Source organism: Sphingomonas sp. SORGH_AS_0438 (assembly GCF_031453475.1).
Classification (GTDB): domain Bacteria; phylum Pseudomonadota; class Alphaproteobacteria; order Sphingomonadales; family Sphingomonadaceae; genus Sphingomonas.
Map to the genome: position 1 here is coordinate 1,711,881 of NZ_JAVIZS010000001.1, position 56,526 is coordinate 1,768,406.

General features: G+C 68.3%; 51 protein-coding genes and 2 pseudogenes (2 of these 53 running past the window's edge). 22 read left to right on the forward strand and 31 right to left on the reverse strand.

Annotated features, from left to right (window positions below; translation table 11 throughout):
* Positions 1-1,540: the 5' portion of a bifunctional lysylphosphatidylglycerol flippase/synthetase MprF gene (gene mprF, locus QE452_RS07865; protein ID WP_309658789.1), read on the reverse strand. The gene continues 1,073 nt to the left of window position 1, outside the view; only the first 1,540 of its 2,613 coding nucleotides appear in the window; its start codon is at positions 1,538-1,540; the stop codon falls past the left edge of the window.
* Positions 1,533-1,964 carry a DUF2147 domain-containing protein gene (locus QE452_RS07870; protein WP_309658788.1) on the reverse strand — a complete coding sequence of 144 codons (432 nt, stop codon included), beginning with the start codon at positions 1,962-1,964 and terminating at the stop codon, positions 1,533-1,535. The genes mprF and QE452_RS07870 overlap by 8 nt, the downstream gene beginning before the upstream one ends.
* A 203-nt stretch (positions 1,965-2,167) precedes the next feature.
* Here QE452_RS07870 and QE452_RS07875 point away from each other — a divergent pair, with 203 nt between their 5' ends.
* The 5 genes from QE452_RS07875 to QE452_RS07895 all read left to right on the forward strand — a co-directional run bounded on the left by QE452_RS07875 (position 2,168) and on the right by QE452_RS07895 (position 5,927).
* Positions 2,168-2,698 (forward strand): DUF1003 domain-containing protein, encoded by a 531-nt coding sequence (locus QE452_RS07875; RefSeq protein ID WP_309658787.1) that lies wholly within the window; start codon positions 2,168-2,170, stop codon positions 2,696-2,698.
* The gene (locus QE452_RS07880) at positions 2,695-3,096 is read left to right on the forward strand and encodes a hypothetical protein (protein WP_309658786.1); all 402 of its coding nucleotides are present in this window, start codon (positions 2,695-2,697) and stop codon (positions 3,094-3,096) included. The genes QE452_RS07875 and QE452_RS07880 overlap by 4 nt, the downstream gene beginning before the upstream one ends.
* Entirely contained in the window at positions 3,062-3,748 is a 687-nt protein-coding gene (locus tag QE452_RS07885; protein ID WP_309658785.1) for a response regulator transcription factor, read from the forward strand. The genes QE452_RS07880 and QE452_RS07885 overlap by 35 nt, the downstream gene beginning before the upstream one ends.
* Before the next feature lie 59 nt (positions 3,749-3,807).
* Positions 3,808-5,097 carry a HAMP domain-containing sensor histidine kinase gene (locus QE452_RS07890; RefSeq protein WP_309658784.1) on the forward strand — a complete coding sequence of 430 codons (1,290 nt, stop codon included), beginning with the start codon at positions 3,808-3,810 and terminating at the stop codon, positions 5,095-5,097.
* Positions 5,098-5,195: 98 nt separating this feature from the next.
* Entirely contained in the window at positions 5,196-5,927 is a 732-nt protein-coding gene (locus QE452_RS07895) for an AcvB/VirJ family lysyl-phosphatidylglycerol hydrolase (protein ID WP_309658783.1), read from the forward strand.
* 4 nt (positions 5,928-5,931) lie between these two features.
* Here the strand turns inward: QE452_RS07895 and QE452_RS07900 are convergent, their stop codons facing one another.
* Both QE452_RS07900 and QE452_RS07905 read right to left on the reverse strand, forming a co-directional pair.
* Complete coding sequence (locus tag QE452_RS07900) at positions 5,932-6,750, reverse strand: ferredoxin--NADP reductase (protein ID WP_309658782.1); 819 nt, start codon at positions 6,748-6,750, stop codon at positions 5,932-5,934.
* Positions 6,751-6,872: 122 nt separating this feature from the next.
* Positions 6,873-8,213, reverse strand: coding sequence for an amidohydrolase (locus QE452_RS07905; RefSeq protein WP_309658781.1), 1,341 nt, complete (start codon positions 8,211-8,213; stop codon positions 6,873-6,875).
* A 121-nt stretch (positions 8,214-8,334) separates the two neighbouring features.
* Between QE452_RS07905 and QE452_RS07910 the strand changes: the two genes are divergently transcribed.
* Positions 8,335-9,156, forward strand: coding sequence for an arylamine N-acetyltransferase (locus tag QE452_RS07910; protein ID WP_309658780.1), 822 nt, complete (start codon positions 8,335-8,337; stop codon positions 9,154-9,156).
* A gap of 77 nt (positions 9,157-9,233) precedes the next feature.
* A complete protein-coding gene (uvrB, locus tag QE452_RS07915; RefSeq protein ID WP_309658779.1) occupies positions 9,234-11,429 on the forward strand; it encodes an excinuclease ABC subunit UvrB in 2,196 nt (731 codons plus the stop codon).
* Positions 11,430-11,472: 43 nt separating this feature from the next.
* Here uvrB and QE452_RS07920 read toward each other — a convergent pair whose 3' ends face one another.
* The gene (locus QE452_RS07920) at positions 11,473-11,931 is read right to left on the reverse strand and encodes a DUF3597 domain-containing protein (protein ID WP_309658778.1); all 459 of its coding nucleotides are present in this window, start codon (positions 11,929-11,931) and stop codon (positions 11,473-11,475) included.
* A gap of 73 nt (positions 11,932-12,004) precedes the next feature.
* The gene (locus tag QE452_RS07925; protein ID WP_309658777.1) at positions 12,005-12,379 is read right to left on the reverse strand and encodes a PRC-barrel domain-containing protein; all 375 of its coding nucleotides are present in this window, start codon (positions 12,377-12,379) and stop codon (positions 12,005-12,007) included.
* Positions 12,380-12,484: 105 nt separating this feature from the next.
* Between QE452_RS07925 and QE452_RS07930 the strand changes: the two genes are divergently transcribed.
* Positions 12,485-13,069, forward strand: coding sequence for a hypothetical protein (locus tag QE452_RS07930; protein WP_309658776.1), 585 nt, complete (start codon positions 12,485-12,487; stop codon positions 13,067-13,069).
* Positions 13,070-13,476: 407 nt separating this feature from the next.
* On the opposite strand, the gene QE452_RS07935 is transcribed toward QE452_RS07930, so the two are convergent.
* Positions 13,477-14,511, reverse strand: coding sequence for a histidine kinase dimerization/phosphoacceptor domain -containing protein (locus QE452_RS07935; protein ID WP_309729836.1), 1,035 nt, complete (start codon positions 14,509-14,511; stop codon positions 13,477-13,479).
* Positions 14,512-14,785: 274 nt separating this feature from the next.
* Complete coding sequence (locus QE452_RS07940) at positions 14,786-16,306, reverse strand: fumarate hydratase (RefSeq protein ID WP_309729839.1); 1,521 nt, start codon at positions 16,304-16,306, stop codon at positions 14,786-14,788.
* Between the two features lie 140 nt (positions 16,307-16,446).
* Between QE452_RS07940 and QE452_RS07945 the strand changes: the two genes are divergently transcribed.
* From QE452_RS07945 to QE452_RS07955, 3 genes are all read left to right on the forward strand, one after another.
* Entirely contained in the window at positions 16,447-19,065 is a 2,619-nt protein-coding gene (locus QE452_RS07945) for an EAL domain-containing protein (RefSeq protein ID WP_309658773.1), read from the forward strand.
* Between the two features lie 74 nt (positions 19,066-19,139).
* Positions 19,140-19,538 carry a hypothetical protein gene (locus QE452_RS07950; protein WP_309658772.1) on the forward strand — a complete coding sequence of 133 codons (399 nt, stop codon included), beginning with the start codon at positions 19,140-19,142 and terminating at the stop codon, positions 19,536-19,538.
* 419 nt (positions 19,539-19,957) lie between these two features.
* Positions 19,958-21,907, forward strand: coding sequence for a ribonucleoside-diphosphate reductase subunit alpha (locus QE452_RS07955; RefSeq protein ID WP_405052750.1), 1,950 nt, complete (start codon positions 19,958-19,960; stop codon positions 21,905-21,907).
* 254 nt (positions 21,908-22,161) lie between these two features.
* On the opposite strand, the gene QE452_RS07960 is transcribed toward QE452_RS07955, so the two are convergent.
* Entirely contained in the window at positions 22,162-22,413 is a 252-nt protein-coding gene (locus tag QE452_RS07960) for a DUF2171 domain-containing protein (RefSeq protein WP_125995175.1), read from the reverse strand.
* A 56-nt stretch (positions 22,414-22,469) separates the two neighbouring features.
* Between QE452_RS07960 and QE452_RS07965 the strand changes: the two genes are divergently transcribed.
* A complete protein-coding gene (locus QE452_RS07965) occupies positions 22,470-23,591 on the forward strand; it encodes an acyltransferase (RefSeq protein ID WP_309658771.1) in 1,122 nt (373 codons plus the stop codon).
* A complete protein-coding gene (locus QE452_RS07970) occupies positions 23,588-23,788 on the forward strand; it encodes a hypothetical protein (protein ID WP_309658770.1) in 201 nt (66 codons plus the stop codon). Before QE452_RS07965 ends, QE452_RS07970 begins: the two co-directional genes overlap by 4 nt.
* 1 nt (position 23,789) lies before the next feature.
* On the opposite strand, the gene QE452_RS07975 is transcribed toward QE452_RS07970, so the two are convergent.
* Complete coding sequence (locus QE452_RS07975) at positions 23,790-24,824, reverse strand: hypothetical protein (RefSeq protein ID WP_309658769.1); 1,035 nt, start codon at positions 24,822-24,824, stop codon at positions 23,790-23,792.
* 98 nt (positions 24,825-24,922) lie between these two features.
* Between QE452_RS07975 and QE452_RS07980 the strand changes: the two genes are divergently transcribed.
* Together QE452_RS07980 and QE452_RS07985 are read left to right on the forward strand one after the other, a co-directional pair.
* The gene (locus tag QE452_RS07980; RefSeq protein ID WP_309658768.1) at positions 24,923-25,984 is read left to right on the forward strand and encodes a ribonucleotide-diphosphate reductase subunit beta; all 1,062 of its coding nucleotides are present in this window, start codon (positions 24,923-24,925) and stop codon (positions 25,982-25,984) included.
* 97 nt (positions 25,985-26,081) lie between these two features.
* On the forward strand, positions 26,082-26,279 hold the full coding sequence (locus QE452_RS07985; protein ID WP_309658767.1) for a hypothetical protein: 198 nt from the start codon (positions 26,082-26,084) through the stop codon (positions 26,277-26,279).
* Between the two features lie 165 nt (positions 26,280-26,444).
* Here the strand turns inward: QE452_RS07985 and QE452_RS07990 are convergent, their stop codons facing one another.
* From QE452_RS07990 to QE452_RS08000, 3 genes and pseudogenes are all read right to left on the reverse strand, one after another.
* Positions 26,445-26,825, reverse strand: coding sequence for a hypothetical protein (locus tag QE452_RS07990; protein ID WP_309729841.1), 381 nt, complete (start codon positions 26,823-26,825; stop codon positions 26,445-26,447).
* 5 nt (positions 26,826-26,830) lie between these two features.
* On the reverse strand, positions 26,831-27,448 hold the full coding sequence (locus tag QE452_RS07995; RefSeq protein ID WP_309658765.1) for a 2-dehydro-3-deoxy-6-phosphogalactonate aldolase: 618 nt from the start codon (positions 27,446-27,448) through the stop codon (positions 26,831-26,833).
* 207 nt (positions 27,449-27,655) lie between these two features.
* Positions 27,656-28,321 (reverse strand): annotated as a pseudogene (locus tag QE452_RS08000) (2-dehydro-3-deoxygalactonokinase); the annotation flags it as partial.
* A 267-nt stretch (positions 28,322-28,588) separates the two neighbouring features.
* On the opposite strand from QE452_RS08000, the gene QE452_RS08005 reads away from it, so the two are divergent.
* The gene (locus QE452_RS08005; RefSeq protein ID WP_309658763.1) at positions 28,589-29,818 is read left to right on the forward strand and encodes a GGDEF domain-containing protein; all 1,230 of its coding nucleotides are present in this window, start codon (positions 28,589-28,591) and stop codon (positions 29,816-29,818) included.
* Positions 29,819-29,927: 109 nt separating this feature from the next.
* Here the strand turns inward: QE452_RS08005 and QE452_RS08010 are convergent.
* Together QE452_RS08010 and QE452_RS08015 are read right to left on the reverse strand one after the other, a co-directional pair.
* Positions 29,928-30,798: pseudogene (locus QE452_RS08010) on the reverse strand (SMP-30/gluconolactonase/LRE family protein).
* A gap of 131 nt (positions 30,799-30,929) precedes the next feature.
* Positions 30,930-32,726, reverse strand: coding sequence for an IlvD/Edd family dehydratase (locus tag QE452_RS08015; protein ID WP_309658761.1), 1,797 nt, complete (start codon positions 32,724-32,726; stop codon positions 30,930-30,932).
* Between the two features lie 188 nt (positions 32,727-32,914).
* Between QE452_RS08015 and QE452_RS08020 the strand changes: the two genes are divergently transcribed.
* Complete coding sequence (locus tag QE452_RS08020; protein WP_309658760.1) at positions 32,915-34,447, forward strand: aldehyde dehydrogenase (NADP(+)); 1,533 nt, start codon at positions 32,915-32,917, stop codon at positions 34,445-34,447.
* Between the two features lie 73 nt (positions 34,448-34,520).
* On the opposite strand, the gene QE452_RS08025 is transcribed toward QE452_RS08020, so the two are convergent.
* The 9 genes from QE452_RS08025 to QE452_RS08065 form a co-directional block, all read right to left on the reverse strand.
* Positions 34,521-34,721 carry a hypothetical protein gene (locus QE452_RS08025; protein ID WP_309658759.1) on the reverse strand — a complete coding sequence of 67 codons (201 nt, stop codon included), beginning with the start codon at positions 34,719-34,721 and terminating at the stop codon, positions 34,521-34,523.
* A gap of 94 nt (positions 34,722-34,815) precedes the next feature.
* Entirely contained in the window at positions 34,816-35,169 is a 354-nt protein-coding gene (locus tag QE452_RS08030) for an iron-sulfur cluster assembly accessory protein (protein WP_309658758.1), read from the reverse strand.
* Positions 35,169-35,612 (reverse strand): SUF system Fe-S cluster assembly protein, encoded by a 444-nt coding sequence (locus QE452_RS08035; RefSeq protein WP_309658757.1) that lies wholly within the window; start codon positions 35,610-35,612, stop codon positions 35,169-35,171. The genes QE452_RS08030 and QE452_RS08035 overlap by 1 nt, the downstream gene beginning before the upstream one ends.
* A 9-nt stretch (positions 35,613-35,621) precedes the next feature.
* Complete coding sequence (locus QE452_RS08040) at positions 35,622-36,845, reverse strand: cysteine desulfurase (protein ID WP_309658756.1); 1,224 nt, start codon at positions 36,843-36,845, stop codon at positions 35,622-35,624.
* Entirely contained in the window at positions 36,842-37,918 is a 1,077-nt protein-coding gene (locus tag QE452_RS08045; protein WP_309658755.1) for a SufD family Fe-S cluster assembly protein, read from the reverse strand. Before QE452_RS08045 ends, QE452_RS08040 begins: the two co-directional genes overlap by 4 nt.
* Entirely contained in the window at positions 37,915-38,658 is a 744-nt protein-coding gene (gene sufC / locus QE452_RS08050) for a Fe-S cluster assembly ATPase SufC (protein ID WP_125995145.1), read from the reverse strand. The genes QE452_RS08045 and sufC overlap by 4 nt, the downstream gene beginning before the upstream one ends.
* A 42-nt stretch (positions 38,659-38,700) precedes the next feature.
* Positions 38,701-40,173, reverse strand: coding sequence for a Fe-S cluster assembly protein SufB (sufB, locus tag QE452_RS08055; RefSeq protein WP_125995143.1), 1,473 nt, complete (start codon positions 40,171-40,173; stop codon positions 38,701-38,703).
* A 2-nt stretch (positions 40,174-40,175) separates the two neighbouring features.
* Positions 40,176-40,646 carry an SUF system Fe-S cluster assembly regulator gene (locus QE452_RS08060; protein ID WP_309658754.1) on the reverse strand — a complete coding sequence of 157 codons (471 nt, stop codon included), beginning with the start codon at positions 40,644-40,646 and terminating at the stop codon, positions 40,176-40,178.
* A 116-nt stretch (positions 40,647-40,762) separates the two neighbouring features.
* A complete protein-coding gene (locus QE452_RS08065) occupies positions 40,763-43,675 on the reverse strand; it encodes an insulinase family protein (RefSeq protein ID WP_309658753.1) in 2,913 nt (970 codons plus the stop codon).
* A gap of 118 nt (positions 43,676-43,793) precedes the next feature.
* Here QE452_RS08065 and QE452_RS08070 point away from each other — a divergent pair, with 118 nt between their 5' ends.
* The 3 genes from QE452_RS08070 to QE452_RS08080 are packed head-to-tail and all read left to right on the forward strand — an operon-like array spanning position 43,794 to position 48,407.
* Positions 43,794-44,834, forward strand: coding sequence for a quinone-dependent dihydroorotate dehydrogenase (locus QE452_RS08070; RefSeq protein ID WP_309658752.1), 1,041 nt, complete (start codon positions 43,794-43,796; stop codon positions 44,832-44,834).
* A 40-nt stretch (positions 44,835-44,874) separates the two neighbouring features.
* A complete protein-coding gene (gene ggt / locus QE452_RS08075) occupies positions 44,875-46,560 on the forward strand; it encodes a gamma-glutamyltransferase (RefSeq protein ID WP_309658751.1) in 1,686 nt (561 codons plus the stop codon).
* A gap of 59 nt (positions 46,561-46,619) precedes the next feature.
* A complete protein-coding gene (locus QE452_RS08080) occupies positions 46,620-48,407 on the forward strand; it encodes a long-chain fatty acid--CoA ligase (protein ID WP_309658750.1) in 1,788 nt (595 codons plus the stop codon).
* Here QE452_RS08080 and QE452_RS08085 read toward each other — a convergent pair.
* From QE452_RS08085 to QE452_RS08095, 3 genes are read right to left on the reverse strand one after another with little or no spacing between them, the layout of a single operon-like run.
* Positions 48,395-49,924 (reverse strand): tryptophan 7-halogenase, encoded by a 1,530-nt coding sequence (locus QE452_RS08085; protein WP_309729845.1) that lies wholly within the window; start codon positions 49,922-49,924, stop codon positions 48,395-48,397. The two genes, QE452_RS08080 and QE452_RS08085, sit on opposite strands and share 13 nt — an antisense overlap.
* A 4-nt stretch (positions 49,925-49,928) precedes the next feature.
* Positions 49,929-50,426 carry a PIN domain-containing protein gene (locus QE452_RS08090; protein ID WP_309729849.1) on the reverse strand — a complete coding sequence of 166 codons (498 nt, stop codon included), beginning with the start codon at positions 50,424-50,426 and terminating at the stop codon, positions 49,929-49,931.
* Positions 50,426-50,668, reverse strand: a complete 243-nt coding sequence (locus QE452_RS08095) for a type II toxin-antitoxin system Phd/YefM family antitoxin (protein ID WP_309658747.1) — start codon at positions 50,666-50,668, stop codon at positions 50,426-50,428. The genes QE452_RS08090 and QE452_RS08095 overlap by 1 nt, the downstream gene beginning before the upstream one ends.
* Before the next feature lie 177 nt (positions 50,669-50,845).
* Here QE452_RS08095 and QE452_RS08100 point away from each other — a divergent pair, with 177 nt between their 5' ends.
* Positions 50,846-52,198, forward strand: a complete 1,353-nt coding sequence (locus tag QE452_RS08100; protein WP_309658746.1) for a cation:proton antiporter — start codon at positions 50,846-50,848, stop codon at positions 52,196-52,198.
* 3 nt (positions 52,199-52,201) lie between these two features.
* Here the strand turns inward: QE452_RS08100 and QE452_RS08105 are convergent, their stop codons facing one another.
* Positions 52,202-53,383, reverse strand: coding sequence for a histidine kinase dimerization/phosphoacceptor domain -containing protein (locus QE452_RS08105; protein WP_309658745.1), 1,182 nt, complete (start codon positions 53,381-53,383; stop codon positions 52,202-52,204).
* Between the two features lie 182 nt (positions 53,384-53,565).
* Between QE452_RS08105 and QE452_RS08110 the strand changes: the two genes are divergently transcribed.
* The gene (locus tag QE452_RS08110; RefSeq protein ID WP_125995127.1) at positions 53,566-53,748 is read left to right on the forward strand and encodes a CsbD family protein; all 183 of its coding nucleotides are present in this window, start codon (positions 53,566-53,568) and stop codon (positions 53,746-53,748) included.
* Between the two features lie 72 nt (positions 53,749-53,820).
* On the opposite strand, the gene QE452_RS08115 is transcribed toward QE452_RS08110, so the two are convergent.
* The 3 genes from QE452_RS08115 to QE452_RS08125 form a co-directional block, all read right to left on the reverse strand.
* On the reverse strand, positions 53,821-54,945 hold the full coding sequence (locus tag QE452_RS08115; protein WP_309658744.1) for an NADH:flavin oxidoreductase/NADH oxidase: 1,125 nt from the start codon (positions 54,943-54,945) through the stop codon (positions 53,821-53,823).
* Between the two features lie 67 nt (positions 54,946-55,012).
* The gene (locus tag QE452_RS08120; RefSeq protein WP_309658743.1) at positions 55,013-56,242 is read right to left on the reverse strand and encodes an FAD-dependent oxidoreductase; all 1,230 of its coding nucleotides are present in this window, start codon (positions 56,240-56,242) and stop codon (positions 55,013-55,015) included.
* 59 nt (positions 56,243-56,301) lie between these two features.
* A protein-coding gene (locus tag QE452_RS08125) for a Gfo/Idh/MocA family oxidoreductase (RefSeq protein ID WP_309658742.1) crosses the window boundary here: on the reverse strand, positions 56,302-56,526 show its end. The gene runs 768 nt beyond the window's last position; the window shows 225 of its 993 coding nt (coding positions 769-993); the start codon falls outside the window, past its right edge; its stop codon occupies positions 56,302-56,304.

Sequence of the window (56,526 nt, forward strand, 5' to 3'; positions counted from 1 at the left end):
CGGCCACCGCCAGCACCACCCCCGCCCCCAGGCTGGCGCGCAGGAAGCGCGAGGGATCGTCGCGCGTGCCGAACTCCCACCAGAGCTGGTCGCTATAGCCGACGCGCTTGTAGGAGAAGAAGCCGACCCAGATCGACACCGCGATCACCACCGCGATGCTCGCGAGCCAGGCCGGCGACAGCGGCCGCGCGACCAGGGCGGTGCGGCGGTAGAAGGCGTCGCGCGTATAGTGGAGCAACCCCGCGATCGTCAGGCAGACGATCGCCTCCTCATAATCGATGCCCTTGAACAGGCTGAACGCCGCGCCCGCCACCAGCAGCGCGCGCGTCGCGATCAACGCGCCGTCGAGCCGGCGGTAGAGGCCCGGCGCGAGCAGCAGCAGGCCGGTGCCGACCAGGCTGGAGGCGAAGTGCGACGCCTCGATAAAGGGCAGCGGCACCACCCGCGACAGGTCGTGCAGACGGGCGGGAATGGCCGGCAAGGCGCTCGACAGCAGCAGAACCGCGCCACCGCCGAAGGTCGCCGCGCTCATCAGCAGCGGCGCGATCCCGGTCGCGACCTGTTGCGCGCCGCGAAAGGTGTTGGGGTGGCGGCGCTGCCCCTCGTGCAGCACCAGCAGGACGATGCCGATGGCGAGCGGCAACAAATAATAGAGGACGCGATAGGCGATCAGCGCCGCGAACAGCGCGGTGCGGTCGACCGGCACGGCTGCCAGCACCACCGCCTCGAACACGCCGATACCGCCCGGCACATGGCTGATCAACGCCGCGACGATCGCGAGCGCATAGGCCAGGATGAACAGCGGCAGCAGCGTCGGGTCCGCGCCGGGGATCAGCAGGAACAGCGCGGCGCTGGCGGCAGCCAGGTCGATCGTGGCGATCCCGATCTGCGCCAGGGCCTGCCGGCCGCTCGGCAGAGGCACGCTCCATCCCCGCCAGCCGACCCGGCGCGGGCCGAAGGAGCAGAGCAGCAGCAGCAGGACGATCGCGACGACGATGGCGATGCCGATCATCTGCGCGGCCGTCGCGCCCAGCGACACCTCGCCCAGCACCAATGGCCCGCGATGCAGGACCAGCGCCGCGCCGGTCACCGCCATCACCCCCATCCAGAAGGTCGCGCCGGCGATCGCGACGACGCGCGCGACGTCCGGGCCGTCCAGCCCGGCGCGGGTATAGATGCGATAGCGCGCCGACCCGCCGGTCAGTAGCGCCAGCCCCAGATTGTGGCTGAGCGTATAGCTGGTGAAGGACGCCATCGCCGCCGTCCGCCAGGGCAATGGCCGGCCGACGATGCGGAGCGCCAGCACGTCATAGACGGTCAGCGCCAGATAGCTGGCGATGGTCAGCGCCACCGCGGCCGCCACCTGTCCGCGATCGATCGCGTGGAAGGCGGCGGTCACGTCCGCCAGCCGGATCGTCCGGGTCAGGTGGTGGAGCGCCCCCAGCCCCAGGCCGACCAGCAACATCACGACCAGAACCGAGCCATAGCGGCGGTGCCGACCGATCCATTCGGTCACGCGGGCGCGAGCGGTGTCACTCATGGGGCAGATGCTCGATCCGCTGCCAGACCTGCGCCTTGCAGAGCAGCCCCCCGACCACGCAGCCCTTCACCCGCATCGCATTGCGACCGAGCGGCACCAGCGTCGAGGAGAAGCGGCGGCCCATGTCGGGCACGAACACGGTGCCGGTCCAGCTGCCGTCGCCGCGCGCGGCATAGTCCACCAGCAGTTCCGTGCCGACCAGCGACGCGACGCCACCGCTCCGCGCATCCGCCGCCGCGCCGCGATCGGCCCAGACGATCCAGCCGCACAGATGGTCGTTGCACGCCCCGGTCCGCACCGCGACGCTGCTGGTCGGGTTGATCCACAAGCCCTCCACCACCGAACCGGTGGCCTGGGGCTGGGCGACCAGGGGCGTGGTGCCCATCACCATCGCCGCCGCCATCCCCGCCAATCGCCTGATCATATCGGTTATCCCGCCCTCTTCATCCGACGGGACTAGGCGCGGGCCGGTGGCGGCCGGCTGGGGGGAAACTGAACTTTCCGTAATCTGGCGCAAGGCGGAAGGCCGGCGTCCGCGCAATATGACCGATCGGTCATCCCGCTTCCACCCACCTACCAGCCGCGATGCGGCACAAGCACGAGACGAAAGGATCATGAGGACCGCCGATGCCCGCCCATCCGCCCGCCAGCCGCCCATCGGGCTTCCTGCATCTGCTCGGCCGTCACAGCCGCCCGCTGGACCCGGAGGAGGAGCATGTGCTCGACCGGATGCAGGAACGGCTGCCGATCTCCCGCGATGCGGCGGACGTGGCGGACGAGCGGGCGACCCTGGGCGATCGGCTCGCCGACCGGGTGGCGGCGATCGGCGGCAGCTGGGGCTTCATCATCACCTTCACGGTGGTGCTGCTCGGCTGGATGCTGCTCAACAGCGACGTGCTGTCGCATTGGGGGCTGAGCTTCGACCCCTATCCCTATATCTTCCTCAACCTGATGCTGTCGACGCTGGCGGCGATCCAGGCGCCGGTGATCATGATGAGCCAGAACCGACAGGCGGCGAAGGACCGGCTGGCCGCCAGCCTGGACTATGAGGTCAATCTGCGCACCGAATTGGAGATCCTGCGCCTGCACGAGAAGCTGGACGTGGCAATCGCCGAGCGGCTGGACCGGCTGATCGCGGCGGTGGAGCAACGATCGTGATCCGGCCGCCCTGGGCCCTTGCCTCGATGACCGGGCTGGCCGGCGCGACGGTCACCGCCGCGCTGGTCCTGTCGGGGCCGCTCGACCTGCCGATGCGGACCCGGCAGCAGGATGCGACCTTCGCGATGCTCGACGAGCCGGACGGGCCCGAACCGGTCGTGACCAGCCTGCGCACCGGCGGGATCGAGCAGCGCGCCGGGATGCGCGTCGGCGATGCGGTGGTCGCGATCGACGGCCTCGACCATCCCTCGCTGCGCGCCCTGCGGCATCATCTGGCCGATCCGGGCCCGATTTCATTACGTGTACGACGCGGGGGTGACGAACTGCCGATCCACCTGCTATCGCCGCCGGCAGGAGAACTGCGTGGCAAACCGAATCCTCTTGGTGGAGGACGATAGCTCTACCGCCGACTATATCGCCAACGGCCTTCGCGAAGAGGGATTTCTGGTCGACCGCGCCGCCAATGGCCGCGACGGCCTGTTCCACGCCACCGACGGCAGTTACGACTGCATCATCCTCGACCGGATGCTGCCGGGCATGGACGGCATGGCGGTCCTCGCCGCCGTCCGCGCCGCCGGCATCGCGACGCCGGTGATGATCCTGTCGGCGATGAGCTCGCCCGAGGACCGGGTATCGGGCCTCACCTCCGGCTCGGACGATTACCTCACCAAGCCGTTCGTCTTCGCCGAGCTATTGGCCCGCGTGCGGCTGCTGATCCGGCGCGGCGTCGCCGGCCCGGCGGTGGAGACGCGGCTGGTGTGCGACGATCTGGAGATGGACCTGCTCGCCCACCGGGTGAAGCGCGCCGGCAAGCCGATCGACCTGCAACCACGCGAATATCGGCTGCTGGAATTCATGCTCCAGCATGTCGACCAGGTCGTCACCCGCACCATGTTGCTGGAGGGAGTGTGGGATTATCATTTCGATCCCGGCACCAACGTCACCGATGTGCATATCAGCCGCTTGCGCAAGAAGATCGACGAGGGGTTCGCGCGACCGCTGCTCCATACCGTGCGCGGATCGGGCTATAAGCTGGGGACGGAGCGATAAGACGACGCCTGGCCCGATCGACCACGCTGCGCTTCGCGGCGCTGGTCTTCGCGTGCCAGTTGATCGGCGCGGCGACCACGATCGCGACGATCCGCTTCCTGACCCAGGCGCAGATCGCCGAGGATGCGCAGATCATCGCCGAGAAGCTGCGCCGGCAGATCAGCGCCCAGTACGCCCGCGGCGGCCCCGCGGCGGTCCGGCGCGCGATCGACGTGCGGATGGCGACGGTCGGCGTGCCGCAGGGCGTGGTGCTGCTGACCGATGCGGCGGGCCGCCGGATCGCCGGCAACGTCGCCGACTGGCCACCGACCGTGTCGCTGGCGCACGATCATGAGACGATCGAGATCTTCCGCATCGGCCATGACACGCCGGAACGGATGCGGGTCGTCGCCAGCCGCCTGCCCGATGGCGAGCGGCTGCTGACCGGCCATGTCATCGAGCGCGAGCTGCGCTTCGCCCGGGTGATGGAGGATGCGATGGCGGTGGCGATGGCCATGGCGGTCGCGCTGGCCGGCCTGGGCGCGTGGCTGGCCGCGCGGATGATCGAGGCGCGGCTGGGTCGCACCGTCGCCACCGCCGAGGCCGTGGCGGCCGGCGATCTGGCACGCCGGGTGGCGCTAGACGGCAGCCAGGACGCGTTCGAGGCGCTCGCCGTGTCGGTCAATGCGATGCTGGACCGGATCGCGGCGCTGATGACCGAGTTGAAGGTCGCGACCGATGGGCTGGCCCACGACCTGCGCTCCCCCCTCACCCGCCTGCGTGCAACGCTGGAACGAGCGCTCGCCGCCAGCCAGGACGAGGGCGCACGCGTCGCCGTGCTCCGGGCCCTGGACGAGGGCGACCGGTTGCTGGCGATGCTCGACACCGCCTTGCGCATCACCCGCGCGGAGGCGGGGCTGGGCCGGGAAGCCTTTGTCGAGATCGATCTGGCGACGATGATCCGCGATCTGGTCGAGATGTTCGAGCCGCTGGCCGAGGATCGCGGCATGACCGTGTCGGCGACGGTGCCGGCGACGCTACCGGTCGTCGCGCATCGGGAGATCCTGGGCCAGGCGCTCGCCAATCTGGTCGACAACGCGCTGAAATATGGCGACGGACAGGTGGAAGTGACGGCAACGCGCGTCGCGGGCGGCGTCGCGATCAGCGTCGTCGACGACGGCCCCGGCATTCCCGCCGATCGCCGTCCGGAGGCGATGAAGCGCTTCGGACGGCTGGATGCCGCGCGCAGCGAGAGCGGTGCGGGCCTGGGCCTGACGCTGGCGGCAGCGGTGGCGCATCTGCATGACGGCACGCTGACGCTGGGGGACAATCGTCCCGGTCTAATCGCGCGGCTGACGCTGGGGGGCTGATGCGCCGGCGTTCCTGACCAAATCGTCATCTGGCGGACGGCGCACGGATGGCTGTCGCCCGCCACAAACGCCCGTCCGCCGCTGAGAAAGTTACGATCATGTCGCCATTCCGCCCCTCCCGTGCCCGCCGGCGCCGGCTATCCATCCTGGTCGTGGCGGCGGTGGTGCTGATCGGCCTGGGCGGCCTGTTCCTGGCGGGCGGCTATGCGGTCCGCGACCCGATCCGCGTCTATCCGGCAGAGGGACATCGACGGCCGGTCGCGGCCCTGCTGATGTCGGGCGACATGGGCCTGCATTTCGGTGCGGGTCCGGCGGTGGCGCGGATGCTGGCGGCCCATGGCACCGAGGTGGTGGCGGTCCGATCGCCCGTGCTGTTCCGCTTCCATCGCAGCCGGGCGGAGGTGGACGCGATCGTCGCCCAGTTGGTGCGACGGGCGCTGGCGCTCACCGGCAACGGCCGCATCGTCCTGATCGGCCAGAGCTATGGCGCCGACATGCTCCAGACCGGGCTGGCCGCGCTACCCGCCGATCTGCGCGCGCATGTCGCGGGCGTGATCCTGGTCGTGCCGGGCGAGACCGTCTATTTCCGCGCCGACCCGACCGGCCTTCTCTATGAGACCCGGCCGGACAGCCTGGCCGCCGATACGCTGCCCCGGCTCGACTGGACCCCGCTCAGCTGCATCTACGGCCTCGAGGAAACGGACAGCGCCTGCCGCACCCTCCGCCAGCGCAACGCACGGATCGTCGCGCTGCCCGGTGGCCATTATGTCGACCATCATCAGGCCGCGCTCGACGACGCGGTGCGCCGCGCCGTCGAGGCCGCCCGCTGATCGCCTAGCCGACGAAAGCGCGCTCGATCACGAAGCTGCCGGGATTGGCGTTCGACCCCTCCACGAAGCCCAGCCCCTCCAGCATCGCCGCCGTCTGGCGGATCATGTCGGTCGAGCCGCACAGCATCACCCGGTCATTCTCCGGATCGAGATGCGCCGGCCCCTCCAGCGGCGGGTGGAACAGGCGGCCGTCGGCGATCAGCGCGTCGATGCGGCCCTGCGTCCGGAACGGCTCGCGCGTCACGGTCGGGATATAATGGAACTGCGCCTTGGCCTCGTCGGCGACCAGCGGATCGTCGGCAAGCTGCGCGGTCAGTTCGTCATGATAGGCGAGATCGCTGACCCGGCGCACGCTGTGCACCGCCACCACCTGCTCGAAGCGCTGATACACTTCCGGATCGCGCGCCAGGCTGAGGAAGGGCGCGAGGCCGGTGCCGGTCGACAGCATGAACAACCGCTTGCCGCCGAGCAGGGCGTCGCAGACCAGCGTGCCGGTCGGCTTCTTGCCGAGATAGAGCTGGTCGCCCACGTCGATCATCTGGAGGCGCGAGGTCAGCGGGCCATCCTCGACCTTGATCGACAGGAACTCCAGCTCCTCCGACCAAGCCGGGCTGGCCACCGAATAGGCGCGCATCAGCGGCTTGCCGGCGTCGCCGGGCAGGCCGATCATCACGAACTCGCCCGAGCGGAAGCGGAACGAGTCCGGCCGGTCGACCGCGAAGGAAAAGAGATGCTCGTTCCAATGCTTCACCCAACGGACGGCAACCGTCTGAAAAGCGGCATGATCGGGAATCGTCGCGGGCGCGCGAACGGCGGTTTCCATGGCGGGACCTTAGTAATTGCGAACGGTTCGCGGCTATTGCCATGCACGGGGCACGTCAACCGCGTCGCGCCCCGTTACCGCAACCTGTCGCCCGGCTCAACCGAACCGCTTGTTGGCCTGCCTCAACCCGCGCTTGTCGGCCCAAGCAGGTCGAGCACCGCCGCCGTCATCGCCACCGCGCCCGTGACGATCGCGGGTTCGGGCGCGATCTTGAACAAGGGGGAATGGTGCGAGGCGATGGGCGGGCCGCCGGCGCGGGCCGCATCGATCGCCGCCTGAGGCGTGCCGCCGACCGAGAAATAATAGCCCTTCACGCCCGTCTCGGGCTGCACGTAGAAGGCGAAATCCTCCGCCCCCATGCCCTTTTGCGCGAAGGGGGTGAAATGGTCGGCCCCCAGGGTGCGCGCCATCACCGCGTTCAACCGGCGTGCCAGTGGTGCATCGTTGATCGTCGTCGGCGTCCCCTCGCTGACCGTGACGACGGGCATCTTGTCCTCCGCCATGCCGTTCATCACGCCGACGCCACGCGCGACGCGGCGGATGCCGTCGAGCAGCGCCTTGCGCTCGCCCTCGTTATTGGCGCGCACCGTGACCTGCAGCACCGCCTGATCGGAAATGATGTTGTGCTTCGATCCGGCATGGAAGGAGCCGACGGTGATGACGCCCGGATCGAGCGGCTGGCGATCGCGGCTGATGATGCCTTGCAGGCCGATCACGATCTGCGACGCCATATAGACCGGGTCCTTGCCCATATGCGGGCTGGCCCCGTGCGCGCCGATGCCCGGCACGGTGATGTCGACCGAATCGGACGAGGAATATTGAATCCCCTCCGATGCGGAGACGGTCCCGGCGGCGCGTTCGGCATCGACATGGAAGGCCAGCGCATATTGCGGCTTGGGGAAGCGTGTATAGAGCCCGTCCTTCAGCAGCGCCTCCGCACCACCGACGCGTTCCTCGGCGGGCTGGACGACGAAGACCACCGTCCCCTTCCAGCGATCCTTGAGCGCCGCGAGCCGGCGCGCGGTCGCGACCATCGCGGTGATGTGCGTATCGTGGCCGCAGGCATGCATGACCGGCGATTCGACGCCGTCCAGCCCGACCTGCCGCGCCTTGGAGGCATTGGGCAGGCCCGACTTCTCCTCCACCGGCAGCCCGTCCATATCGGCGCGGACCAGCACCACCGGGCCCTCGCCGTTGCGCAGCACGCCGATGACGCCGGTCCGCCCGACCTTCTCGGTCACCGCCATGCCGGGCACGGCGCGCAACGCGGTCGCCATCCGCGCCGCCGTCTTCTCCTCGCGGAACGACAGTTCGGGGTTGCGGTGGAACCAGTCCCACATCTGGCCTAGGTCGCGGTCGTAATCGGCCTTCACCGCCGCTGCCCAGTCGGGCGTCTGCGCCACGACGGGCGACACCGGCACTGCGAGCATGGCGGAGATGAAGAATGGCGTGAGCAGGCGCATGGCGGAGTCCCCTTTTTTCCAGCATCCTATCGCACGCACCGCGTACCACCAGCCCCATTCCCGACATTGAAGACCGGGAAGACCTGTTCTGCTCGCGCCCAAGCCTCGCTATAGCCGGCGCATGTTCGATCTGACCGCCTATCTCGCCCGCATCGACCTGCCGGCCCGCCCCACGCTCGACGCCGCCGGCCTCGCCCGGTTGCAGCACGCCCACCGCCTCGCCATCCCGTACGAAAATCTCGACGTGATCCTGGGTCGCGGCATCGCCATCGACAGCGCCTCGGTATTCGCCAAGCTGGTGACGGCACGGCGTGGCGGCTATTGCTTCGAGCATAATCGGTTGTTCGGCGATGCGCTGAGCGCGCTGGGCTTCGATCATCGTCCCCTGCTCGCCCGCGTCTGGCTCGGCGCGACCGAGACGCCACCCCACACCCATACGTTCAGCCTGGTGACGATCGACGGCGAGGAGTGGATCGCCGATACCGGGTTCGGCGGCAGTTATAGCCCGCCCATGCCGCTGCACGACGGTGCGACGGCAGAGGCGCCCGACGGCGCGAATTTCCACCTGCGGCAGGAGCCGGACGGCGGCTGGCTGCTGCTGCGCGACGGACCGAGCGCCACCACCGACGGACGCGGCACCGGCCCCGGCTATCAGCCGCAGTACAGCTTCACCCTGGCGGCGGTGGCGCCGGCCGATCTGGCGCTCAGCAACCACTGGACCTCGACCGCGCCGAACATCCGCTTCACCACGCACCGGATCGTCAGCCTCGTGCTGCCGCATGGCTTCGCTTCCTTGACCAATCACCATTATCGCCGCCGCGCCGCCGACAAGGAGACGGAGGCGACGATCACCGACCAGCGCGTCTATCGGATGCGGCTCAGCCTGATGTTCGGCATCGACCTGCCCGCCGAGGATATCGAGACCCTGTTCGCCCTGGACTGAACGACGCATCGGATCGTTCGAACAAAGCGGGATCAGTCCCTTCCCCCCAGCGGCCATCGCCCCCATATCCGGCGGCGATGGCCATTCAGATCCGCACCAGCCTCGCCGAACCCGAGACCGGCGAAGAATTCGTCCCCCACCGCCCCCAGCGGCCGGAGAAGGTGGAGGGTGGCAAGCGCTTCGAGCTGGTCAGCGAATATACGCCTTCGGGCGACCAGCCGACCGCGATCGCCGAACTGGTGCAGACCGCGCGCGCCGGCGAGAAGGACCAGGTGCTGCTCGGCGTCACCGGCTCGGGCAAGACCTTCACCATGGCCAAGGTGATCGAGGCGATGCAGCGGCCCGCGCTGATCCTCGCGCCCAACAAGATCCTCGCCGCGCAGTTGTACGGTGAGTTCAAGTCATTCTTCCCGAACAATGCGGTCGAATATTTCGTCAGCTATTACGACTATTATCAGCCCGAAGCCTATGTGCCGCGCTCGGATACCTATATCGAGAAGGAATCGTCGATCAACGAGTCGATCGACCGGATGCGCCACTCGGCCACCCGGTCGCTGCTCGAACGCGACGACGTGATCATCGTCGCCTCGGTGTCGTGCCTCTACGGCATCGGTTCGGTCGAGACCTATTCGGCCATGATCTTTGACCTGAAAAAGGGCCAGACCGTCGACCAGCGCGAGGTGGTGCGCAAGCTCGTCGCGCTCCAGTACAAGCGCAACGACGCCGCCTTCCAGCGCGGTAATTTCCGCGTGCGCGGCGACAATCTGGAAATCTTCCCGTCGCATTATGAGGACAGCGCCTGGCGCATCTCCTTCTTCGGCGATGATATCGAGGAGATCGTCGAGTTCGATCCGCTGACCGGGCAGAAGGTCGCCAGCCTCAACTCGGTGCGCATCTACGCCAATTCGCACTATGTCACGCCCGGCCCGACGATGAAGCAGGCGACCCAGGCGATCCGCCACGAGCTGACCGAACGGCTGAAGGAGCTGGAGGCGGAGGGCAAGCTGATCGAGCATCAGCGGCTGGAGCAGCGCACCAATTTCGACCTGGAGATGATCGCCGCGACCGGCAGTTGCAACGGCATCGAGAATTATAGCCGCTTCCTGACCGGCCGCCTGCCCGGCGAGCCGCCGCCGACCCTGTTCGAATATTTGCCGGAGAATGCGCTGCTCTTCGTCGACGAGAGCCACCAGACGATCGGCCAGATCAACGGCATGTCGCGCGGCGACCATCGGCGCAAGATCACGCTGGCCGAATATGGCTTCCGCCTGCCCTCGGCCATCGACAACCGGCCGCTGCGCTTCAACGAATGGGACGCGATGCGCCCGCAAACGGTCTGCGTCTCGGCGACGCCCGGCAGCTGGGAGATGGAGCAGGCCGGCGGCGTCTTCGCCGAACAGGTCATCCGCCCGACCGGGCTGATCGACCCGCCGATCGAGATCAAGCCGGTCGAGGAACAGGTGCAGGACCTGATCCAGGAATGCAAGAAGACCGCCGAGCTCGGCTATCGCACGCTGGTCACCACGCTGACCAAGCGGATGGCGGAAGACTTGACCGAGTATATGCACGAGGCGGGGATCAAGGTCCGCTACATGCATTCCGATGTCGAGACGCTGGAGCGCATCGAACTGATCCGCGACCTGCGGCTGGGTGTCTATGACGTGCTGATCGGCATCAACCTGCTGCGCGAGGGGCTCGACATTCCCGAATGCGGGCTCGTCGCCATCCTGGACGCCGACAAGGAAGGCTTCCTGCGTTCGGAGACGTCGCTGATCCAGACGATCGGCCGCGCGGCGCGCAACGTCGACGGCCGGGTGATCCTGTACGCCGACCGCATCACCGGCTCGATGGAGCGGGCGATGAACGAGACCGGGCGGCGGCGCGAGAAGCAGAAGGCGTATAACCAGGAACACGGCATCACGCCGACCACGATCCGCCGCAACATCGGCGACATCATCGCGCATGTCTCGCAGGGCGATCAGGTCACGGTCCCGATCGACGAGGAACGGCCCCACATGGTCGGCCACAATCTGCGCGCCTATATCGAGGAACTCGAAAAGAAGATGCGCAAGGCGGCGGCGGACCTCGAGTTCGAAGAGGCCGGGCGGCTGCGCGACGAGATCCGCCAGTTGGAGGGCGAAGAGCTCGGTCTGCCCGTCCACGAGCAGAAGGCGCCGATCATGGGGCGCAGCAACGAAGGCAAGCCGGGCACGCGCAAGACCCGGTTCGGCAAGTCGCAGAAGTTCGCGTCCGGCCGCAAGGCGCGCGGTTGAAGAGGTGGCGGCGCGCTTGTCGTGAAGCGCGCCGCCCGGACGATCAGTCCTTCAGTCCGGCGGGCACCGTGCCGCCATTCTTCTCCAGCTCGCGCATCACCGCCTTATGCAGCCAGATGTTCATTTCGGCGGAGCCGTCCTTCGCGCCGCTATAGCCAAGCTCGGTCGCCAGCTCCTTGCGGTTGTCGAGCGACGAGTCGAGGTCGAGCAGCTTCATCAGGTCGACGATCGAGCTGCGCCAGTTGAGGTTCGGATTGCCCTTGCGCTGGGCGATGCCGGTCAGCACCGCCTCGACATCGACCGGCGCCTGTGCTGCCGGCGCCTGCGCGGGGGCGGGCTGCTGCGAGGGGGCCTGGGGAGGAACGCCCGCCTGCGGCACCGGCTGATGCTGCGGCGCGGATGCGGGCGCGGCGGGGGCCGCATCCTTCTTGCCACCGAACTGGCCGCCAAGCGGGCCATGGTCGCCGAAGATGGCGGACTTGATCTTGCCGAAGATGCTCATGCTATCCTACTCCTGAAAGCCCGCCCAACGTCCGGGTGACCGTTCCGGCTCCCTACCAAGCGGCTCAAGTCCCTCAACCTGCGTTCAAATTGTCCGCGGCGGTGCCGTAATAGCTGGCGACGCGATCGGCATAGGCCTGGTCGAAGACGGGCGCGTTGTTCGACCAGCTGGGGCCGCCTTCCAGCAGCCGGCGGTCGACGGTGATGACATAGAGGTCGCGGACGGGATCGAACTGGAGCAGCCCGAACGGCACCGGATAGAAGCTCTTGCCCATGCCCAGGAAGCCGCCGAGCGACAGCACCGCATGGGTGACACGGCCCGAGCCCTTGTGCACCATGAAGGAATAGACCGAGCCGACCACGTCGCCGTCGCGGCTCTCGACCTTGACGCTGTGCGCGACATTGGATTGCAGCAGCAACTGGGTGGGTGCCTGTTCGGTGGTCGACATTATACTACTCCTATTGAACCGTCGGTCGAACCGGCGGCGCGGCTCGCCGGTTCCCTGACGCCAGCGGGTTGAGCCGTCCCTCTCCGCCGCCTAAGCGCGGATGCGATGCCTGTTCACCACCGACCCGGCGCGCGCTCGCACCGCCCGCACACGCCCCTTCTGGCCACCCTGATCGCCTCGTCGGTCGCGGGCTGCGTCGCCCCGACCGTCCAGGCGCCGCCCGCCGCGCCGCGCCCGGTAACGGTCGCGCCGCCGCCGCCCGTCCAACCGGCGCTGGGGCCGGACTGGCGGGATTGGCCGCTGACGCCGGGGACGTGGCGCTACACGCCGGCCGGCCCCGGCGGCGTCACGATGGCGACATTCGGCACCGCGCAGGATTTGCCGCGCCTGCGCCTGTCCTGCGAGCGCGGGGCACGCCAGATCGCGATCACCCTGCCCGGCGTGACGGGCACGGCAAACCTGGAGGTCCGCACCACCAGCACCAGCCGGACGATCGCCGCGACCGCACGGAACAGCCCGGACGAATGGCCGCCCGTGTCGCTGGAGGTGCGGCTGAGCGCGACCGATCCGTTGCTGGATGCCATGGCGTTCAGCCGGGGGCGGTTCACCATCGGCCAGCCTGGACGGCCGCCGCTGGTCATACCCGCCTATGCGGAGATCGGCCGGGTGATCGAGGATTGTCGCGGCTGATTTGTTGGCCTGGAATCGCGACCGGGGGGCGGGAAGATCGTCTAAAATGGAACTGAGAACAAGGCTTGTATCGGACGTCGGTCCGGCACACATTGTTCTCGCGATCGGCAACGATCGCATTTGGCTCTCAACAAGCGAAAGGAGGTGATCCGATGTCTCATGGTTCAGCAGTGGGGTCGGTTCAGTTCGTTCGGGGGACTGGCCTCTAAGCACCGCCTGGTGACGCCGGGGGGTATTCTCCCCCAAGCAACGGCATCGCCCACAGGTTCGGAGGTCACATGGTTTCCCGGGCTGGAGCTCTCCGGCCGCTGACCATGTTTGGGGGTTGTCGGGTCGTCGGGAGACGCCTCGGCAACCTCTTCTCATTTCGGGGCCGTCGATCGACGCACGAAAGCTCGAGCCGCGGCTTACTGCAGAGGCAGATCCAGGCGCATCACCGTGCCCTGTCGCGCGCATTCCAGCGTCATTTCCCCGTCGAGTTGTCGGGCCAGATTGCGCGACACGTCCAGTCCCAGGCTGGTCACCTGCTCCAGGTCGAACCCCGGCGGCAGGCCCACGCCATCGTCCCCGATCGTCAGCAGCAACCGCTCGCCCGCCCTGCACAAAGTGATCGTGATCAGCCCGCCGGGGCGATCGGCAAAGCCATGTTCGATCGCATTGGCCACCGCCTCCGCCATGATCAGCGCGAGCGGAATGGCCGCCTGCGGCGCCAGGAACAGCTTGGGTTCGACCGCCATGACATGGCGCAGGCCCGGCTTGCCGCTCGCCTCGATCAGGTCGGCGGCCAGATCGGTCAGGAACGAGTCGAGCGGCACCTGTTCGCCGCCGGTCGCGTAGAGCTTGCGCTGGATACGTCCGATCGTCTGCACGCGCGCGCCCGCATCCGCCAGCGACTGGCGCGCCGCCGGGTCGGCGACCTTGGACTGTTGCAGCGACAGCATCGCCCCGACCATCTGCAGGTTGTTCGATACCCGGTGCTGCAATTCATGGAACAGCATCTCGGTCCGCTCGGCGAGCGCGCCACGCTCCTGCGCGATCCGGGCCGAATGCTCCCGTTCCATGGCCAGGTGAAGATTGGCGCGCTTCATCGAGTCGATCAGCATCACGTCGACCGCCACCACCACGGCATAAAAGCCCAGAGCGAGGGACGTCCGCCCGTCCAAGGTGAAGGAGTAGAAGGGCGGGACGAACGCATACCAGGCCGTCACGCCGCAAACGATCGCGGCCAGGATACCCGGCCCGCGTCCGAACAGGAACGTGCTGATGATGACGGTCGGAAAGAAGGTCAGGAACGGGTAACCCGGCGGCAACGCCGCATGGAGACCGGCCCGTGCCCAGGCCGCGATCAGGCACAGCAGCAGCGCCGCGCCATAGCGCAGGGCGGCACGCCATCCACTTGAGATCGCACCAAAGCTTCCATCGCCCATCACGGCACGCGTCATGCCGGAAGCATCCAAAAAAAACTATACCAGTTTATCGCATCCGCCGGCGGTTTTGTCCGGATCGGGCCTTTCCGACCAGCCGAAAGCGGATGGCGCCACATGCGGCATCACCGGTCAGGCGAGACCCTGCGAAAGTCCGGAAAAGGAGGTTGTCCCCTCTGAGTTCCCGCGGATGCAGAAGCCCAGGGGGGAGCAAGACCAAGGCCTGATGATGCGCGCGGCCCTGAACTCCCGCCTTCGCAGGAGCATGGCAGCGGCCTTCGCAGGATTATCGTCAGGCCGGGGTCAGCAATTTCTCGCGCGCGATCTTCTCGCGCCATACCAGCGGGGCGAGGTGGTGGACATTCTGCCCCTCGGCATCGACCGCGACGGTCACCGGGAAATCGCTGACCTCGAATTCGTAGATCGCCTCCATCCCCAGATCCTCGAAGCCGACGACCTTGCTGCCCTTGATCGCCCGCGCGACCAGATAGGCCGCGCCGCCGACCGCCATCAGATAGGCGCTCCGGTGATCGCGGATCGCCTCCACCGCCGCCGGACCGCGCTCGGCCTTGCCGACCATCGCGAGCAGGCCCTGCTCCAGCATCATCCGCGTGAACTTGTCCATGCGCGTCGCGGTGGTCGGGCCGGCGGGGCCGACCACTTCCTCGCCGACCGGATCGACCGGCCCGACATAATAGATCACCCGCCCCCGGAACTCGACCGGCAGCTCCTCACCGCGCGCCAGCATGTCGGCGATCCGCTTGTGCGCGGCGTCGCGGCCGGTCAGCATCTTGCCGTTGAGCAACAGCCGGTCGCCATGCTTCCAGCTCTGCACCACCTCCGGCGTCAGCGTGTCGAGATCGACGCGCTTGGCGGCGGCGTCGGGCTTCCAGTCGACCTGCGGCCAGTCGGCGAGGTTCGGCGTCTCCAGATAGGCCGGGCCGCTGCCGTCGAGCGTGAAATGCGCATGGCGGGTCGCGGCGCAATTGGGGATCATCGCCACCGGCTTGGACGCGGCATGGGTCGGCCAGTCGAGGATCTTCACGTCGAGGATGGTCGACAGGCCGCCCAGCCCCTGCGCGCCGATGCCCAGCGCGTTGACCTTGTCCATGATCTCGATGCGCAGCGCCTCGATATCGTTGCGGGGGCCGCGCGCGCGCAGCTGGCCCATGTCGATCGCGCCCATCAGCGATTCTTTGGCGAGCAGCATCGCCTTCTCCGCGGTGCCGCCGATGCCGATGCCCAGCATCCCCGGCGGGCACCAGCCGGCGCCCATTTGCGGGATCATCTCCAGCACCCAGTCGACGATCGAGTCGCTGGGGTTCATCATCTTGAACTTGGACTTGTTCTCCGAGCCGCCGCCCTTGGCCGCGACATCGACCGAGACCGTGTTGCCCGGCACCATCTCGACATGCAGGACGCTGGGCGTGTTGTCGCGCGTGTTGCGGCGCGTGAAGGCTGGGTCGGCCAGGATCGAGGCGCGCAGCTTGTTCTCGGGATGGAGATAGGCGCGGCGGACACCCTCGTCGACGACCTCCTGCAGGCTGCGGTCGCCGGACAGGCGGCAGTCCTGCCCCCATTTGATGAAGACGGTGACGATCCCGGTATCCTGGCAGATCGGCCGATGCCCCTCCGCGCACATGCGGCTGTTGGTCAGGATCTGCGCGATCGCATCCTTGGCGGCGGGCGACTGCTCGGCCTCATAGGCCTCGCCCAGCGCGCCGATATAATCCATCGGGTGGTAATAGCTGATGAACTGGAGCGCGTCGGCCACGCTCTCGATCAGGTCGGTGTCGCGGATGATGGTCGTCATGGCGGCGCTTGTGCGACAAGGCGCGGCATAACGCAACGCGCCGCCGTCCTGTCCCATGTGTTCGGAACGACAGTGGAATAATTTCCCGTCAACCATCCCCGTTGCGCGGGTGATAACCAGCATCGGCCTAGCGCCGGTCCATGCGGAACCGCGCCAATGCCATCGTCCCCGATGACGACCGTCCGTCATTGGCGGTCCTGCTCGGGCTGGCCGAGGACGAGATGGAACATGGCGGCCGCCAGGTCCGGCGGCTGGCGCAGGTCGCCGCGCTCTGGCCGCTGGCGATGGCGTTCCAGGGGCTGTCGGCCGTCATGGCCAGCGTCGCGCTGATGGGATCGCTGGCGGTGCTCGGCCTGTCGGCGCTGCTGATCGTCACTTCGCTATACGCCTTCGCCATCGTCCAGATGCCTGCCTCCGCCTGGCGCTCGCATCTGCGGGCGCGCGGCGCGACCCTGCTGGCGGCGGTGATCGGCGCGGCGCTGGTGACGCTGCAATGGATGGTGGTGCACGACAGCGACGGCACGATCTCGCAGACCGCGATCGTCATGGTCACCGGCGCCCTCTCCCTGTCGGCGCTGGCCCTCTATCCGATCCGCCCAGCGATGATCGGCTATGCCGGCGGCATGGTGCTGGCGATGGCGCCGCATATGGGGCTGATGAGCACGCTGGCCGGCGTCGCGACCGTGCTGCTGATCCTGTTCACCGGCACGCTGCGCCTCGTCCGGCTCGACCGGGCGACGACGCGGGCGGACACGGTGCGCGCGATGGAGGGGGCCTTCGCCGCCAAGATGATCGCCGAGTTCGAGGACCAGGGCACCGGCTGGTTCTGGGAAGTCGATCGTGACGGGCGGATCGTCTATATCTCGGCGCGGGTGGCGGAGGCGATCGCCGGCTTCGGCCCCGCACCGCTCGGCCGGCCGCTGACCGAGGTCTTCCAGATGGACAGCGCCACGCCCGCGACCGAGCGCACCCTGGCCTTCCACCTGTCGTCGCGCACCTCCTTCTCCGACTATTCGGTCCGTGCGGCGGAGGATGACGCGGGCGAGCGCTGGTGGTCGATGTCCGGCCGGCCGGTGATCGACGAGCTGGGCCGGTTCCAGGGGTTCATCGGCTCGGGCACCGACCTGACCGAGCGGCGACGATCGGAGGCGGAGATCACCCGGCTCGCGCTGTTCGACGGGCTGACCGGCCTCGCCAACCGCCAGCGGATGCGGCTGTCGATCGACAAGACGCTGGCGCAGGCGCAGGGCGGCGGCCGTCCCAACGCGCTGTTCCTGATGGACCTCGACCGGTTCAAGGCGGTCAACGACACGCTCGGCCACCAGGCCGGCGACGATTTGTTGAAGCAGGTGGCGCAACGCCTGTCGCGCGGCGTCGGCGATGCGGGCCTGGTCGGACGACTGGGTGGCGACGAGTTCCAGGTGCTGCTGCCCGGAACGCAATGCCGCGACATGCTGGCGACGCTGGCGACCGAGCTGATCGCCGCCCTGTCCATGCCCTATCGCCTGGGCGGGACCTCGATCACCATCGGCTGTTCGATCGGCATCGCCATCGCCCCCTATGACGGCGGCGATTCGGAGACGCTGATCCGCAATGCCGATCTCGCCCTCTATGCCGCCAAAGCGGACGGCCGCGGCGTCCACCGCTTCTATGCCGAACAGATGCTGGAGGGCGCACGCAATCGCCAGGCGCTGGAGGAGGATCTGCGCCAGGCCCTGGCCAGCGGCGCGTTCCACCTCTGCTACCAGCCGGTGGTCTCGACGGTGGACGAGCGGATCGTCGGCTATGAAGCGCTGGTCCGCTGGGACCATCCTACGCGCGGGGCGGTGTCGCCGGCCGACTTCATCCCGGTCGCCGAGGAATGCGGGCTGATCGAGGCGCTGGGCGAATGGGTGCTGCGGACCGCCTGTCTGGAGGCGGCGACCTGGCCCGAGGATGTCTGCGTCGCGGTCAACGTCTCGCCGGTGCAGTTCGCCAATCCGCAGCTCCCGACCATCGTCACCAGCGCGCTGGCCCGATCCGGGCTCATCCCCGGCCGGCTGGAGCTGGAGATCACCGAGGGCGTGTTCCTGGATGACAGCCGATCGTCGGACGCGATGTTCCGTTCGCTCAAGGCGCTGGGCGTGCGGCTGTCGCTCGACGATTTCGGCACCGGCTATTCGTCGCTCGGCTATCTGCGCAACGCGCCGTTCGACAAGATCAAGATCGACCAGAGCTTCGTGCGCGGCGCCGCGCAGCCCGGCAGCCGCAACATCGCGATCATCCGCGCCATCGTCACGCTGGCGGAGACGCTGGGGATGGAGACCACGGCCGAGGGGGTGGAGGCGCAGGACGAGGTGCTGATGATCCGCGACCTGGGATGCAGCCATATCCAGGGCTATGTCTATGGCCGGCCGATGCGCTGTACCGAGGCCTTGGCGATGATGACCGCCCGCGCCGGTCAGGCGGTGGCGACCGGCGTCCGCATCACCCGAGCGGAGCGGACCAAGGTGTTCCGCCCGTCGCGGGTCGCGCTGAACGGGGTCGAGCGCGATGTCCGCATCCGCGACATCTCCTCCGGCGGCGCGATGATCGACGGGCTGACGATCGACCAGGCCGCGGTCGGTGTCGAGTTGCTGATCGAGCTGGTCGAGAATCAGATGTTCGCGGCGCGCATCCGCTGGGCGGCGGACGGCCGCGCCGGGCTCCAGTTCGCGCAGCCGCTCGACTTGCAACGCCTGTTGTCGACACCGGCCCGCCCGCTGCGCCGCGCGATCTGACTGAGCCACGATAGGTCCTTGCCGTTCCGCCGGAACGCGCCCGTCATCGCACCGTTGGCGAAGCGAAACGGAGAATGACGATGATCTACAAGACATTGGGCAAAGGCCTGGGCGTGTTCTCGCTGCTTGTGGGCGCGGCGCAATTGTTCGGCGCCAAGCGGATCGCGCGGACCCTGGATGCCGAGGGGCATGAGGGGCTGATCAAGGGGTTCGGCGCGCGTCAGCTGCTCGCCGGGGCCAGCCTGATGGCCGCGCCCGCCGCGTCCACCAATATGTGGGGCCGGGTGGCCGGCGATGCGATGGATCTGGGCGCGCTCGGTCTGGCGGCGCGGCGATCACCCCGCAATCGCGCGATCTGGGGCGCGATCGCCTGTGTCGGCGCGGTCACGCTGCTGGATATCGTCACCGCGCGCGGCCTGGATCGCACCACCGGCAAGTTCCTGCCCCGGCGCGAACGAGCGGCCGCCGCGTGATGAGTCGGGATGCCATAGCCCGTCGGCGGCCGGCATCCCGACCCTCCCCGTTCCTGAAAAATATTTGCGCCTACGACTTACCCTCTTGCGCTTGATGGAAGTGGCGGAGAAGCACGCGTCGCGATGGATTTGGCCGTTTCGAGGGTCTCTCGGCGCCACCTGTCAAGCCGATTATGCGCTTGCCTCAAACGTCGCTTTGCCACAATCAGTGGGGGCGCAGACGGTGTCGCGACCCAAGAGATGGTGTCCACAACGTCAACGCGAACCTGATTAGCAGGTAGCTTCGCTACCGATGACTTTCCTGTTCCCCCTGCCCTCCGGCGGGGCGGCGGACGACTGGCGCGTGTCCATTCGTACAGGCCTGGAGCCGGAAATGAAGGAGGTGTGCGATGGATTATAGGGATGGCCGGGACAGCGATATGACCACCGACACCATGGATTTGCTCGAAGCCGTCGCCTTGGCGACCGCCAAGGACGCCGCCGCTTCCGCCCCCGCCACGGCCGAGCCGGCGACCGAAGCCAAGGTCCCGACCGCGCTCGACAGCAAGTCGATCGCGCCCCAGCCCTATGCGCTGGACGTCGACCATAGCCGCGACTCGCTCCTGACCGACTTCGGCAAGGAGACGCTGAACGACCGCTATCTGCTGCCGGGCGAAAGCTATCAGGACCTGTTCGTCCGCGTCGCCTCCGCCTATGCCGATGATGCGGCGCATGCGCAGCGTATCTACGACTATATCTCGCGCCTGTGGTTCATGCCGGCGACGCCGGTGCTGTCCAATGGCGGCACCGGGCGCGGCCTGCCCATCTCCTGCTATCTCAACTCGGTGCCCGACAGCCTCAACGGCATCGTCGACACCTGGAACGAGAATGTCTGGCTCGCCTCGCGCGGCGGCGGCATCGGCACCTATTGGGGCCAGGTCCGCGGCATCGGCGAGCCGGTCGGCCTGAACGGCAAGACCAGCGGCATCATCCCCTTCGTCCGCGTGATGGACTCGCTGACGCTGGCGATCAGCCAGGGCTCGCTGCGGCGCGGCTCGGCCGCCTGCTATCTCGACGTCTCGCACCCGGAGATCGAGGAGTTCCTGGAAATCCGGAAGCCCTCGGGCGACTTCAACCGCAAGGCGTTGAACCTGCACCACGGCGTGCTGATCCCCGACGCCTTCATGGAAGCCGTGCGCGATGGCAGCGAATGGCATCTGAAGAGCCCGAAGACCGGCGAGGTCCGCGCCACCGTCGATGCGCGTTCGCTGTTCCAGAAGCTAGTCGAGACCCGGCTCCAGACCGGCGAGCCCTATATCGTCTTCGCCGACCATGTGAACTCGACGATGCCCAAGCATCATCGCGACCTGGGTCTCAAGGTGTCGACCTCGAACCTTTGCTCGGAAATCACGCTGCCCACCGGGCGCGACCATCTGGGCAATGACCGTACGGCGGTTTGCTGCCTGTCGTCGCTCAACCTGGAAACCTGGGACCAGTGGAAGGACGACAAGCAGTTCATCGAGGACGTGATGCGCTTCCTCGACAATGTGCTGCAGGACTATATCGACCGGCACGAGCCGGGCATGGAGCGCGCCGCCTATTCCGCGGGCCGCGAGCGGTCGGTGGGCCTGGGCGTGATGGGCTTCCACTCCTTCCTCCAGGCGCGCGGCCTGCCCTTCGAAGGGGCGATGGCCAAGTCGTGGAACCTGAAGATCTTCAAGCATATCAACGCGCAGGTGAACCAGGCGTCGATGACGCTGGCGGCCGAGCGCGGGCCCTGCCCCGATGCGGCGGATATGGGCGTGATGGAGCGCTTCTCGTGCAAGATGGCGATCGCGCCGACTGCGTCGATCTCGATCATCTGTGGCGGCACCAGCGCCTGTATCGAGCCGATCCCGGCCAATATCTATACGCACAAGACGCTGTCGGGCAGCTTCTCGATCAAGAATCCCTATCTGGAGAAGCTGTTCAACGAGAAGTCGAAGAACACCGACGCGGTATGGAATTCGATCCTGGAGCATGGCGGCTCGGTCCAGCATCTCGACTTCCTCTCGCCGGAGGAGAAGGACTGCTACAAGACCAGCTTCGAGATCGATCAGCGCTGGCTGCTCGAACTGGCTGGTGACCGCACCCCCTATATCGACCAGGCGCAGTCGCTGAACCTGTTCATCCCGGCGGATGTCGAGAAGTGGGACCTGCTGATGCTCCACTTCCGCGCCTGGGAGCTGGGCATCAAGTCGCTCTATTATCTCCGGTCCAAATCGGTGCAGCGCGCCGGGTTCGCCGGGTCGGAGGGCCAGGGTGGCGTCGAGGCGGACAACACCATCGCCACGCCGAAATTCTCGCTCGGCGAGACGACGGATTATGACGAGTGCCTCGCCTGCCAGTAACGGCGAAGGCAGAGACACTTTGGTCGGAGCGCGGAGGGAAATCCCGCGCTCCGATCTCGGGTGACGGACGGGGCAGCAACATGGGCTATGACCAGCGGCATGATGATCGCGCCGTCCCCGCCGCGCCGGGTGGGACGGGCCATATACGTCCCGATCGGGCGATGCCCATGCGGAAAGGGCGACACCGGTTGCCCGGTATCGCCCCTGTTGCGTCCGTCGCTCGTCCCGACGCCAAGCGCCGGGACGGCTCCACCTCACTCGGCGGTTTCGAACATGTCCTGCGCGTTCTGCGCGGTGGCCGACAGGCGGACCGTATCGCCCTCCACTTCGGCGACCAGGCCGATCGGCAGGTAATGGTGCTTCGCGCCCTGCCCGTCCTCGGTCGAGGGCGAGTCGTTCTTGGTCAGCTTGATCCGATCGCCCTCGACATGGTCGACCGTGCCGATATGCACGCCGTCCGCGCCGATGACTTCGGCATGTTCCTTGATCTGGGTGGCATCGACCATCTGCAATCTCCTGTGTGGGGTTCGGTGGCCAAACGCACTGAAGGCGAGATGGTGGCATGAGCGGTGATATTCCTAGTGCCGCGGTGCCCGCATCGACCCTGGACGTGCTGAATCCCGCCCGCGCGGCTGCGGGCAATCCGGAGGCGCGCAAAGTCGATCAATATCCGGCGTTTGACTGGCTGCGCTTCCTGCTGGCGTCGATCGTGCTGCTCGACCATTCGGGCGTCCACTTCCCCGGCCCCCTGGGCGGCGGGCTGGCGGTCGACGTGTTCCTGGCGCTGTCGGGGTGGCTGATCGGCGGCATCCTGCTCAAGACGCAACGCTCCGACCTGCCTCGCTTCTTCTACAACCGGTCGACGCGGATCTGGTCCCCCTATTTCGCCTGCGTGGCGCTGCTCTACGGGCTTGCGCTGGCGAAGCAGGGCCTGTCCCTCGACTGGCTGAAATATCTTTTCTACGACACCACCTTCACCCATTATACCTTCACGCGCTTCCCGCAGGCGCTGACCGAAATGCCGCTGGGCGGCACCGGCAACCATTTCTGGAGCATCTCCGTCGAGGAGCAGTTCTATCTGGTCGCGCCGTTGCTCATGATCCTGCTGCCGTTCGGGCGGAAGATATGGCCCTGGGTGATCGTCGCCGCCGTGCTGATGGCCCTGCCGTCCCGCTTTGCGCCGATCGCGCTCGGCGTATTGGCGGCCGTGATCCACCAACGCCAGCCGCTGGTGACCGGCACCTGGCCACGGCATCTGGCGCTCGGCCTGGGCGCCTGCATCACGGTGGCCCTGATGTGGCGGTGGGACGTCATGGCCCTGCATGCGATCTTCGCCGTGCTGGTCGTCCTGGCCCTCGCGATGCCTGGCCGGCGGATGCGGTTGGCGGTGTTCGCCGGCGCCATCTCCTATCCGCTCTATCTCAACCAATGGGTGGGCGGATTTGCGGTCAGTCTTCTCCTGCATCACATGGCGGACCCGGGGCCGGGCCCGACCGTCCTGCTCACCTTCCTCGCCTCGCTCGCGGTCGCGATCGCCAGCTGGTACGTCATCGACCGGCAGGTGATGGCGCGGCGCAACGACTGGTACACGCCCGCCCGGGGCCGGACGGCGATGATCGTCGCCTATTCGCTGCTGATCATCGGCCTGATCGGTGGTGGGACGATCCGGGTGATGGGCGGATGACCTGGCCCGTCGCCATCATGTACCTGGTCGCCACCCTGTTGGGCCTGCTCGGCGCGGGGCTGTTGCTGCGGCTGCGCGCGCCGCTGTCGCAGCCGAAGCTCTACGCCTTCCGGATGACCGGCATCATGGCGGTCGCCGCCGCGATCACGCTCGGCGCGTCCGCCACCGCCATGTGGCGGTGGACGGTCGTGCCATGACCTATGCGCGGGCCTGGGCGACGAAGTCGCGGATATATGTGCTCCACCGCGAGCGGTCGTACAGCGTCGCCGCCTCGGCATGGTCGATCGCCGCGGCCGCGCGCGCCGCATCGGGATCGGCGATGACGGTGCGGATCGCCTCCACCCACCCCTCGACCGAGCCGGCGGGCACCAGCGTCGTGCCGGCAAAGTCCTGGGTATATTCGTCGGTGCCGCGCGAGCGGGTGGTGACGATCGGCAGGCCCAGCATCCGCGCGCTGACCAGCGTGATATGCCCGCAGCACGTATCGGCATCGCGCAGCGGCACCAGCAGTGCCGCAGCCCGCGCAGCGATGCCCCAGCAGGTCGCATATGGTAGGTTGAAGTGCACCGTCATGTTCGCGGGCGGGTCCATCAGCAGCGGCGTCTGCCGCGCGATCACGACGAACGGCACCTGGGGCAGCGCCCGCGCCGCCGCGATCAGCATCGCGAAGTCCCGGCCCTCGCCACCCACCGCCGCCACGAACGGGCCGGACGGCAGCAGCATCGGGTGCACCGCGCCCGGCACCGGCGCCTCTTGCGTCCAGCAGAGCGGCCGGAACCGGTCGCGCGGGATCGCAAACACTTCGGCATACAGATCGGCTTCGAATCCGGTATATGTGCAGAACTGGTCGACGCTCGCCAGGCTGCGGCGGAACCGCGTCCGTGCGGCCGGCGCCGGCAGCTGGGTGAAGTTGAAGGAGAAGGCCAAATGTGGGGTGTCAATCCCGCGCAGCCGGGCGGCATCGGCCACGGCAGCGGTCATCCGGGGCAGGTGCGATACCAGCGCCGTCGCGCCGCGCGCCGCATTCGCCGCCTGCCAGGCGGCGCGGTATCGCGACACGCGCGGACGGGGCACGGCCCGCTCCAGCGCGTTCGCCGGCAGCCCCGAATATCGCGCCCATTCCAACGGGCGGTCGTCGATCGACAACAGCTCGACGAACGGCTCCCCCACCGGCGACAAATCCGCGACGTTGACGACGCGGAGGCCCGGCTTCTCCCCCCAGTACATGTCCATGAAGCAACTCTATAAGCCACGTCCGGTTTTCAGCAAGAGCACCTGGCGCAGCGCCTTCGTCTCCATTTCATACATTTGATTTCATTAAGGAACTCACCATGTCCCTTCTCGCCGCATCAAAGCAGTACAAGCCGTTCGAATACCCTTGGGCGTTCGATTTCTGGAAGCGCCAGCAGCAGCTCCACTGGCTGCCCGAAGAGGTGCCGCTGGGCGAGGATTGCCGCGACTGGGCCCAGAAACTGTCCGATCACGAGCGCAACCTGCTGACCCAGATCTTCCGCTTCTTCACCCAGGCGGATGTCGAGGTGCAGGACTGTTATCACGAGAAATATGGCCGGGTGTTCAAGCCGACCGAGATCAAGATGATGCTGACCGCCTTCAGCAACATGGAGACGGTGCACATCGCCGCCTACAGCCATCTGCTCGACACGATCGGCATGCCCGAGAGCGAATATGGCGCCTTCCTCGAATATGCGGAGATGAAGGACAAGCACGACTATCTCCAGCGCTTCGGCGTCGACAATGACGAGGATATCGCCCGCACGCTGGCGATGTTCGGCGGCTTCACCGAGGGCGTGCAGCTCTTCGCCTCCTTCGCGATGCTGATGAACTTCCCGCGCTTCAACAAGATGAAGGGCATGGGCCAGATCGTCACCTGGTCGGTGCGCGACGAGAGCCTGCATTGCGAGGGGATCATCCAGCTCTTCCACGCCTTCACCAAGGAGCGCCAGTGCCTGACGCGCGCGGTGAAGGACGACATCGCCGATGTCTGCCAGACGACGATCCGGCTGGAAGACAACTTCATCGACCTGGCGTTCGAGATGGGCCCGGTGAACGGCATGACGCCCAAAGAGATCAAGAAGTATATCCGCTACATCGCCGACTGGCGTCTGGGCCAGCTCGGCCTGAAGCCGATCTACATGATCGACGAGCATCCCCTGCCCTGGCTGACGCCGCTGCTGAACGGCGTCGAGCACGCCAACTTCTTCGAGACGCGGGCGACCGAATATTCCAAGGCGGCGACGCGCGGCCAGTGGAACGACGTCTGGGATGCGTTCGACACGCGCCAGAAGGCCAAGAGCGGCAAGCCCGCCAATGAGGATGCCTCGGTCGGCGAGATGACCGACATGTTCGGCTCGTCCGGCGTCGCAGCGGAGTAACATCCGGCGGATCGGGCGCGCGGCGGGGTGATCGCCGCGTGTCCGATCCCGGCTTCGTCAAGATCTTGGCAAGGATCGCAGGCGCATAGCGGGGGCCATGCTCCCCTCGCCCCGCATCTTCCGCAGCCGCTGGTTCGCCCTGCTATGGGCGGCGGGGATCGTCTGGATGGCGGTGGATGTCGCCGGCTCTGCCTCCGGTGACGGAGCGACGCCGGGCCAGGCCGGCGTGACGGATGCGACGGGGCAGCCGGTCAACGCCGCCGACCTGGCGGCGCTGGCCAATGCCTTGCCGTAACATGCGCTGAGGCCGACCGAACGTACCGGCTAGAGCGAGTTGTCCCAAGCCGTCATTGCGAGCGCAGCGAAGCAATCCATGGCCGCGCGCGTGACGCCCTCGATTGCTTCGCTGCGCTCGCAATGACGATCCCACGTCAAGGTCGTGCCATTGGGCGATAGAAGCCTACCGCCCCGGCAGGCGGTCCAGCGCGATACCGGCCAGATTCTGCGCACGCTTGACCTGCCGCAGCGCCGGCCTCGGTCCATTCGCTACCAGCGTTCGCCATTCCGCCAGATGCGCCGCGTGATCGCCTCGCGCCGGCACCCGGCCACGCGCCTGGGCGATCACCGCCGCCGAGTCGCCGACCAGCACCGCCGGCTCGCCAAGCGACAGCGCCCAATGCGTGGCGGCGAGCAGGGCCAGCCATTCGGCGGTCATGCTGGTGCCCGGCCCCAGGCCCTGCCGCACGCGACGCTCGCCGCGACAGACCAGCGCATATTCCATGCCTTCCGGGCGCAGGCCGCCATCGAAGAAGATCTTCACCCGCTCGCCCGGTCGCGTCACCCGGATCAGCCGAGCGCCGCCACGAAGGCGCGCGCGGCCGCCCCGACCTCGGCCGCCGTCATGCCGGGCTTGTACAGGGCCGATCCCAGTCCGAAGCCGTCCGCCCCCACCGCGCGCCACGGCGCCATGGTGTCGGGCGCGACGCCGCCCACCACCAGCACCGGCACGGATCGCGGCAGCACCGCGCGCTGCGCCTTCAGCACGGCCGGCGCGGCGGCCTCGGCCGGGAAGAGTTTGAGCGCACTGGCCCCCGCCTTGAGCGCGGCAAAGGCCTCGGACGGGGTGAAATAGCCGGGCAGCGACGCCATGCCCGCCGCCGCCGTCGCCGCGATCATATCGACATCGGTGTTCGGCGAGATGACCATCCGGCCGCCCGCATCACGCACCCGGCCGACCGTCTCGACGTCCAGCACGGTGCCCGCGCCGATCATCGCCACGTCGCCGAACCGCCGGGCGAGGCGCGCGACGCTGTCGAGCGGCTCGGGCGAGTTCATCGGCACCTCGATCAGCGTGAAGCCGGCAGCGATCAGTTCCTCGCCGACCGGCTCGACCTCATCGGGGCGGACGCCGCGCAGGATCGCCACCAGGGGGCAGCGGGCGAAATAAGAGGCGAAGTCATTCATGGCAGGAAACTCCCGAGGCGGGTGATCCCCGCGATGAAGGCGGCATGGCTGTCCACCACCACCGCCGTGCCGCCGCACATCCGGATTGCGGTGGCATAGAGGCCGCCCAGCACCGGGTCGGCCAGAACATGGACGGTCGCGCCCGGCGTCTCGGCGAGGCGCGGCGGCGACATCCGCGCCGATCAGCAGGCCGCTGGCATAGGAGGGCGCATCGCGATCGTCGCGCAGGCCGAGCAGCTTGGCGGTGCGGATGCCGAACAGGGCGGCGGGCAGGTCGCGTCCGCGCCCCTCCGCCACGCCCGCCTCGAACGCCGCGCCGGCCACCACCTCGCCCATCAGCTGCGCGGCGAGGATGCCACCGCCGCGCAACAGGGCGAACAGCTCGCCGGTCATCGCGGTGACGAAACCATCGACCCGGCCGTCCCGCATCGTCGCCCATTTGCAATGCGTGCCCGGCTGGCAAAGCAGAGCGTCGCCCGGCGTCAGCCCGGCCGCGACCGCGCCCAGCAGTTGCACCTCCTCGCCGCGCATCACATCGCCACGGCCGCCGGCCACGGTCGACAAGCCCGGCACGATCACCGTGCGGGCGTCGACCGCCAGCCAATGGGCGGCCAGTTCCTCCAGACCGGCGGGAGCGGGCACATAGGCCGCCTCGCGCCAGCCGATGGTCGAGCCGACCATGCCGGCCAGCAGCATCGGATGATCGCCCAACCGCGCGCGCAGCCCCGCCACTTCCGCGTCCCAGCCCTCGGCCGGCACCGCGGTGACGCCTTGTCCGTCGCGCTCCTGCGCGGTGACGACGCCGTCCTCGATCCGCCAAGCGCGCCGGTTGGTCGTCCCCCAATCGACGGCGATGAACGGTCCGCTGGTCATGGTCCGGGTGCTTCCTCTCTTACCAAGAGGCCGTTTAGACCGCGCCGATGGCGAGCGCCATGGCGACCGTGCCGATTTATACGATCAATGACCGCATGCCGGCGATCGGTCATCCTGCGCGGTTCGGAGCGCATCCTTCCCCAACGCCTGTCGAAATGACGCCATCCTCGGCTCCATAAGAAAGCCGGTGCCACAGCATGTTAACCTAACATATTCACATGCTATAGGATAAATCAAACCTATAAACAAATGTCCGACGGCGGAAAGATGAAAGTGCGCGCAATCCTGCGGTTGGACGAACCCGAGCCGGTCTATCGGGAGCTTGTCGAGGGGCTGGCCGCCAATGTCACGCCCATGATCATCCTGTGCGGGCTGATCCTGTCGACCGGCGCTTACATCCTGTCGCTCATCCCCGACCGGGTCATGCTGGCCGCCACCGTTACCGGCGTGGCCGCGTCGCTGGTCAGGATCGCGATGATCCTGCATCACCAGCGCCATCGCTTGGCCTATCGCAATGCGTCCCTCGCCATCGTGCGCCGGGTCGAAGCATTCCATGCGGTGACGGCGGTCGCCGTGGGCCTGTCGCTAGGTTTCTATTCGGCGGTGCTCTTCGACTTGCCGAAGGTCGCGTTCGACCTGGTGCCGGTCTGCCTCGCCTATGGTTATGCGGCGGGCGTGGTCTCACGCGTGTCGATCCGGCCCTTCATCGCGATCTCCACCATCATGAGCGTCGGCATTCCGAGCGCCGCGGCCCTGGCGCTTCTCGACACGGATTATCGTCTCGTCGCGGCGGTCTATATCGTTTTCCTGTTCGCGGGGCTTCAGAGCATCGCCTTCGTCTATGAAACGGCGCGGCGGGCGGTCATCTTGCGGCTCGAAATGGAAACGCTCGCCCGCGAAGACCCGCTGACCGGCCTGCTCAACCGCTTCGGCCTGCGCGAGGCGTTCGAGACGATGCTCGCGAAAGAGGATGCGGAGGGCGATCGCACGATCACGGTCCATGCCTTCGACCTGGACGGCTTCAAGTCGATCAACGACGCGTATGGGCATCTGGCGGGCGACCGGCTGCTCGCGCTCCTGGCGAAGCGCATCCAGGCCACGGTCCCGGCGGACACGGTCGCCGCCCGCATCGGCGGCGACGAGTTCCTCCTGCTTCAACCGGCGGGCGGCGACGCGGCCATGCACCTAGCCCAGGCCATCCATCATGCCCTGACCCGGCCCTGCGACATCGATTGCGGCCCCCCGGTCAGCGTCGGCCTCAGTCTCGGCTATGCGACCGGCATTCTGTCACCCACCGCGCTCGACGAGCTGAGCCAGCGTGCCGATGCCCAGTCCTATGCGGTCAAGCGGGCGGGTGGCGGCATCCGCGCCCATGTCGCGCGTGCCGAACCGACACCGCCCCAGCCCATCAGTGACATGGTAGCGATAGCCTGCCCTTCCCCGATCGCCGCCAAAGCCGAACCCGCCCTGCCGTCCGGCCTGACGGAGGTGATCTGACCGGATCACAGACGGGCACATGAGATTATAAAAACATGGGCTCCCGCCTCCGCAGGAGCCCGGCGGGAGAAGCAATTCGCAATCGCGATCGACGACACCGCCCCCCGGATCAGCCCTCGATCACGGCCAGCGGCAGGACGCGACCGGGCACGTCCACATCGAAGGCGAACAGGCTGCCGGCCTCGGGCTGGTCCGCGCGATCCTCGTCGGACAGGCCCTTGCTCGCGCTGGTCGCGAAGCCGGTGCGCAGGTCGCCGCCGCCGAACGCCACCTTGGTGATGTTGGCGACCGGGAAAACGCACAATCCGGTCCAGCGTCCCGTCCGGCGCGTAGCGGCGCGCCGACCAGCCACCCCATAGGCCGACCCAGACGCCCCCCTCCGCATCGACGGTCACGCCGTCGGGATAGCCGTCCGCCGCATCGATCGTCGCGAACAGGCGCGGCGTGCCGGTGGTCGCGCCATCGACCGGGACCGCGTGGATCGTGTGGCCCAGCGTATCGACATGATAGAGCGTACCGCCATCCGGCGACACCGCCGGACCGTTGGTGATGACGACCGGCGGGATGGTGCTGGTCGTCAGCGTGCCGGCATGGAAGCGATGGACCTGCCCGGTCACGTCGGTCTCGCCATCGTCCATCGAGCCGAACCACACCGCGCCGTCCGCCGCGACGGTGGCGTCGTTCAGGCGGTTGCCCGGCCGGTCCGGCTCCACCGCCGTCAGCAGCGTGAACGCCCCGCTCTCGGGATCGAAGCGGTGCAGGCCGGTCTGCAAACCCGCCAAAAAGCCGCCATCCGCCGCCGGCAGCACCCAGCCGACCTGGCTCGGCGCGTCGAAGCTGCGCATCTCGCCGCTAACGGGGTCGAAGCGATGGACCCGGTGCTGCTTGATATCGACGAACCACAGCGCGGCGTCGCGCGCATCCCAGACCGGCCCCTCGCCCAGCGTCGCACCCAGCGACCAGACATTGCGCACCGTCATCCTGTCCTCATCCTCTCGACCGCCTTGCATGTCACGGCCTGTACAGCCTCTTCCGATTTCCCGCGAGAGACGGAACCCCGGATTGCGGACGGCGGCGCTCGCGATGCGAGCCGCCACCGTCCGTTTGCGCCTTAATGATTGTCGCGCGGCAGGCCCATGGTCTGGGCGATGCGCTGGTACTTCTCCGCGCCCTCCAGGATCGCGCCGGTGTTCATCTGGCCGACAACCGATCGCTGAATTTCCTGCCACGGGGTCTGGGAGGCCGGATAGGCATAGCCGCCCGCCGCCTCCAGCGCCGCCCGGCGCTCGGCCAGTTCCGCATCGGGGATCAGGACGTTGGCGGTGCCGGCACGCAGGTCGATGCGCACCCGGTCGCCGGTCTTGAGCAGCGCCAAGCCGCCCATCGCCGCCGCTTCCGGGCTCGCATTCAGGATCGAGGGCGATCCGCTGGTGCCCGACTGGCGGCCGTCGCCGATGCAGGGCAGCGCATGGACACCCTCGGTGATGAGATATGCCGGCGGCCGCATGTTCACGACCTCCGCCGCGCCCGGATAGCCGATCGGTCCGGCGCCGCGCATGAACATCAGCGTCTCCGGCGTGATGCCGACCGACGGATCGTCGATGCGCGCGTGATAATCCTCCGGCCCGTCGAACACGACCGCCGGCCCCTCGAACGCCTCGGGGTCGTTGGGGTCGCTCAGATAGCGGTCGCGGAACTCGGGGCCGATCACGCTGGTCTTCATCACCGCCGCGTCGAACAGATTGCCCGACAGAACGATGAAGCCGGCATCCTCCTTCAGCGGCGTGTCATAGGGACGGATGACCTTCTCGTCCTCGATGTCGACGCCGCGGCAATTGTCGCCCATGGTGCGGCCGTTGACGGTCAGCGCATCCTCATGGATCAGGCCGTGCTGCATCAACTGGCTGACCACCGCCGGCACGCCGCCCGCACGGTAGAAGTCCTCGCCCAGATATTCGCCGGCCGGCTGCAGGTTGACGAGCAGCGGCACCTTGTGCCCCTCGGTCTCCCAATCCTTGATCGGCAGGTCGACGCCGATATGGCGCGCGATCGCCGCGAGGTGGATCGGCGCGTTGGTCGAGCCGCCGATCGCGGAGTTGACGCGGATCGCATTGTGGAAGGCCGGCTTGGTCAGGATGTCGGACGGCTTCAGATCCTCCGCCACCATCTCGACGATGCGCTTGCCGGTCAGATAGGAAATCTCCTGGCGGTCGCGATAGGGCGCCGGGATCGCCGCCGAACCGGGCAACTGCATCCCCAGCGCCTCGGCCAGCGAGTTCATCGTCGTCGCCGTGCCCATGGTGTTGCAATAGCCGGTCGAGGGCGCGGAGCTGGCGACCAGGCGGATGAACTCCGCATCGTCGATCTCGCCCGCCGCCAGCATCTGGCGCGCCTTCCACACGATGGTGCCCGAGCCGGTCCGCTCGCCCTTGTGCCAGCCGTTCAGCATGGGCCCGACCGACAGCGCGATCGTCGGGATGTTGACCGTCGCCGCCGCCATCAGACAGGCCGGGGTCGTCTTGTCGCAACCGATCGTCAGAACCACGCCGTCGAGCGGATAGCCGTAGAGCGTCTCGACCAGGCCCAGATAGGCCAGGTTGCGGTCCAGGCCGGCGGTCGGGCGCTTGCCGGTCTCCTGGATCGGATGGACCGGGAATTCCAGCACGATGCCGCCCGCCTCGCGCACGCCCTCGCGCACCCGCTCGGCCAACACCAGATGGTGGCGGTTGCAGGGACTCAGGTCGCTGCCGGTCTGGGCGATGCCGATGATCGGCTTGCCCGACCGCAGCTCGTCCAGCGACAGGCCGAAGTTCAGGTACCGCTCCAGGTACAGCGCCGTCATGTCGATATTGGCGGGATTGTCGAACCACGCACGGGAACGAAGCCGGGGAGCGGGCGTGTCGGTCATAAGCCTGTCAGGTCCAATAAGCGCCGGGGGCGTGGAAGATGGTGTAATCTATAGTCCGACAATTATATGACAGACAAGCCGGTTTACGGTCGTATCCCGGTTTCGTAGAGCCAGCCGGTTCCGAGACGACATGCCTGTCGCCCCGGCCCCCGGACGCCCGGCATCAGTCGGAGTTATTGGAGATTCCCATGAGCGATTCCGCCACCCCCTTCCATTCGATCGATGCCGTCACCGGCGCGACCGTCGGCGATCCCATCGCGGTCCATGGCCTGGCCGATGTCGAATCGGCGGCGGCCGCCGCCGAGGCGGCGTTCGACGCCTATCGCGCCACCAGCCGCGAAGCGCGCGCCGCCTTCCTTGACCGGATCGGCGAGGAGATCGTCGCGATCGGCGACACGCTGATCGAGACGGCGATGCGCGAGAGCGGCCTGCCCCGCGCCCGGCTGGAGGGTGAGCGGGGCCGCACGGTCGGCCAGCTCAAGCTGTTCGCGACCGTGTTGCGCGACGGCGCCTATCTCGACCTGCGCGTCGATCCGGCGCTGCCCGATCGCCAGCCCCTGCCCCGCCCCGACCTGCGCCTGCGCAAGGTGCCGGTCGGCCCGGTCGCGGTGTTCGGCGCGTCCAACTTCCCGCTCGCCTTCTCGACCGCCGGCGGCGACACGGCGTCGGCGCTCGCCGCCGGCTGCCCGGTGGTGGTGAAGGGCCATCCCGCGCATCCGCAGACCGGCGCGCTGGTCGCCGGTGCGATCGCCCGCGCGGTCGAGGCGTCCGGCCTGCCGGCCGGCGTGTTCGGCCATCTGGTCGGTCCCGGCAACGATCTGGGCGCGGCGCTGGTCCGCGATCCGCGCATCCAGGCGGTCGGCTTCACCGGCTCGCGCGCCGGTGGCCTCGCGCTCGTCACCCTGGCCCAGGCGCGCGAGGTGCCGATCCCGGTCTATGCCGAGATGTCGAGCATCAACCCGGTCGTGCTGCTGCCCCATGCGCTGGCGGCGCGCGGCGCGGCATTGGGCACCGCGTTCGTCGGCTCGCTGACCATGGGGGCGGGCCAGTTCTGCACCAATCCCGGCCTGCTGCTCGCGATCGAGGGCGAGGGGCTCGATGCGTTCGTCGAGGCGGCGCGCACCGCGCTGACCGACGCGCCGGCCGCGACCATGCTGACCCAGGGCATCCACGCCGCCTATTCGCGCGGCGCCGAGGCGCTGGCCGGCCATAATGCGGTCGAGACGATCGCACGCGGCAAGGTCGGCGAAGGCGTGGCCCAGGGCCAGGCCAGCTTCTTCGCCACCACGGCGGAGGCGTTCCTGGCCGATGCGGCGCTGGGTCACGAGGTGTTCGGCGCATCCTCACTGCTGGTCCGCTGCCGCGATGAGGACGAGGTGATGGCCGTGCTGCGCGCCGCCGAGGGCCAGCTGACCGCGACGCTCCACATGGACGAGGCGGATATGGACCTCGCCGCTAAGCTGGTGCCGCTGCTGGAGCGCAAGGCCGGCCGCATCCTGGCCAATGGCTGGCCGACCGGTGTCGAGGTCGCCCATGCGATGGTGCATGGCGGTCCCTTCCCCGCCACGTCGGATGGTCGCACCACTTCGGTCGGCAGCATGGCGATCGACCGCTTCGTGCGGCCGGTCAGCTACCAGAACCTCGCGCCGGCCCTGCTGCCCGAGGATCTGCGCGACGGTGCGACCGGCGCCCCGCGCCTGCTCGACGGCAAGCGCGCCTGATCGAAGCATGCCGCCCCGGTCGCCCGGCGTTCCCGCCGTGGCGATCGGGGTGGTCGTACAGCCCGATGCTGGCTTAGCCGCGGGGTTGCAGCGGCGGCTTGCCTCCCGATGCGGGCGTCTGCTGCGAAGGAATGGCATGTTCCTTCAGCTTGGTGCGGCCGCTGATCACCTCGGCCGTGATGGCCACCACCCAAGCGAAGGCGAACACCGCCGCAGCGATGAGGAAGACGCGCAACAAGCGGCGCTGGCGGTCGGGCGGGACATTCTCGGTCATGCCACCCATACGCATGGGCGGCGGCTTATGTGCCTCGACCGGGAGCTGCCTTCATCCAGATCAGTGAACCGCCAGGTCAGCTAACCGATCGAGTTCAGACGGTGAAGCTCTCGCCGCACCCGCACGCGCCCTTAGCGTTGGGGTTGTTGAACACGAAACCGGCGGTGAAATCATCCTCCACCCAGTCCATGGTCGATCCGATCAGATAAAGGATCGATCCGCCATCGACGAACAGCGTGCCGCCCGGCGTATCGATGCGCTCGTCGAACGGCTTGGCCTCGGTGACATAGTCGACCGAATAGGCCAGGCCCGAACAGCCGCGACGCGGGGTCGACAGCTTGACGCCGACCGCGCCCTCCGGCGCCTTGGTCATCAGCGCGGCGATGCGCGCCTCGGCGGTGGCGGTCAGGAGGAGCGCGGCGGGGCGCGGACGCAGGGTGGTGGCCATCACAGCATCCCCAGTTCGAGCTTGGCATCGTCCGACATCTTCTGCGGGTCCCAGGGCGGGTCCCAGACCAGATTGACATCGGCGGTGGCGATCCCCGGCACGGCGGAGACGCGCAACTCCACCTCGGCCGGCATCGACTCCGCGACCGGGCAATGCGGCGTGGTCAGCGTCATCGTGACCACGGCATGGCCGCCGTCGGTCACCTCGACGCCGTAGATCAGGCCCAGATCATAGATGTTGACGGGGATTTCCGGGTCGAAAATCTCCTTCAACGCCGTGATCACGCCCTCATAGAGCGCGCCGCCCGGCTCGCCCGGGGCGTCCCCCTGCGGCTTCTGCGCCAGGAACCCGGCGAGATAGTCGCGCTCGCGCGGGGCATCCTCGACCCGCGCCTTGGGCGGGGAAGCCACGCCCTCCACCTCTTCGACCGAAAAGTCGCTCATGCTCATATCCTAGCCAAAAATCCGCGCGACGCGGGCGATGCCGGCGACCAGCGCCTCGACATCGCGCGGACCATTATACACCCCGAAGCTGGCCCGCGCCGTCGCCTCCACGCCCAGCACTTCCATCAGCGGCTGCGCGCAGTGATGGCCGGCGCGGATCGCCACCTGTGCCTCGTCCAAGATGGTGCCGATGTCGTGCGGATGCACCCCCTGCATCGCGAAGCTGACGATCCCGGCACTGTCCTCCGGCCCGAACAAGCGGATGCCGGGGATCGCAGCCAGGGCCGTGCGTGCCTGGGTCACCAGCGCCGTCTCATGCGCGTGGATGCGAGGCAGGCCAATCGACTCGACATAGTCGATCGCGGCGTGCAGCCCCAGCGCGCCGACGATATGCGGCGTCCCCGCCTCGAACCGTCCGGGCGGGGCGGCATAGGTGGTACGCTGGAAGCTGACCTTGTCGATCATCGACCCGCCACCCTGCCAGGGCGGCATGGCATCCAGCAACTCCGGCTTGCCCCACAAGACGCCGATCCCGGTCGGACCATAGAGCTTGTGACCGGAGAAGACATAGAAGTCGCAGCCGAGCGCGGTCACGTCGACCGGCAGGCGCGGCACCGCTTGGCAACCGTCGATCAGGATCTTCGCACCGACGCCGTGCGCCAGCGCGACCGCCCGCTCCACGTCCAGCACCGAGCCGAGCACGTTCGAGACATGGGCGAACGCGACCAGCTTGTGCGCCGGGGTCAGCATCGCCGCCGCCGCGTCCAGGTCGATGCGACCGTCCGCCGTCAGCGGCACCACATCGATCGCCGCGCCGACCCGCTCCGCGACCATCTGCCACGGTACGATGTTGCTGTGATGCTCCAGCATCGACAGGAGGATGCGGTCGCCGGCCTTGAGCTGGGTTCCCGCCCAGCATTGCGCGACCAGGTTGATCCCCTCGGTCGCACCGCGCACGAACATACATTCGTCCGCCGAGCCCGCACCGATGAACTCGGCCACGCGCCGCCGCGCCGCCTCATAGGCCAACGTCATTTCCGCCGAGCGCTGATAGACGCCGCGATGCACGGTGGCATAGGTCTCGCCATAGGCGGCGGTGATCGCATCGACCACGGCCTGCGGCTTCTGCGCCGTGGCGGCGGTGTCGAGATAGGCCCAGCCACCAGGAATCGCCGGGAAGTCGGCGACCGTATCGAGCGGCGCACTGGCCGCGGGGGCGGTCAGCACGCTCATAGTGCCGCCGCCAGCCAGGCATCGGCATCCGCGGCGAATGCCTCGCGTACCACCGCATTGCCGATCCGGTCGAGCGCATCCGCGACGAAGGCGCGGGTCAGCAGCGCTTGCGCCCGCGCGCGCGGGATGCCCCGGCTCTGCATGTAGAACAGCGCGCGCGCATCCAGCTCGCCGACCGTCGCGCCATGCGCGCACTTCACGTCGTCGGCGAAGATCTCCAGCTCGGGCTTGAGATTGACGGTGGCGGTACGCTTGAGCAGCAGGCCGCGCAGCGATTGCTCGCCATCGGTCTTCTGCGCATGACGCGCCACCTCGACCCGCGCCGCCAGGCTGGCGGTGGATCGATCGGCCGCGACCGCGCGCCACAACTGGTGCGACTGGCCGTTCGGCTCGGCATGGCGGACGGCGACGGCGCATTCCTGCCGCTGCTCGCCGGCGGTCAGCAGGGCGCCGCCATATTCGGCGAACGCCCCCTCCCCGGCCACGATCGTCGCGTCGATGCGGGTGCCCGCTGCACCCGCGCCCAGGAAGCTGGTGACGAGGCTCGCGCCCTGGCCCAGCGTCGCATCCTCGCGCAGCGAGGTGAAGCCGCCCGCCTGGATCAGCCGCACCGCGCGCATCAGCCGCGCCGCCTTGCCCAGCGTCACCGACAGGCCGCGATTGGCCCAGCCCGCGCCGACATAGGTTTCCACCACCTGCGCGGTGGCGTCATCGGCCAGCCGGATCGCGCCGGCGAAATGGTTGCTGCCACCGGTCGAGACATGGACGATCTGCACCGGATGCGCGGCGCCATCCTCGGCCAGGTCCAGCACCCAGCCGGGGCCGGCGGTGCGGCGGCCGAGCGCATGTTCCGCCGCCTCGACATGGCCCAGCGTCACCCGGTGCAGGTCGCTCGCCGCCTGGTCGACCACGCCGTCGCGCACCACGATGCGCGCGCCGGGCAGGTCAAGGAAATAGGCGGCCGCATCGACCGGCGCATCGGACCAGGGCATCGCGGCCGCCGCCGCGATCGCCTCAGGATCGGACCAGCGCCACGATTCCTCGCGGACTGAAGGCAGTTCGAGCACGCTCACGCCGCCACCTGACCATAGCCCTCGCGCTCCAGCTCATGCGCGAGTTCGGGGCCGCCGGTGCGGACAATGCGTCCGTCGGCCAGCACATGCACCACATCGGGGCGGACATAGTCTAGCAGCCGCTGGTAATGGGTGATCAGCAGCACCGCCTTGGTCGGCTGGCGCATGATGCGGTTGATGCCGTCGCCGACGATGCGCAGCGCATCGATGTCGAGGCCGCTGTCCGTCTCGTCGAGGATCGCGAACTTGGGATCGATGATGCCCATCTGCACCATCTCGTTGCGCTTCTTCTCGCCGCCCGAAAAGCCGACATTGACCGGACGCTTGAGCATGTCGTGGTCGAGGCCAAGGGCATCCGCCTGCGCCCGCGCGACCTTCAGGAACTCGGCACCCGACAAGGGCGCCTCGCCCCGCGTCGCGCGCTGCGCGTTCAGGCTCTCGCGCAGGAACTGCACGTTCGACACGCCGGGGATCTCGACCGGATATTGGAAGCCGAGGAACACGCCGGCGGCGGCGCGCTCGTGCGGCTCCATGTCCAGCAGGTTCTCGCCATCGAAGCTGATCGAGCCCTGGGTCACCTCGTAACCGGGCCGGCCGCCCAGCACATAGCCGAGCGTCGACTTGCCCGCGCCATTCGGTCCCATGATCGCATGAACTTCGCCCGCGTTCACCGACAGCGTCAGGCCCTTGAGGATCGGCTTGCCGTCGATCTCGGCGTGGAGGTTTTCAATCTTCAGCATCATTCATCCTTCAGGCGCCTCCCCGCCGGGGAGGCGCGAATATCAACCGACCGAACCTTCGAGCGAAATCCCGAGCAGCTTCTGCGCCTCGACCGCGAATTCCATCGGCAGCTGCTTCAGCACCTCGCGCGCGAAGCCGTTGACGATCAGAGCGACCGCCGCTTCCTGGTCCAGCCCGCGCGACATGGCATAGAAGAGCTGGTCCTCGCTGATCTTGCTGGTCGTCGCCTCATGCTCGATCTGCGCGCTGGGGTTCTTCACCTCGATATAGGGCACGGTATGCGCGCCGCACTGGTCCGACAGCAACAGGCTGTCGCACTGGGTGAAGTTGCGGACATTCTCGGCGGTCGGCCCGACCCGGACCAGCCCGCGATAGGTATTGTCCGACCGGCCCGCGCTGATCCCCTTCGACACGATGGTCGAGCGGGTGTTCTTGCCCAGATGGATCATCTTGGTGCCGGTATCGGCCTGCTGGCGATTATTGGTCACCGCCACCGAGTAGAACTCGCCGACCGAACCGTCGCCCGCCAGCACGCAGGACGGATATTTCCAGGTGATCGCCGAACCGGTCTCCACCTGCGTCCACGACACCTTGCTGTTCCGGCCCTGGCACAGAGCGCGCTTGGTCACGAAATTGTAGATGCCGCCGACGCCATTCTCGTCGCCCGGATACCAGTTCTGGACGGTCGAATATTTGATCTCGGCATCGTCCAGCGCGACCAGCTCGACGACCGCCGCGTGCAGCTGGTTCTCGTCGCGCATCGGCGCGGTGCAGCCCTCCAGATAGGAGACGTAGGAGCCTTTGTCGGCGACGATCAGCGTGCGTTCAAACTGGCCCGTATTCTCCGCATTGATGCGGAAATAGGTCGACAGCTCCATCGGACAGCGCACGCCCTCCGGCACATAGACGAAGGTGCCGTCGGAGAAGACCGCGCTGTTCAGCGTCGCGAAGTAATTGTCGCGCTGCGGCACGACCTTGCCCAGCCACTTGCGGACCAGATCGGGATATTCGCGGATCGCCTCGCTGATCGAGCGGAAGATGACGCCGGCCGCCTCCAGTTCCTTGCGGAAGGTGGTCGCGACCGAGACGCTGTCGAACACCGCGTCGACGGCGACGCGACGCGGCGGCTCCGCACCCTCGACATTGGCGAGCAGCTTCTGCTCCTCGATCGGGATGCCCAGCTTCTCATAGGTCCGCCGGATCTCGGGATCGAGTTCGTCGAGCGACTTGATCGTCGCCTTGGCCTTGGGCTCGGCGTAGTAATAGGCGTCCTGATAGTCGATCGGCGGCACGTTCAGCTTCGACCAGTCCGGCGCTTCCATCGTCTGCCACAGGCGGAACGCCTTCAGCCGCCAGTCGAGCATCCATTGCGGCTCGTTCTTCTTGGCAGAGATATAGCGGACGGTGTCTTCGCTCAGCCCCTTGGGCGCGAAGTCCTGCTCGATATCGGTGGCGAAGCCCCACTCATACTTCTTGGATACGGCCGCATGGGCCTCTGCGTTCTTGGTCGCCATGATTACTCCTGAGCCCCGGCCAAGGCCGGCGCGCGGCTTGCAACAGTCCTGGGGGCGGTATGGGTTGCGGGTTCGACGGAAAGCTGGGCGAGCGACACGCCGGCCAGTGCGCCACGAACGGCGGTGTTGACCACCGTCCAGTGCGGACGGACGCGGCAACTGCCCTCGATCGCGCAATCATGCCGGCTTTCCTCGACACAGGCGGTGAGCGCGATCGGCCCCTCGACCGCCTCGATCACGTCCGCCAGGCTGATCGCCGCCGGCGGCCGCGCGAGGCGGAAGCCGCCACCGGTGCCGCGCGTGCTTTCCAGCAGCCCGGCCGACGACAATCGGCTGACCAACTTCTGCGCGGTCGGCAGCGGCACGCCCGTCTCCTCGGCGAGCAGCGTCGCGTTCAGTCGGGCGCCGCCGCAGTGGCGTGCGGCGGCCGACATCATCACGACGGCATAATCGGAGAGAGAGGACAGGCGCATAAAGAGCTAATCAGACCATCTTGTTCCGATTAGGCAAATGGTGCAGCGCACCGCCGGAATCAACCGCTATCTTTGCGAACGACTCGCGCATTTCCGGGCGCAAGTCGCTCGCAGGATCAGCGGGCCGTGGCGGGCGCCTTGTCCTTCGGCAGCACTTCCATCGTCCAGTCGGTATCCGGCCGCAGATAGCGGGCGGCGAGTGCCTGCAACTCGGCGGGCGTGGTCGTCATCAGGTCCGAGCCGAGCGAGCGCACCGCCGCCAGACGGCGCGGGTCATAGGTGCCGCCGCCCATCTGCGCGAGCCAGAACTGGCTGGAGGTGGAGGCGCGCAGCAATTGCTGTCCCATCGGCTTGATCGTCCGCTCCAGCTCGTCCGCGCCGACCGGGTTCTTCGCCAGGTCCGCCGCGATCTCGCGCGACAGGCGGAAGAACAGCGGCACATTCTCCGGCGACACCTGACCGATCGCGACGATCTTGCCGCCGCTGGTGCTGCCGACCGGCCATTGGCTGGAGACGGAGGGGCTGTAGCTCGCCCCCGATTCCTGGCGCAGCCGCTCGAACAGCCGGTCGGAGAAGATCTGCGCCAGGATGTCGAGTTGGCGGCTGGTGCGGATCTCAGCGATGCCGCCGCCGGTCGGCCAGGCGATCACCGCCGCCGCCTGGCTGTCCGGGCCGTCATGGGTGCGGACGACCGGCGTCGCGACATGCGCGGGGAAGCGGACGGTCAGCGGCGGCCCGGCCTCGTTGCCGCGTGGCGCCATCGCGCCGAACGTGTCGGTGACGGCGGCGATCGCCTCGTCAGTCTTCACGTCGCCGAACACCATCACCTCGACCGGGCCGGAGGCGAGCACCGGCTCCCAGGTCTTGCGGAAACGCTTGGGCGTCAGCGCTGCGATCTCCTGGCTGGTCGGGGCGGCCCAGCGCGGATCGCCGTCGCGCAGCAACCCCTCCAGGTCGCGACTCAGCACCGCGGTCGGCGAGGCGCGCATCCCCGATTGCGCCGCCTGCGCCGCCGCCTTGGCGCGGCCGATCGGCGCCGGGTCCCAGCCGGGCACGGCCAGCTTCGCCGCCATCAGCCGCAACTGGTCATGATAATCGGCCGGCGAGGTCATCGCTGCCAGCACGAACGCATCCTCGTCGATGCCGAAGTCCAGCCCGATCCGCCGCCCGGCCGACAGGGCCTCCAGGTCGCCCTGGTCCAGCTTGCCGATGCCGCTGGCGACCAGCGCGGTGTCCGCCGCCCAGGTCGCGGTGCTCGTCTTCGCCGGCAGTTCGCCATAGCCGCCGCCGAACCGCGCCCGGACATAGACGCGGCCCGTCTCCGCCGGATTGGAGAAGACCAACAGCCGCACGCCATTGGCGAACGTCACCTTCTCCAGCCCGATATCGGGCATCGCCTGGCGCTGCACGACCTTGCCCGGTGCGCCCAGCGACGGCAGCTTGGAGAAGTCGACCGCCGCCTGGACGCGCCGCTCGCCCGCCAAGCCGCTGACATCCGCCTTCAGCGCCGCCGCCAGCCGCGCCGGCACGTTGGCCTCCTGGGTCGGCGTGTTGACCAGGGCGCGGGTGGCGTCACCCTGGAAGATCTTGCGCGTCGAGGCCAGCACCGTCTCCGGCGTGAACATGGTCTTGGCGCGCGCGTCCTTGAAGATCTGGTAGGAGGTTTCGGGCGAGGTCGTCGTCTCGCGGATGTCGAGCGCGCCGGCCATGTCGTCGGCCTGCTTGGCGCCCGCCTCGACGCGCGAGGTCTCGACCATGGTCCGCATCACGGTATCGTAATCGGCCAGCTCGCGGTCGATCTCCGCCTGGGTCGGCGGCGTCTTCATCGCATCTGCGACGACGGCGCGCACGTCCTTCAGCGCCGCTTCCCACTGGTTGCCGACCGGCAGGATGGTGGTGAAGGTGCCATTGGTCGAGCGCGACTCGTCATCGACCGCGACCTGCGCCTGGAGATAGCTGCCGCCGCCCCGCGCCCGCTGCTCCAGCCGGCGGCTGACCAGCCGCGCGGCCACGGTGTCGACCATCCGCTTCTGGTTGAACAGGATCGTGTCGGCATTGAACTGCCATGGCCGCAGCACGGCGGTGGCGACGATTGCGGGCAGGCCGGACTCGCTCAGCGTCGCGGTCGCCGGCTTGCTCGGATCGGGCTTGCCGAAATCGGGCGCGGGCACGTCCGGGCCATTGGCCTTCCAGTCGGCGAAGTTCTTGACGATCAGCCGCGAGAAGACCGCCGGGTCCATGTCGCCCGAGATGATGACGACGGCGCGCGAGGGGCGATACCAGCGGTCGTGGAACGCCTTGACGCTGGCGCCGTCCGCCGCGAGCAGCGTCTTTTCCGTGCCGATCGGCGATCGGTCGGCGAGCGGCTGGCCCGCGAAGAAGGTCTCGCGCAGCGCATCCTGGAACTTCACCTGCGGCCCGGGCTGCTCGCGCCGTTCGGCCAGCACGATCGGCCGTTCGGCATTGACCGACGCATCCGACAGAATCGGCTTGGCCATCATGCCCGACAGGATGTGCAGGCTTTCGTCCAGCCCCGCCTCGGAGGCGGAGGGCAGGTCCAGCTTGTAGAGCGTCTGGGTCGGCGTGGTCTGCGCATTCGAATCCGACCCGAAGGTCGCGCCCAGCCGCTGCCACACCCGCTTGGCCTCGCCATCGGGGACATAGGCGCTGGAGCGGAAGGACAGATGCTCGATGAAGTGCGCGAAGCCGCGCTCATTGTCGCGTTCGTAGAGCGAGCCGACGTCCATCGCGACGCGCACCGACACCTGCCCCGGCGGCACGCCGTTCTTGCGCACCGCATAGCGCAGGCCGTTGGGCAGGGTGCCGAACCGCCAGGCCGGATCGGGCGCGATGTCGCTGCCCTTGTACAGCCAGGCCGTGGTGTCGACCGCCACCGCCGGCATCGCAGGCGCGGCGGCCGGCGGGCGGGTCTTGGTCGCCTGGGTCCGGGGCGCTTGGGCGACCAGCGGTGCCGTGGTGACGAGGAGGGAGAGGACGGAGACGCGGAACGCGCGTGACAAGGACGCCATGACCGACGCCCTTACCCGGTTGCGCCCCGCGGGGCCAATGCTTTCCTGCCCGTTTGGATAGGGCCGCCGTCCGACACGAGGCTTTGACCGCGACGGCATGGAATGCGAAAGGGCCGGCATGGCCTGGTATCACCCCGCTCTTTTCGCCATCGACGCCGAGCGCGCGCACGCCCTCACCGTCCGGTCGCTCGCCGCCTGGGGCAAGGCGGGGACGCCGTTGGCGACCGCGCCCGACCGGTTCCCCCGGCTGCGCAGCCGGGTCGCGGGGCTGGACTTCGCCAATCCGGTCGGCCTCGCCGCCGGGGTCGACAAGGATGGCGAGGCGATCGTCGGTTTCCTGGGCCTGGGCTTCGGCGCGGTCGAGATCGGCACGCTGACCCCGCGTCCGCAACCCGGCAATCCCAAGCCGCGCCTGTTCCGCCTGCGCGAGGACCGGGCGGTGGTGAACCGCTACGGCTTCAACAACAAGGGGCTGGACGCCGGGCTGGCGCGGGTCGCCGGGACGACCGGCCGGCGGCGCGGCCTGCTGGGAATCAATGTCGGCGCGAACAAGGATTCGACCGACCGCATCGCCGACTACGCGCATGGCGTCGCCGCCGCCGCGCCACTGGCCGATTATCTGACCATCAACATCAGCTCGCCCAACACGCCGGGCCTGCGCGACCTGCAGACGCAGCCTCTGCTTGGCGAACTGCTCGCCGCCACGCGCGCGGCGGCGGGGACACGGCCGTTGTTCCTCAAGATCGCGCCCGATCTTGACCGCACCGACCTCGACGCGATCGTCCGCGCGGCGATCGACGCGCGGATCGATGCGCTGATCGTCTCCAACACCACCGTCTCGCGGCCAGCGAGCCTGCGCTCGCCCCAGGCCGCGGAGACGGGCGGCCTCTCCGGCGCGCCGCTCGCCCCGCTCGCCCGCGCCAAGCTGGCGGAGGCGCGATCGGCGAGCGGCGGGGCGATCCCGCTCATCTCGGTCGGCGGCATCGACAGCGGCGCGGAGGCCTATGCCCGCATCCGCGCCGGCGCCAGCCTGGTGCAGCTCTATTCGGCGATGGTCTATGAAGGCCCCGGCTTGCCCGGCCGCATCGCGCGCGATCTCGACGCGCTGCTCGCCCGCGACGGTTTTGAGACGCTGGCCCAGGCGATTGCGGCGGCCTGACGGGTTGCGCGGCACGGCGCGGACGCTACGGTCCGAAGCGATGAAGACCCTGTTACTCGCCGCCGCGCTGACCGCGCCGCTTGCCGTCCAGGCCGCGCCCGCCGCCCAGAAGGCCGCGATCTCGCGCGGCGTCGTCACCTCCGCCGATCCGCGCGCGACCGAGGCGGGGCAGGACATCCTGCGCCAGGGCGGCACCGCGACCGATGCCGCCATGGCGATGATGCTGGCGCTGACCGTGGTCGAGCCGCAATCTTCCGGCATTGGCGGCGGCGGCTTCCTGGTCCATAATGACGGCCGGACCGGCAAGGTCGAGACGATCGACGGCCGCGAAACCGCCCCTGCCGCCGACACGTCCCGCCTGTGGCTGGGGCCGGACGGCCGGCCCCTGCCCTTCGCCCAGGCCTTTCCCGGTGGTCGGTCGGTCGGCGTGCCCGGCAATGTCCGCCTGCTGGCGCAAGCGCACAAGCGCTGGGGCAAGCTGCCGTGGAAGGCGCTGTTCCAGCCCGCGATCCGGCTGGCGGAGCAGGGCTATGCCGCGACGCCGCCGCTGGTGAACGGCGTCCGCATCGTCTCGCCGCTCTGGGCCGATACCAATTTCGACGATGCTCGCGCCCTCTATGGCGACGCCAAGGTCGGCGAGACCATCAGGAACCCGCGCCTCGCCACGCTGCTCCGTACCCTGTCCGAACAGGGACCGGACGCCTTCTATACCGGCGACAATGCCGCCGAGCTGCTCCGCGTCGCCACGCAGAGCCGCGTCGCGCCCAGCGCGATGACCGCCGCCGACCTGGCCGGCTATCGCGCGATCGAACGCGCTCCGGTCTGCGGCACCTACCGCCGCTATCGCATCTGCAGCATGGCCCCGCCCTCCTCGGGCGGCGTCACCGTGCTCCAGATCCTGGGGATGCTGGAGCGGTTCGACCTGCGCAAGCTCGGCAAGGACTCGCCCGTCGCCTGGCACCTGATCGCCGAGGCCATGCAGCTCGCCTATGCCGATCGCGACACCTATCTGGGCGACCCGGCCTTTGTGCGGAACCCGGTCGCCGGGCTGATCGCCCCCGCCTATCTGCGCCAGCGCTCCGCCCTGATCGCCCCGGACCATAGCCTCGGCACCTACCAGCCCGGCCATCCGGCGGGCGCGGGACGGATGACGGCGGCGGTGTCGTCGGAGGTGCCGGCCACCACCCATTTCATCGCAGTCGACAAAAGCGGCGACATCGCCACCATGACCTCGACCGTCGAGGGGCCGTTCGGCAGCCAGCTGATCGCCAATGGCTATGTCCTCAACAATGAGCTGACCGACTTCACCTTCGCGCCCGAGAAGGACGGCGCGCCCGTCGCCAACCGGCCGGAGGGCGGCAAGCGGCCGCTGTCGTCCATGGCCCCGACCATCGTCTATGACCGTGACGGCAAGGCGATCTTCTCGGTCGGCGCGGCCGGCGGGCGCACGATCATCATGCAGGTCGCCAAGGCGCTGATCGCGCATCTCGACTGGGGGATGCCGGCGCGCGAGGCCCTGGGCACGCCCCTGGTCTTCTTCAACAGCGACGGGCTGGTGCTGGAACAGGGCACCTGGCTGACCGCGATGAAGCCGGCGCTCGAAAAGCTGGGCCACCGCGTGACGATCGGCAAGCTCGGGCTCAAGGCGAACGCGGTCGAGCGGACGCCGCGCGGCTGGGTCGGCGCGGCCGATCCACGCAGCGTCGGCACCGCGCTTCCCGAATAGGCTGAGCACAGAAAACGGCACCCGCGACGTTCGATCATGGACGCGCGAAAGGAGAGACGATGCGGACGCTGGAGCATTTCCCCAATCTGGTCGCGATGTTCTTCGCCCGCGCCGCGGAGAAGGGCGGCGCCCCCTTCCTCTGGCACAAGGCCGATGGCGCATGGCAGCCGACGAGTTGGGCGCAGGCGGCGCGTCAAGTCGCCAGCCTCGCCACCGCGCTCCAGGCATTGGGGTTGAAGCGTGGCGACCGGGTGATGCTGGTGGCGGAGAACCGGCCCGAATGGTGCCTGTCCGACCTGGCGATCATGGCCGCCGGCTGCGTCACGGTGCCGACCTATGTCACCAATACCGAGCGGGACCATCTCCACATCCTGGAGAATAGCGGCGCGTGCGCGATCATCGTCTCGACCGCCAAGCTCGCCAAGGTGCTGATGCCGGCGGTGCTCAAGTCCAACCAGGGCCAGATCGTGATCGGCATCGACGAGATGCGCGCGCCCGCCGCCGGGCTCGACTTCCACGACTGGAACCGGTTGATCGCGGATCATCCGACCGACCCTGCCACCGCCGCCCCGCGCGCCGACTTCGGTCGCGACGACCTGGCGTGCATCATCTATACCAGCGGCACCGGCGGCGCGCCGCGCGGCGTGATGCAGCATCATGGCGCGATCCTGCACAATGTCGCCGGATGCAGCGCCGTCGTCGCCGAGGATTTCGGCTGGGGGGACGAGGTGTTCCTCTCCTTCCTGCCGCTCAGCCACGCCTATGAGCATACCGGTGGGCAGCATTTCCCGATCGGCATGGGCGGGCAGATCTATTATGCGGAGGGGCTCGACAAGCTCGCCGCCAATATCGAGGAGGTGCGGCCGACGATCATGTTCGTCGTCCCCCGCCTGTTCGAGGTATTGCGGACCCGCATCACCAAGGCGATCGAGCGACAGGGCGGCCTGTCGGCGAAGCTGTTCGCGGCGGCGCTCGAGATCGGGGCGCAACGCGCGGCGGGTCGGGTGCGACTGATCGACCGGCCCAAGGCGCTGCTCGTCGACACGCTGTTCAAGCCCAAGATCGCCAAGAAGTTCGGCGGCCGGATCAAGGCGATGATCTCCGGCGGCGCGCCGCTGACCCCGGAGGTGGGCGAGTTCTTCCAGTCGCTGGGCGTCACCTTCCTGCAAGGCTATGGCCAGACCGAGGCCGCGCCGGTCATTTCGTGCAACCGGCCCTCGGTCGGCGTGACGATGGACTCGGTCGGCCCGCCGCTCCTCAACACCGAGGTACGGATCGCCACCGATGGCGAGATCCTGGTCCGCGGCGAGCTGGTGATGCATGGCTATTGGCGCAACGATGCCGAGACGGCGCGCGTGCTCAAGGACGGCTGGCTGCACACCGGCGATATCGGCGAGTTCGACGCCGCCGGCCGCATCCGCATCACCGACCGCAAGAAGGACCTGATCATCAACGACAAGGGCGAGAATGTCGCCCCCCAGAAGGTCGAGGGGATGCTGACCCTGCAACCCGAGATCGCCCAGGCGATGATCCATGGCGACCGCCGCCCCTATATGGTCGCGGTGATCGCGCCCGATCCCGAATGGACGCAGGAATGGTGCGCGCGGAACGGCGACAGCTGTCGCTTCGACCGGCTGGCGGAGAATAGCGAATATCGCACCGCGCTCGGCCAGGCGGTCGAGCGGGTGAACCGGGACCTGTCCGTCACCGAGCGCATCCGCCGCTTCATCCTGGCCGACGAACCGTTCGCGATCGAGAACGAGCAGCTCACCCCCAGCCTCAAGATCCGCCGCCACGTCCTGCGCCAGGTCTATGGCGAGCGGCTGGACGCGCTCTACAAGGGTTGAAGGCTCATCCCCGCATCGCCGCGACCAGGTCGCGGTGGCTCGGCAGGTCGGCGGCGGCATGGTCGCCGAACTGGCGCAGCTTGCGGAACAGCTGCGCTCCGCCCTCCTGCGGCACCGGCTCGGCATCGCCGGCCCAGTCCATGCCGTAGAGGATATATTGGTAGTTGAAGAAGGCGAAGCTCTCCACGTCCAGCGTGAAGTCGAAACCGGTTGGGCGGCCGGTAGCGCCACTGGTCGAGCAGTCCCGCCAGCCGCTCGGACCGGGACCCGGCCGCCCGATTGTCCCGCCAGAAGGGCTCGGTCCGGCGGCTGAGGGCGTAATGGAGCTTCAGGAAATCGGCGATGGCTTCGTAGCGCGCGGTCATCAGCGCGTTGAACCGCGCGGCCGGGGCCGCGACAGGTCCGCGACGGGGGAAGAGTTCGGCGATCATCGCCACCGCCGCCTCGATCAGCAGGATGCCAGTCGACTCCAGCGGCTCCAGGAACCCGCCCGACAGGCCGACCGCGACGCAATTGCCGACCCAGGGTCGACGCCGATATCCCGGCTCGAACCCTAGCGTGCGCACCTCCAGCCGATCCGCCGCGACGCCCGTATAGCCCGCCAGCACCTGCATGGCCTGGTCAGCGGTCAGATGATCGTCCGAATAGACCGTGCCGATCCCGCGCGCCTCGGCCGTACCGATGTCCCAGGTCCAGCCCGCATGATGCGCGGTGGCGATCGTCATCGTCGGTAGCGGCGTATCGTCCCGCTCATAGGGCAGGCGACAGACCAGCGCGCGATTGGTGAACAGCCGGTCGCGCACCGACACGAACGGTTCGCCCAGCGCCTCGCCGATCAGCGCGGCATGTTGCCCGGAGCAGTCGATATAGAGGTCGGCGGACAGGGCGCCATGCGGCTCCGTCTCCAGATACGTGATCGAACCGTCCGTCCCCCGCACCGCGCGCACCAGCCGCCCGTCGAGCCGCCGCACGCCCAGCGCCTCGGCGCGGTCCGCGAGCAGCCGGCCGAGCCGGATCGCGTCGAAATGATAGGCATAGCTGAGCGGCCCCTCATAGCCCGCCTCGCCCGCCTGTTTCGGCCCCCGCCCCGCCGCCGCGACCCGGTGCTGGATCGTCACCGCCTCGGCGAAGGGTGCGCGCGTCGCCGCGTCCTGCGCCAGCCAGTGCGCGACCAGATCGACCTCGTCGGATCGATAGGGCGGCTCGAACGGGTGGAGGTAGCGATGCCGCCGACCCGCATCCGGCGCATGGAGCCAGTCGTCGAAGCGGATGCCCTGTTTGAAACTGGCGCTGGTCCCGCGCAGGAACGCGCCCTCGTCGATCCCGAGATAGCGGAGCGTCGCTCGGATCGTCGGAAAGGCCCCCTCGCCCACGCCGATCGGGCCGATCTCCGGCGCGTCGAGCAGGGTGATCGCCACGCCAGGGCGCATCGTCGCCAGGTGCCGGGCGAGATAGGCGGCGGTCAGCCAGCCGGCGGTGCCGCCGCCGACGATCAGGATCGAGCGCCCGTCCGTCATCCCCTCACATCCTCACGAACAGGTTGCGGAACCACTGCGATCCGCCCCGCGCGGCCTCGCGCCAATCCTCCTCCGGCTCCTGCGGCGTATAGCCGAGCGGGCAGAACAGCTTGGGCCGCCCGACCTTATAGGCACCCGGATCGGCGGTGACGAGGGTCAGGCCATGGACCAGCGCGGTCGCGACCAGCAGGGCGTCGCGCATCTCCACATAGGCCAGGGCGCCCGCCCGCCGCGCCACCGGCAGGTCCACGGGCAGGATGCGACCCTCGAACGCCGGCACCACCCGGTCGCCGATCCAGGCTTCCAAGGTCATGCCGTCCGCTCCACCGCGCTTCCGGCCGGGCAGGCCGGCGGCGGCCTCCTGCAATTCGAGCAGCGTCACCACCGACAGGAACAGTTCCTGGCGCGGCACCCCGCCCGCCCAGAGCGCCAGCCCCGGATCACCCTCGCCACTGCGTGCCTGTTTGAGCGCGCCGACGATCGCGGTGTCGAGCAGGTACATCAGCGCCCGCCGCCGCCGCGCGTCCAACGCGCGACCGGCGGCCGGTCGGGCAGCACCTCGCCCTCGGCGGCCAGCAGGTCGACGATGCTCTCGCCCGGCCCGGCCATGTGCCGGAACGCCTCGATGCCGATCAGCACATGGGTCGGGCGACCGCGATCGGTGATGAACACCGGCTCGACCTTGGCGAGTCGCTTGGCGAGGCTGACGTCCTGGTTGAACGCACGGCTGCTCAACGTCTTCATCGCGCACCTGTTTTGCTCGTTTCCCTGTAGGTACGTACCTACGTTGTTTCCGCCAAGCCACAATCCCGGTAGCGCTCCCGAAAATCGCCGCGGCGGCACTGGAACCGGTCTTGCGCTGGACGGCGGCTTGGCTTTCAACCCGATCAAACACCGGACATCGGGGGACCAGGGAGAGCGATGAACGACATGATCGACAGTTTCCGGCATGTGGCCGGCGGGATGCTGTCCGCGCACGGCCCTGCCGTGCCGGCGAGCGCCAGCAGCTATGTGCCGGGCGACTACAGCATCCATTTCTTCCTGCAGCTCGCCATCATCATCCTGGCTTGCCGGCTGGTCAGCTGGTTCGCGCAGCGCGTGCTCGCACAGCCGCCGGTGGTGGGCGAGATGATCGCCGGCGTGCTGCTCGGCCCCTCGCTGCTCGGCCTGTTCGCGCCCGACCTGCAGGTGGCGATCTTTCCGAAGGAAACCAAGAACATCCTCTATGCCGGGGCGCAGTTGGGCGTGGCCATCTACATGTTCCTGGTCGGACTGACGCTGCGGCTGGACCATTTCCAGTCCAAAGCGAAGAGCGCGATGGCGGTATCCGCCTCCGGCATCGCCGCGCCCTTCCTGATCGCGGCGCTGATCACGCCGATGCTGCTGACCGTGCCCGGCCTGTTCGCGCCGAACATCGGCACCGGCAGCGCGACGCTGTTCCTGGGCGCCTGCATCGCGCTCACCGCCTTTCCGATGCTGGCGCGGATCATCAACGAACGCGGCCTGTCGGACAGCCCGCTCGGCACGCTGTCGCTGACGGCGGGCGCGTTCGACGATGCCGCGTCATGGTGCGTGCTGGCGGTGGTGCTGGCGACCTTCGGCGGCGGCAGCGGCGTGGCGATCCTCGCGATCGGCGGGGCGATCCTCTATATCGGGCTCCTGTTCGCCTTCGGTCGGCGGCTGCTCGCCCCTCTCGGCCGCGCGGTCGAGGCGCGGGGCGAGATGAGCATGAACGTGCTGGCGATCACGCTGATGCTGTTCTGCTTCTCCGCCTTCATCATGGATGCGATCGGCGTGCATGGCATCTTCGGCGGCTTCATCCTGGGCGTGTTCATGCCGCGCGGCCTGTTCGTCACCGAGCTGAAGAAGAAGGTCGAGCCGCTGGCGGTCGTGCTGCTGCTGCCGATGTTCTTCACCTATTCGGGGCTGAACACGCGGATGGACATGGTCAATTCCGGCGCGCTGCTGCTGATCGCGCTCGGCATCCTGGCCGCATCGATCGCCGCCAAGTTCGGCGCCTGCTACCTGGCGGCGCGGGCGTGCGGCGAGGACAATCGCACCGCGCTCGGCATCGGTGCGCTGATGAACTCGCGCGGGCTGATGGAGCTGATCATCATCAATATCGGCCTGAGCAAGGGGATCATCGGCCCGACGCTCTTCTCGATGCTGGTGCTGATGGCGATCGTCACGACGATGATGGCCAGCCCGTTGTTCGAATGGGTCTATGGCCGCAAGGCGCGGGCGAGCGGAGAACTGGGGGCCGCGACCGCCTGACCCTCAGCGGCGCGGATCGGGGAAGCGCAATGTCACGCGCGTCCCCGGCCCGGCATCGGCGAAGTCCAGCACGCCGCGAAGCTGGCGCGCGAGGCTGGCGATCATCCGCATCCCCAGGCTTTCGCGCGACATCGCCTTCAGGTCGAAATCCGCCGGCAGCCCCGGTCCCCGATCGGTGACGGTGAGCACGAACTCCGCCCCCGTCTGTGCCAGCCGCACCGTGATCGGACCGGCATCGGCGGCATATTTGATCGCGTTGGTGACCAGCTCGGTCACCGTCAGGCCGACCGGGATGGCGATATCGGCGTTCAGCTCCGCCGCGCAGATGTCGCAATCCACAGTGTCGAGACAGGCCTGGTCCGCCAGATTGGCGACGATGCCGCAGACCAGTTCGTCGAGCGCGACGATGCCGACCTGCTGCCCGCGCCACAGCCGGTCGTGCGCCTGGGCGATGGCGGTGATCCGCGCCTGCGCGTCGCCGAGCATCCGGGCGATGCGCGGGTCCTCGTCCTCCTGCATCTGGAGGTTCAGCATCGCGGACACCAGCGCCAGACTGTTCTTGACCCGGTGGCTTGCCTCGCGCGTCAGCAGTTCCTGATGCTCGATCGCGGCGGCGAGGCGCTGTTCGGCATGTTGCCGCTCGATCGCGACGCCGATCAGATTGGCGAAGCCCTGCATGAAGGCGAGATCGGCCGCCTCGAACTGGCCCTCCTCGGCGCTGTCGACCTCCAGCACGCCGTATTTGCGACCGCCCGCCTCGACCACCACGTTGATCGCGCGGCAAATGCCATGGTCGGCCATGAAGCCGGGGGTGCGGAAGCGTTCCTCATTGGCGAGATGGTTGGAGATCACCGCCTCGCCCGAATGAAAGGCGAAGCCGGCGGGGGACCGGGCGTCGCTGTCCATCTCCACCGTGCCGACCACGCCGTCGCGCCAGCCGACCCCTTCGCGGACCAGCAACTTGCCGCTATCGTCCTGATACTCCAGCAGCTTGGCGAAGGGCGAGCGCATCCCCGCCGCGCAGAGTTCGACGGCGCGGCACAGCATCGGATCGAGCTCCCGCGCCCGAAGCGCCTCGATCCCGAAATCGGCCAGGACGGATTGCTGGTGCAGACGATATTGGAGTTCACCGGGCGACGGTCCGGCATCGCCGTCCTCGCCAGGGGATTGTTCGATTACCGCCACGCCCTGCTCCACGCTCCTGCCCCCTGTGATCGGACGGCCGGCGGCTTATTAGCAGCGTGTCGAAACAGGTAAAGTCCGGGTCCTTCGCCGCTCCGGGACAGTGGATCAAGGAACCGCGTCGCCTTGATGTCGTTTAATGTGCAACCGGTCCGAACCCCACCGGCTTGATAAAGGATAGATATATGGGCGAGATGTCCGACAAGATGGCAGCGGCTGGTAACAAGATCGCCGGGTCGGTCAAGGAAGCCGTCGGCAAGGCCACCGACAATGAGAGCCTGCGCGCCGAAGGCGAGGCGCAGCAGCTGAAGGGCACGGGCCAGGACGTCAAGGGTTCGGTCAAGGGCGCGCTCGGCGACAAGATCTGATCGCTCAGCTCCCTAGACGACGATATGGGGCGTTCGCACGATGCGAGCGCCCCTTTTCTTATGCCCCTTTCCTCACGGACGTGCCGTATCGGCCGGCGCATCGAACAGATGCCTGAACCGGGACGGCTGCGAGCGCAGATACTGGTCCGGCGCGCTGACCCGCCCGCCCAGATGCGCGGCGGCATGCCAGGGCCAGCGCGGATCGTAGAGGATCGTCCGCGCCAGTCCGATCAGGTCGGCATCGCCCGTCGCGACGATCGCTTCCGCCTGCTCATATTCGGTGATCTGGCCCACGGCGACGACCGGTATGCCGACCGCTTGTTTCACCGCCCGGGCGAGCGGCACCTGATAATTGGGGCCGACCGGAATCTGCTGGCGCGCGTCGAGCCCGCCGCTCGACACATGCATGGCCGCGCAGCCGCGCGCCTCCAGTGCCTGGGCAAAGGCGACGGTCTGGTCGATATCCCAGCCGCCCTCGACCCAGTCGGTGCCCGAAACGCGCATCGTCACCGGTATGCGATCCGACACCGCCGCCCGCACCGCGTCGAAAATCTCCAGCGGCAGGCGCATCCTGTTCTCCAGCGATCCGCCATATGCGTCCTCGCGTCGGTTGGAGAGCGGCGACAGGAACTGGTGGATCAGATAGCCATGGGCACCGTGGAGCTGGATCGCATCGATACCGATCCGCGCCGCGCGCTTCGCGGCCTCGACGAAGCCGTCGCGCACGCGGGCGATACCGTCCTGGTCGAGCGCAGCGGGTGCAGTCTCCCCGTCCGCAAAGGCCAGGGCGGACGGAGCGACCGTCGGCCAGCCATTCGCCGCGTCCGGCGCGATCTGGCGGCCGCCGCGCCAGGGCAGGTCGGTCGAAGCCTTGCGACCGGCATGGGCAAGCTGGATCGCGATCGGCATCGCCGAATGCCGCCGCACTGCGGCCACCACCCGGGCCATCGCCGCCTCGGTCGCATCGTCCCACAAGCCGACATCGGCATAGGTGATCCGCCCCTCCGGCACGACGGCCGTCGCCTCGATCGTCAGCAGCGCCGCGCCGGACAAGGCGAGATGCCCCAGATGGATCAGGTGCCAGTCGGTCATGCAGCCATTCTCGGCCGAGTATTGGCACATGGGCGCGATGACGATGCGATTGTCCAGCCGCAGCGGACCCACATCAAGACTTTGGAATAGTTGCGGATAGTTCAAATCCCGCCTCCTGTTTCGGTGCGTGGCACCTACGCATGGCGGCGGGTTCGGGGCCCGGTGCGGGCGGTCAGCCGACCAGGCTTTTCAGCGGACGCGACGGATCGGCCAGATGCTCGGGCGGGATGATCACCCCGGCCGTCACCAAGGCGCGGCCCTGCACGAAATCCTTCATCGCGTTGACGCAGTCGAGCGCGATGACCCGGCCTTCGCGCAGATAGATGATCGCGAAGCTGCGCATCGCCGGATCGCCGCGCAGGACGGTCCGGTCATGGCCCGTCGACAGCCCGACCGTCTGGAGCTTGAGGTCGTACTGGTCGGACCAGAACCAGGGCACGGCATGATAGGCGACGTCGCGGCCGACGATTGCCCGCGCGGCAACCGCCGCCTGGTCGGTGGCGTTCTGCACCGACTCCAGCCGGATCACCGCGCCGTCGGCAAAGGCGTTGCGATGCGCGGCGCAATCGCCGATCGCCCGGATCGCCGCGACATTGGTCCGGCATTGTTCATCGACCAGCACCCCGCCCGCCGCGGCCGGGGCCACGCCGGCCGCGAGCAGCGGCGCGACCGCCGGCACGATGCCGATGCCGACGATCACCATCTGCGCGGGCAGCAGCGTGCCGTCGCCCAGCCGCACGCCGCTGACCCAGGTCTGGCCCTCCAGGCAGGACACGCTCTCGTCCAGCCGCAGCGTGACGCCGTGCGCCCGGTGCTCCGCCTCGTAGAAGCGGGACAAATCGACCCCCGCGACGCGTGCGAGCACGCGGTCCTGCGCCTCGACCAGGATCACCGCCTTGCCGGCCTTGGTCAGCACGGCCGCCGCCTCCAGCCCGATATAGCCGCCGCCGATCACCACCACTTCGCGCACCGCCGGCAGTTCGGCGACTAGCCGGTCGACATCGGCGCGGCTGCGCACCGAATGGACGCCCGCCAGGTCGTGGCCCCGACAGGAGATCCGGCGCGCATCGCCGCCCGCCGCCCAGATCAGCTCGCCATAGCCGATCTCCTCGCCCGTCGCGGTGGTCACCCGCCGCGCCGCCGGGTCGACCGCGACGACGCGGGTATCGGTGCGGAGCGCGATCGACCGGTCGCGCCAGAAGGACTCGGGTCGGATCAGGATGCGATCGAACGGCCGGTTCCCGGAGAGGTAATCCTTCGACAGAGGCGGCCGTTCATAGGGAGCGTCGGCCTCCGCGGTCAGCAGCGCGATGGAGCCGCCGAACTTTTCCTGCCGCAGCGCGATCGCCGCTTGCGCACCGGCATGGCCGCCGCCGACGATCACCACGTCATATTCTTCCATCAGCCCTCGGCCCCCTCTTCCGCTCTCGCCTCGCTCCTTAGCGGAAGGCGGCGCGGGGTTCACGCCCCTGCCGCGGCATAGATGCGGTCGAGCGCCTTCGCCGCCGCGACGAAGTGCCACGCCGCGGGATCGAAGCCTTCGCCCGCCGCCAGTCGCCGCGCCCAATCGACCGCCGCCCGGCCGCCCCATTCCTCCGGCGGGCCGGCCAGACGCTCACGCGCCGTGCCGCGATGCCGTTCGGCGACGAAATCATAGAAGGAGCCATCGACATTGCGCAGCGTCGC

Bases quoted from the DNA above. Each gene is read 5' to 3' on its own strand.
- QE452_RS07870 (WP_309658788.1), bottom strand. From the start codon at position 1,964: ATGATCAGGCGATTGGCGGGGATGGCGGCGGCGATGGTGATGGGCACC.
- QE452_RS07875 (WP_309658787.1), top strand. From the start codon at position 2,168: ATGCCCGCCCATCCGCCCGCCAGCCGCCCATCGGGCTTCCTGCATCTG.
- QE452_RS07895 (WP_309658783.1), top strand. From the start codon at position 5,196: ATGTCGCCATTCCGCCCCTCCCGTGCCCGCCGGCGCCGGCTATCCATC.
- QE452_RS07900 (WP_309658782.1), bottom strand. From the start codon at position 6,750: ATGGAAACCGCCGTTCGCGCGCCCGCGACGATTCCCGATCATGCCGCT.
- QE452_RS07905 (WP_309658781.1), bottom strand. From the start codon at position 8,213: ATGCGCCTGCTCACGCCATTCTTCATCTCCGCCATGCTCGCAGTGCCG.
- QE452_RS07910 (WP_309658780.1), top strand. From the start codon at position 8,335: ATGTTCGATCTGACCGCCTATCTCGCCCGCATCGACCTGCCGGCCCGC.
- uvrB (WP_309658779.1), top strand. From the start codon at position 9,234: ATGGCCATTCAGATCCGCACCAGCCTCGCCGAACCCGAGACCGGCGAA.
- QE452_RS07920 (WP_309658778.1), bottom strand. From the start codon at position 11,931: ATGAGCATCTTCGGCAAGATCAAGTCCGCCATCTTCGGCGACCATGGC.
- QE452_RS07925 (WP_309658777.1), bottom strand. From the start codon at position 12,379: ATGTCGACCACCGAACAGGCACCCACCCAGTTGCTGCTGCAATCCAAT.
- QE452_RS07930 (WP_309658776.1), top strand. From the start codon at position 12,485: ATGCCTGTTCACCACCGACCCGGCGCGCGCTCGCACCGCCCGCACACG.
- QE452_RS07935 (WP_309729836.1), bottom strand. From the start codon at position 14,511: ATGACGCGTGCCGTGATGGGCGATGGAAGCTTTGGTGCGATCTCAAGT.
- QE452_RS07940 (WP_309729839.1), bottom strand. From the start codon at position 16,306: ATGACGACCATCATCCGCGACACCGACCTGATCGAGAGCGTGGCCGAC.
- QE452_RS07945 (WP_309658773.1), top strand. From the start codon at position 16,447: ATGCGGAACCGCGCCAATGCCATCGTCCCCGATGACGACCGTCCGTCA.
- QE452_RS07950 (WP_309658772.1), top strand. From the start codon at position 19,140: ATGACGATGATCTACAAGACATTGGGCAAAGGCCTGGGCGTGTTCTCG.
- QE452_RS07955 (WP_405052750.1), top strand. From the start codon at position 19,958: ATGACCACCGACACCATGGATTTGCTCGAAGCCGTCGCCTTGGCGACC.
- QE452_RS07960 (WP_125995175.1), bottom strand. From the start codon at position 22,413: ATGGTCGATGCCACCCAGATCAAGGAACATGCCGAAGTCATCGGCGCG.
- QE452_RS07965 (WP_309658771.1), top strand. From the start codon at position 22,470: ATGAGCGGTGATATTCCTAGTGCCGCGGTGCCCGCATCGACCCTGGAC.
- QE452_RS07970 (WP_309658770.1), top strand. From the start codon at position 23,588: ATGACCTGGCCCGTCGCCATCATGTACCTGGTCGCCACCCTGTTGGGC.
- QE452_RS07975 (WP_309658769.1), bottom strand. From the start codon at position 24,824: ATGGACATGTACTGGGGGGAGAAGCCGGGCCTCCGCGTCGTCAACGTC.
- QE452_RS07980 (WP_309658768.1), top strand. From the start codon at position 24,923: ATGTCCCTTCTCGCCGCATCAAAGCAGTACAAGCCGTTCGAATACCCT.
- QE452_RS07985 (WP_309658767.1), top strand. From the start codon at position 26,082: ATGCTCCCCTCGCCCCGCATCTTCCGCAGCCGCTGGTTCGCCCTGCTA.
- QE452_RS07995 (WP_309658765.1), bottom strand. From the start codon at position 27,448: ATGAATGACTTCGCCTCTTATTTCGCCCGCTGCCCCCTGGTGGCGATC.
- QE452_RS08005 (WP_309658763.1), top strand. From the start codon at position 28,589: ATGAAAGTGCGCGCAATCCTGCGGTTGGACGAACCCGAGCCGGTCTAT.
- QE452_RS08015 (WP_309658761.1), bottom strand. From the start codon at position 32,726: ATGACCGACACGCCCGCTCCCCGGCTTCGTTCCCGTGCGTGGTTCGAC.
- QE452_RS08020 (WP_309658760.1), top strand. From the start codon at position 32,915: ATGAGCGATTCCGCCACCCCCTTCCATTCGATCGATGCCGTCACCGGC.
- QE452_RS08025 (WP_309658759.1), bottom strand. From the start codon at position 34,721: ATGACCGAGAATGTCCCGCCCGACCGCCAGCGCCGCTTGTTGCGCGTC.
- QE452_RS08030 (WP_309658758.1), bottom strand. From the start codon at position 35,169: ATGGCCACCACCCTGCGTCCGCGCCCCGCCGCGCTCCTCCTGACCGCC.
- QE452_RS08035 (WP_309658757.1), bottom strand. From the start codon at position 35,612: ATGAGCGACTTTTCGGTCGAAGAGGTGGAGGGCGTGGCTTCCCCGCCC.
- QE452_RS08040 (WP_309658756.1), bottom strand. From the start codon at position 36,845: ATGAGCGTGCTGACCGCCCCCGCGGCCAGTGCGCCGCTCGATACGGTC.
- sufC (WP_125995145.1), bottom strand. From the start codon at position 38,658: ATGCTGAAGATTGAAAACCTCCACGCCGAGATCGACGGCAAGCCGATC.
- sufB (WP_125995143.1), bottom strand. From the start codon at position 40,173: ATGGCGACCAAGAACGCAGAGGCCCATGCGGCCGTATCCAAGAAGTAT.
- QE452_RS08060 (WP_309658754.1), bottom strand. From the start codon at position 40,646: ATGCGCCTGTCCTCTCTCTCCGATTATGCCGTCGTGATGATGTCGGCC.
- QE452_RS08065 (WP_309658753.1), bottom strand. From the start codon at position 43,675: ATGGCGTCCTTGTCACGCGCGTTCCGCGTCTCCGTCCTCTCCCTCCTC.
- QE452_RS08070 (WP_309658752.1), top strand. From the start codon at position 43,794: ATGGCCTGGTATCACCCCGCTCTTTTCGCCATCGACGCCGAGCGCGCG.
- ggt (WP_309658751.1), top strand. From the start codon at position 44,875: ATGAAGACCCTGTTACTCGCCGCCGCGCTGACCGCGCCGCTTGCCGTC.
- QE452_RS08080 (WP_309658750.1), top strand. From the start codon at position 46,620: ATGCGGACGCTGGAGCATTTCCCCAATCTGGTCGCGATGTTCTTCGCC.
- QE452_RS08085 (WP_309729845.1), bottom strand. From the start codon at position 49,924: ATGACGGACGGGCGCTCGATCCTGATCGTCGGCGGCGGCACCGCCGGC.
- QE452_RS08090 (WP_309729849.1), bottom strand. From the start codon at position 50,426: ATGTACCTGCTCGACACCGCGATCGTCGGCGCGCTCAAACAGGCACGC.
- QE452_RS08095 (WP_309658747.1), bottom strand. From the start codon at position 50,668: ATGAAGACGTTGAGCAGCCGTGCGTTCAACCAGGACGTCAGCCTCGCC.
- QE452_RS08100 (WP_309658746.1), top strand. From the start codon at position 50,846: ATGAACGACATGATCGACAGTTTCCGGCATGTGGCCGGCGGGATGCTG.
- QE452_RS08110 (WP_125995127.1), top strand. From the start codon at position 53,566: ATGGGCGAGATGTCCGACAAGATGGCAGCGGCTGGTAACAAGATCGCC.
- QE452_RS08120 (WP_309658743.1), bottom strand. From the start codon at position 56,242: ATGGAAGAATATGACGTGGTGATCGTCGGCGGCGGCCATGCCGGTGCG.